We start from the raw sequence: 57,671 nt of genomic DNA, 5'->3' as shown, positions 1-57,671 counted from the left end.
AGTGCTTCCCACCAGGAAATTTGTTGTTATAAGAGGTCTCCGCAAATTCTTTTACCGCCGCACCAACATTCTTTTTAGTGGAAGTTAACGTAAAATTACCCGTGTCGCCATTTTCCAATTTATAGTCACCTTCATCCGCTTGATCACGATCGACGCCGATGACCCAAACCTTTTTACTATAATCATTTTCATTGCGGGCTTTCGCTTCCTGGAAGACGCCGGCACCGGTACTTCCTGCTGCTTGATAAAGAATATCTGCACCGTCCTTATACATAGACGCCGCGATTGCTTTTCCCTTATCTGGCGAATCATAGGATGCTGCATATTGGCTATTCACGCTTATTTCTTTGTTTTGAGCGGTTGCACCAGCCTTAACTCCGGCTTCGAAGCCGCTTTGAAAACGCTGAATGACCGGTCCTTCCATTCCGCCAATGAATCCAACTTTATTACTTTTGGTCGTATAGGCGGCGGATAGTCCGGCTAGATAGGCACTTTCCTGATCCTTAAACGTCGCTGAAGAAATATTCTTTTTACCGGAAATATCACCATCGACCAGAGCAAAATTCAATTCAGGATTCGCTTCGGCCGCGCTTTTCAATTCCTCTGCCTGCAAATAACTTAAACTAATAATCGTTGTGAACCCGTTCTTTATGGCTTGATCTATGTTCGTACTATTGTCTTCAGGATTATTTGTTTCGATATAGGTAAAGTCTTTCTTTGGTGTTAACTGCTTGTCTTTTCCCCAAGTCTCAAGGCCTTCCCAACCGGCCTGATTAAAGGAACGATCATCGACTCCACCAAACCCTAAAACTAGCGCTATTTTACTCCCCTCTTTTTCGGCCTTTTCCTCTCCTTGATTTTGAGAACAGCCGACTAGCGTTAAAAATGACGCTAAAAATAAGAATGAAACGAGAACCTTCTTCACTATTTTTCTCCCCTTCGCAATAGGTGTCTTGACACATTTTTTTAAAGTATAGCATACCTATATACTGAACACTATTGTATTTCTAAGAATTATTATCTTTTAATGATGCTGACCTGGCACTTCTATTTTTTCTCTTCACTCAAAAAAACACCATCGCAATTCATTTGGACGATGGTGGTTAAAGCTCTTTTTATTTTTAAAGTAGAATGCGTCTTACTTTAGGATTGATTTCTATGATTTTGCCGGACTGCTAAGATTTTCAGCCAAATCATTCAACGCGTCGAAATCATGGATTAAATAATAATTTTTCTTTTTTTCCAAGATATTCGCATCACGAAAATTCGTGATTGTTCGTAAAAGATGGCGATAGCTGACATTTAAGATAGAGGCGCAAGTCGTCAGACGAAAAGAGAATTTTTCATTTTCATGGTTCGTTAAAATGAATTTAGCTAGCCGTGTTTCCACTGGTTCTGTTAACGAGTTCGCCAAGTTGATTCCTGAGTTCAACCGGTAACTAAGCAGCTGACAAATATTTTGTAAAAAGCGGACATCCTGCTGCAGCTGTTCCCGATATTGGTTCAGCGGGATACTGACACATATACAATTTGAGACAGCCTTCACACTGCTTTTTGGCAGCAGACCCCATAATGAAGAGGCTTCTCCCAGCGGTGTCGCGGGCTTTGCATGGTCGATACAAATATTTTGCGTATCGGAAGAATAGGAATAGACCATGACCGTTCCATCTACTAAAAAGTAAAGAAAATCAGAAGTCGTTCCCGTTCGAATGAGGTGCTCTTCCTTTTCGAAATATTGTAAAGAAGCCATCGCCAAAATATCTGAGTCCATATAATCCTGCAAATGATGCATCTCAACGTAGGCAGATAGTTGCTCAGCGTCTTGAATCTTTTTCATCAAAAGGTCACCTCTAAAGAGTTTTTTCTTTATTATAGCCTAGATTGAATATCCGCTCAATACGAACGATTTTTATAATTGTTTGTAAATTGTATGTAAAAATTGTGTAAAATAGGACGTGCGTCACTTCTTTATTTTTCATTCCTTGCTATGATTTAGACGTAATAGAAATACATACCTAACAGGAGGAAAAAAATGCAGTTAAAACAGTTAGCAAAAGGGTTTATCGGAGTCATGTTACTTACAGCTTTAGCGGGTTGCGGTTCAGGCAGTACAAATAGCAGTTCCGATAAGGACAGTAAAGAAAAATTGGTGGTTCAATTCGTTCCGACAAACAACGACGGCAGCATGGAAGCAAAGGCTAAGCCCTTCGCTAAATACCTATCTAAGAAACTAGATCGCGACGTAGAAGTTACCTTAGCTACTGATTATTCAACGATTGTCGAAGCAATGTCTTCAGGTCAAGTCGATGTCGGCATTATGCCCCCCGCTGCTTATGTTCAAGCAAAGGACGCAAATGCTGCTGAAGCTATCCTAACTTCTCAGTTAGGCGATTACGATCAAAAAACTGGTCTTCCATTAAAAGACAAATTGACGAATACCTTTAAGGGTGAAGTTTTAGTTCGGGCGGACAGCGATATGACGAAACTTGCTGATCTTAAAGGAAAAAATATCGCGACATTAAGTCCAAACTCTGCCAGCGGTTATATCTATCCCGTTGCTGAACTTAAAGATGCAGGCGTTGATCCAACGACCGAAACAAAAATGACGACTGTCAACGATATTCCTAGTGAGATTACCGCAGTGTTGAATAAACAAATGGATGCGGCCTTTGTTTTTGAAGGTGCCCGAAATGTATTTGCCTCTAGTTTTTCAGATAATGATTTATTTAAAGATTTGAAAGTATTGTATTTAACTGAAGGCGACATTCCAAATGACGCGATCGCTGTTCAACCAGATATGTCGAAAGACCTGAAAGCGAAGATCAAAAAGACGTTCCTTGAAATGAAGGATGACGAAGATGGCGCCGAAGCAATGTCACTATGGGGACATCAAGGCTATGAAGAAGCGGCCGATTCTGCGTACGACACGATCAGAGATTACACGAAAAAAGCAGCCGAATAATACATCAGTAAGTGTCAGCAAACTTCTTTGCTGACACTTTAAAAAATGGAGAACGATAATGATAATTTTTGACAATGTTTCGAAGGTTTATCCGAATGGCGTCGTAGGACTAAAGGAGATTAATCTAACTATTGAAGATGGCGAATTTGTTTCCATCATCGGATTGAGCGGAGCCGGAAAAAGTACTCTGCTGCGCAGCATCAATCGCCTGGTCTCTACGACTGAAGGCGACATTCGGATCAACGAGACTTCTATTACAAAAGCAAACAAAAAGGAATTACGAATAATTCGCCGCCAGATCGGCTTGATCTCGCAAAGCTTTAACCTGGTAAAGCGCAGTACCGTTCAGAAGAATGTCTTGTCTGGACGCTTGGGCTATTATTCGACTTGGAAAAGTATTTTTGGCCTTTTCACAAAAGAAGATTATCAGCAAACCAAACAAGCCTTGGAAACTGTCGGTCTGTCTGACAAATTACAAACACGCAGTGACGAGCTGAGCGGCGGTCAGCAACAGCGGGTTTCGATTGCTCGTGCGCTGGTTCAGCAGGCGCCGATCATTTTAGCCGACGAGCCAGTCGCCTCTTTAGATCCCATCACGACGCAAAAAGTCATGGAGGATTTGAAAAAAATCAATCAAACGATGGACAAAACCGTCATCGTCAATCTGCATTCGGTCCCGCTGGCACGTGAGTTTTCCACTCGTGTGATCGCGCTGAATGCTGGTCAAGTCGTTTTTGACGGCTCACCAGAAGCTTTGACCGATGAACGTTTGAATCAAATTTACGGTAAAGCAATTTTTGAAGAAAAGGCAGGCGAAATCGATGAGCTTGAAAGAGACAGTTCACTTTAAATGGTACAAACACCTGCTTATTCTTTTATTCCTAGTTGCCTGCTTTCAGGGAAGCGTCTGGATCACCGCGGCCGATTTTTCACAGGTCTTTCAAAATTCTAGTCAAATGACCGCCTTCTTATCCCGCTTTGTTCATCCTGATTTCAGCTATCTGCCTAAACTGGTGGAACCGATGATCAAAACGCTGCAGATGTCTCTATTGGGAACTGTGATCGGCTTGATTTTCGCCGTTCCTGTCAGCTTTTTGGCGACGACCGTTGTCACTGAAAACCGCTGGCTCTCTACTATTTTCCGTTTTCTTTTAGGGTTGGTTCGAACGATTCCTACCCTGCTTTTAGCGGCATTATTTGTTGCGGTTTTTGGCATTGGTGAAGCAACGGGGGTACTGACGATCGCTGTTTTTACCTTTGGAATGGTCTCACAATTGATGTTCCAAGCGATCGAAACGATTGATTTTGGTCCGATCGAAGCCGCTGCGGCAGTCGGTGCCAACAAGATGCAGATCGCGATCTGGTCGATTGCCCCGCAAGTATTGAGTCAATTTGCCAGCTATGCCTTTTATGCGTTTGAAGTTAATGTTCGTGCCTCGACCGTTCTTGGTTACGTAGGTGCCGGTGGGATTGGTGTCATCTTGAACTCTTCCTTGGCATTGTTGAATTACGAACGGGTATCGATCATTATCTTGACGATTTTGATCACAGTAGCGATCGTGGACAAAATGAGTGAACGCGTCAGGAGGTCCCTGTTATGATGATTCGCGAAATGAGCAGAAAAACACTGGTGTTATTAGCCGTATTGGTCATCCTCGTTGTCTTATCAGCAGCAACTCTAGACTACTCTGGTTTAAGAACCTTCTCACCTGCTATGGGAATGGATGTGCTGCGCGGGCTAGGTCAGCCTGATTGGGGCTTTTTATATGACGGCAGCGGTGAAGATTTGCTAAGCCTGCTGCTGCTAACGATCGGGATCGCTTGTCTAGGAACGATGATCGCGACTGTTTTGGCTATCCCGATAACATTAATCAGTGCCGTAAATTTATGGCAGGCCCATCCTTGGGTGACGAAGCTGGGGAAATTTGTCTGTAACGTTTTACGGGCTTTTCCTGAATTAGTTTTTGCGATTATTTTTGTAAAAGTCGTCGGACCAGGACCTTTTGCTGGCGTCATGGCGATCGGCGTTCACCAGATTGGAATGCTTGGGAAATTGTTTACCGAAGAAATGGAAGCGATGGATGAACGTTTAGTGGAAGAGATGCATGCGGTTGGAGCCAATTTTTGGCAAACAATCTTCTTTGTACGAATCCCCTACCTGATGCCGATCTATTGTTCGTTAGCATTGAATCATTTTGAAATCGCTGTTCGCAGCGCAGCAACACTCGGCTTAGTAGGCGCTGGCGGAATCGGCGCACCGCTGATTTTCGCGATCCAGACACGCTCTTGGAGCAAAGTCAGCATTATTTTGATCGGTGTTGTTGTTACCGTGTTTATTTTAGATCAAATAACCGGAATCATAAGAAAGAAATTGAGATAATTATGAACATATTGCATATATCAGATATTCATTTTCGCAGAGAATATGAAGCCTGTGACGAGGGCTATAAAGGCATGTTGGCGAAAATGCAGAATCCTCTCATTCCTTTAGGTGAGTGCTTGACCCATTTGCACAGCCAAACCACTCTTGATCTTGTGATCATCAGCGGGGATTTGACTGAGGATGGAGAAATCGACGATTATCGCTATTTGAAGGACTGGCTGAAAAAGGCACTGGGCGATACGGAAATTATTGTCACTTTAGGCAATCATGATATCAAAGAGCATTTTCATGTTGGCTGGTGTCAAGAAGCGGCTTCCTCTGCTCCTTACAATCGGATCGTGAAATATCCTGAGTTCAGCGTGATTTCCTTTGATAATTCTAGTTACGGCTATGCCGATGGAATCGTTGACCAACAGCAATTCCACTGGCTGGAACACGCCTTGGAACAAGAGAAAAATCAGCCGATTATTTTAGTGACCCACCATCACCTGCTGGCGCAGCAAAGCGCGATGCCAAAATGGCCGGGAACCGAACGCTTCTTAGAATTGCTCGTTCCCTATGATATTCGTTGTATTCTAAATGGGCATACTCATCACACCTTCAGTGATGAGATTAATGGCATCCCCTATTTCACCGTCTCCAGTATGTCCTTTGTTGGTGAGGACGAAGGCGATGGCCTCGTTCGTTTTGAAGAACGCCACGGGTACAATCTCTATCAGCTCAAAAATGGCAGAGTGACTCGGCAGACATCCGAGAACTTTATGCCGGGCCATGTTCTAAAAACGCTCGATATGAGCAGATAAATAAAAATGAGACCGATTGGCTTGATGCATCGGTCTCTTCACTATCATAAAAAAGAGCCAAAAAGGAGGAGAAACGAGAGTGATCATTACTCTTCTGGAAACGAGCGACATGCATGGGTACGTATACCCAACCACCTATTCCGGCAAAACAGACTTGCCTATCGGTGCGGCTAAGGCTGCTGCTAAATTGAAAGAATTGCGGGCGCAAGCAGATGGGCCTGTGATTGCAATCGAAAACGGCGACTTTATTCAAGGCTCCCCTCTGAGCTATTATCTCGCCAAAGAACAGCACTCGGCGAAAGAACTGACAAACCTGATTAATTTGATGAATTACGATGTTCAGCTCATTGGCAATCATGAGTTTAACTATGGGCTCGATTATTTAAAAGAGGCCATCAAAAATTATCAGGCGCCTGTTCTAGCGGCGAATATTTTAAATCAAGCTGGGCAGCCCTATTTTGGTAAGGCCTATACTATCCTCGAAAAAGCTGGGATAAAAATCGCGGTATTAGGACTCACCACCCAATACATCCCACATTGGGAAAAGCCAGAGACACTGAAAGGAATGACCTTCGAAAGCATCGTTAAGACAGCCAAAAAATACGTACCACTCCTGAAGCAACAAGCAGATTTAGTCGTAGTAAGCTATCACGGCGGATTTGAAAAAGATCTAGCAACAGGTGAAGCAACCGAGGCGCTAACTGGGGAAAACGAAGGCTATCAATTGCTGCAGGAAGTTGCGGGTATCGACGCTCTTTTTACTGGGCACCAGCATCGAACAATCGCGACGAAAATCAACGGCGTTCCGGTTGTTCAGCCTGGTTACCAAGGCAATCATATCGGAAAAATTCAATTAACCGTCGAGAAAATGGGTGAACAGTTCGTTGTCACGGACAGCCATGCGACATTGCATTCTGTTGAAGATGTCGCGCCCGATCCCCAAATTCTCAGCGCGATTGAACCTATGGAAAGAGAATTGGAACATTGGCTTGATCAAACATTAGGGCAAGTTGAAGGGGATATGCGGATTGATGATCCGATGCAGGCTCGCCTGATCGAACATCCTTATGTAGAATTTATCAATCGAGTCCAGCTGTTCGCCAGCGGAGCCGCAATATCAGGCACCGCACTTTTTAATAATGAAGGAAAAGGTTTTGGCCAGAAGATCACCATGCGGGATGTCATTACAAACTATATCTATCCAAATACTTTGGCAGTAATCAAAGTCAGCGGCGCAGACCTGCGCGCCGCATTAGAGCAAACCGCCAATTATTTAGCAGTGGAAGATGGCAAAATCGTCTTTAATCCGGCCTTTATCCAGCCCAAACCACAATACTATAATTACGATATGTACGAAGGAATTGACTACACAATCGATATGAACCGGCCCGCCGGACAACGAATAACGAGACTAAATTTCAACAACCTTCCCATCACCGCTGACCAAGAACTTGAAGTCGTGACCAATCAATACCGTGCAATCGGCGGCGGCAATTACAATATGTTCAGCGCTGATAAAATTGTGCGAGAAATCCAAGTCGACATGACCGAACTAATCGCAGATTATCTAAAAGAACATCCAATCATCAAAGCCGAAGCTAATCATAATTTTCAAGTGATTTTGTAGCTGTGGGTTTCCTGCTATATAACAAAAAAACGAGCGGCAAAATTACACAGCCGACTCGTTTTTTTAAGCATTCATCAACTATTTTTAACTAACTCCCCACACTATCTACTTACTATTGATCTGTTTCATCAGGACTACGCAGGAGTCGCTTGATTCTCACTATAAATCTTCGCTGCACATTTATTACAATACACACTCACCTCTTTCGGTATCTGGACGTCAACTCTGGTTGTTTCGTGTTCATCCAACACTTGATAGGTCATTTCACCCACGATCATTTCCGATATTTCCTTATTTCCACAAGCAGAGCATTCAAAATTTTTATTTTCGAATTGTTTCAAGTACAATTGAGCCTTCTTGCGACCCTCCATAAACCTCCGACACCTATCAATCAGTTCGATTTCTCTATAACTTAATTCTCTCACCACTAAGTTTTCTATATCCTCAATATTCGTGCATAGAGTATATTTCTTGATTTGTCGTTGTGCTGTTGATTTACATGAAAATGTCTCTATATTCGCGATTTGCAGCACCTGTATCGGTACATCATCGTCAGGATATTGATCGAAGTACAATTCAGTAATATGCAGGTATTTCGTTCGTGAAAAATAGTACTTTCCTGAAATGTAACCGCTGTTATCTTCTTCGTTGCAATAAATAGCATATAATCTTTTGTAATCCAATTGACTTACTCCTTCTCTTCTAAAAGTTTTATTCTTCCTTCTATGTAAAATAGTAGCATTCCCTTTAATCTAGGTAAATTTCATTCTTTTTCCTTTTAATTATCGATTTGAATATATCAAAAACGCTGTCTTTTTTCACATACATTTAGTTGGGAAAGAAGGATGGCCGTTTAAATAGAAAAACGGCAACGAATCTCTCAATGAGAGTCATTCGTTACCGTTTTAGAAAATGAAAATAGGTAATAAAAGAACGGTTATGACAAAAAACTTCTAAAAAGTTTATGAGCAGGTTCGTTTAATAAATTCGAATAAGTTCCTGAAGTTTTTCTTGCGCCGCACTGTCCTCTGAGATTTGAAAGTCCAAATCCGGTGTATAACTTCCTTGAGTGCCATCATCCGCGTATTCACCAAATCCTGTATTGGTACTTACTGGTACTCCGTTTCCGGTTTTCAACTCGTAGACCACGCCATTATCCCCCAGCAAATATTTGCTTACAGGTTTATCCTTATCCAGCTTAACAGAATAATTTGCGGCAAAAGAATCCGCATAAAGCTCTTGTTTGCCGACGCCGCCATCCTTCGCTGTATAGAAGATGCACCCGCCTATTGCCCGAATAGGAAAGGCTCTTTTTCCCGGCATATCAAAATTTTGAACCTGGACCTGACCATCTGGCGTATTGGCATACCAATCTCCATGCCCCGCTGCTCCATGATCAAAGAACCAATCGCTAACTGCCATATTTCCTATCGCGGCACGCTGCCCTGCCCAATCAAGAAAAGCTAGATTAATTTGAGCTTTTTGACTGTCACTCAACCGAGCACCCTTACTGGCAATACTTTCCTCCTGACTCATACTCTGCGTCTCTTTTGTTTCAGAGGACGAAGTTGATGATATTTTTGAAGATGTCTCGGATGATGTTTTTGAAGTTGATGAGTCACTTTTTGCTGTGACGGATACCTTGATTTCTGTCGAACTCACAGGCGTGCTTTCGCCTTTATCCTTCGTAGAGCCGCAGCCGGATAATAGTAATACCGAACCAAGCCCTAGCACTAAAATACTGCTTATTTTCATCGTTATTCCTCCAAAGTATAAATTGTTTTTTTAAGCATGAGCCTATATATGAATGGAATCCATCGTCGGATTCTTGATCATAGACATTTTTTCTATTTAAGGTTCAATTAAGTTCCATTTATTATTGTATATTCAACCCAAAAATCTTTTTCATTTTGCCAGTTGCTTCGGTAACTGGCAGCCCTTTTTATTGTTTTGAGAAAAACCTCTCTCAGTCTATTCGCAGTCGGCATTGAATGCAACTTATTTTTTTCCGTCAGTGTCATGGACCCTTTTTCTCTTACCCTATACACATATTTCATAATGGGAACTCTCCAATCCGGGAGTTCCTTTTTGGTTTTAACGTTATAAGAGAATGAGTCGTCAGTACTTCCCCTATTTCAATTGATTCAGTAAACAGGTTTGTAAATCCCTAAACATGTTCACAACCCTTAGTAAACACTTACATTTCTAAGTACAGCACTTATACTAGGACTTGAAGAAACAGTGGCCACATCGTTCTTCTAATCAAAGATAGCTGATAATGCTTCGCTTAATAATATCTCGAATTGATTCAACGTTGTTCCAAAGAAAAGGTTAGGCTGATACTCCGATAGAACCCGTGGAGTATAGGTATCTGTGCTAATTGTTAATGTTGCCAGCTGTCCAATTCTCGATTTCTTTTCACCGACAAAAGCAATTAAATCAATATGGTGATCTTTTGCCATTTTTGCAAGCTCAGCTAGACGAAAAGTGTCGCCTGAATTAGAGATAATAAAAATCAGAACATCCCTTTCAACCTGTTCTCGCAGAAACTCCAGATGGCTGTTGGCAGTCGCACGGAAACCATAAAGATTAAGTGTTTCAGAAAAGTGATTCGCGATATTTTGCGAGAAACCTGATCCTAGGATCATAATCCGTTTATTTCGATAATCAGATAGTAAACGGATAAATTCGTCCCTTTCTTCATTTGAGAAATGCTTAGGGAGACTGATCGTTGAATGTCTGCTGCCATAGGCAAAAACCAATTCACTGTAACCGGAATAACCTATTTTTTTCGCCATATTGACGATTGTCGCAGTTGAGACATAAGACGCTTTGGCTACATCGCGAATTCCTAAATCTCTCAACGAATCACGATTTTTATCCATAAATCGCAAAACCTCAGCTTCTGAATCATTCAACTGATATTTATCAATTAGCGTTTCAGTATCCATAAGATCCACCTCAAATTCTTTAGTTAGGAGTATTATATCATGACAGAAAATAATTTTATTCAGGACCCATGGGCAAAAATGACTACACGCAACGGCTTGCGAGGTGATGAAGTCATCTCAGCATTACAGAAATCCATCCGGAGAGGAAAAGAAAAAGCTGCCTGTGAGTTTGCCTATGAAATGTATATCACCTCACCGCAATTTGAAGAAAAATTATGGAGACGTTTATTAGCCATCAGTGTTGAAGATGTAGGTATGGGAAATGCGATGGCAGCCATTATGATTAATAACTTGAATATGATGCGCAAAGAGTTTCAGTATAATGAATCCGACCGCGCGATGTTTTTCTTCCATGCTATTCGTTACTTGTGCGGATCAGAAAAGGATCGTTCGTCCGATTTGCTCAAAAATATTGTGATAAAGAGTTTCGCTATGGGGTATGTGCCTGAGATACCCGATATTGCCTTGGATAAACACACAACTCGCGGGCAGGAAATGGGCCGTGGTTCAGAACATTTCTTACATGAAGCCAGTAAAGTCATCCCACAAGCAAAAGTCGACAATGACTATAAAGAGCAATATGAAAAAATCATAGAAAAATATGACCCGGATCATGTAGTACCAAGTACATTTGTTTTTAACCCTTGGCAAGTATAGGAGGTCATACTCATGGAAAATTCTACGATCATAACGAAACTTAATGAAGTACTCAGCCCAGTTGCCGCAAAAATCGGGAATCAACGCCATCTTAAAGCAATATCTAGCGGCATGATGTTTGGTTTGCCATTTATTGTTATTGGATCCTTTTTTCTGATTTTTGCGAATCCGCCAATCAATATCGATCGTTATAATCCGGAGACAGCTAATTTTTTCATGAAATTTATGGCTGGTTGGAAGGATTTTGCTGTAGCGAATTATGATTTGATTACAGCCCCATACAATTTGACCATGGGCATCATCGGGCTGATCAGTGTTTTCGGAATTGCTTTTTCTCTGTCCAGCGAATACAAGATCAATCCATCAATGAATGGTATGGTGGCGTCAGTCATTTTTCTAATGGTATGTACACCCGTTAGCGAAGGCAGTATCAACTTAAATTATTTAGGGACGAATGGTCTTTTCGTAGCAATCATTATTGGTTTGCTAGTGGTTGAAGTAAATCGATTCTTTGAAGTGAAAAATATCAAATTAAAATTGCCCGATACTGTACCGCCTATGGTTGCGACTTTTATCAACACGCTAGTCCCCTTATTAACGAATATCATTCTCTTTTATGGGATTAATCTGATTTTCCTAGTAACAACAAAAAAGATTTTTCCAGAAACCGTGATGCAAGTTTTGACACCCGCAACTAATATCGCCGGAAGTCTTGGTGGATTCTTGTTAATAGTAACCTTAGGAAATATTCTGTGGTTGTTCGGCATTAACGGATCATCCATCATTTTTCCAATCGTCTTCACTCTAGGCATGGCCCAAACGGGATTAAATGCTGAGCAAATGGCTAACGGTGAGACCATGACCCACCTGATGAATTTACAAATGTTTCGGATCTCCGTTTTAGGTGGAGCTGGTGGAACATTGGGTTTAGTGATTTTAATGATGCGAAGTAAAGTATCGGAATACCGAACGATTGGAAAGCTGTCGCTTATACCAGGCATCTGCTCAATCAACGAGCCCGTAATCTTTGGACTTCCGATTGTTTTTAATCCGATTTTAGCAATTCCATTTTTGATAACACCCATTGTTTCTTTGCTGCTGACGTATTTCGCTCAAAGTATCGGTCTGATTGGAGTGGGATTGATTGTCGATCCTTCCTTCACTCCTTTCTTTGCGCAAGCCTATCTTTCAAGTATGGATTGGCGAAATGTAGTATTCTGCTTAGTATTGATCCTTGTTAGCGCCGTTATCTACTATCCATTTTTCAAGGTTATGGAAAATAATAAGACAAAACTTGTGGATGAAGATCTATAAGTCACTGTCAATAACGAATTAACGAACAAAAAGAAAAAAGGTTAAAGCAAAGTAAAAACTACAACTTTGCCTTAACCTTATTTCAATTTATCTAGCGAATCCGTCATCGTTAAATCTCTATTACGCAGTTCTGTTTCTGATTTTTTAATTCTTAACGTATTCGTTACTCATCCAACAAACTTTCTCTAAACTCTTCTCGCAAAGCCAGCAGATGCTCCTCAGAAAAATTTTGAGCTATTTTATATCCGACATAGTATGGCGATACGATAAAACGCGGAGTTAATTTGACGATGTACTTTCCTGCTTCTTCAAAGAAAAATAAATTGTAGCTATCACATCGACCATGATGATAGTCCTTCAATACATAACCAACTGTCTTTTGCACGTAATCCGCCAAACTATTGATAGCTGTTGGCTCTTTCGCATCAACAATAATATTGATTTCTAAAAATCCCATTACAGGCATGGTTGAGAAATTAATCTCCACATTATCTTGCGACAAAACGCTTATCCCAGTAAAGTTATCAGCATGAACCTGCGCTTCTCCATCAAGCTTTTTTAACCCTACAACTTGCATATGCGGATGCTTTAAACTGCCGCCTGATAATGGCCCATGATTTTTATAAAACAGCACAGATTCAAACTGCGGATCTTTTTTCGTTTCTAACCAGCATTCAAATGCAAAGTTGAATAATTCTCGATTTTCCGCTGTTGTATAAGTGGAGATATCCTTATTATGGTCATTACTTTCAATAATAATCGTCTGAAATGTATCCTGCAGCGTTTGGTATTTATTGCGAATCCACAGCATTTCTTTTTCTCTTCTTAAAATATTCTCCTCTTCTGCATAATCGCAAAAAGGACAGCCATTTTTTTCAGCCCCCATATGTTGAGGCTTCCCATTAGCAGCCTGCGGCAAAAAGACCAACGCCCGCTCCTCATTTTTATTTTCCATAAATAAGCAACTCCTTATATAATCCTGTTTATTATTGTGACGCGCCAAATATACCGGCGGAATTTCAAAATGAACTAGCTGTGTTTGCTTCTTAAATAAAACAAACAATCACTATTTCCCATGATAGCATTTTTTGCTATGTAATGAATCTCTTCCATTTGAATATATTGTCTTTTTTATCATGACCTACATTGACAGGATTTTTTTGATTAGGAAGTTCTTTTAATATTCAAAAAACTACGCAACTCAATTTCTGAGTTGCGTAGTGTGGCTCAGTATTTAACTTTTTTTCTACCTCTGTATTTTCGACAATCACGATCACAAATTTTTAGACCCATTAAATAGGCCTTCTCATTTGCATCACTACTACTTCTCTGCGAATATCCTACAGTACTTTGGAGGGAAAAATGTTTGAAGGAACCATCAATTTCTTAGGAACCTTTTCGGTATCCATCACATGATGAACTATTTTCCCAATCTTTTTATCATTTCTCCCAAAAGTTCATTCATCTTTGTGAGTGCAATCTCTGCCATTTTGTTATTGGCGATTTCTAGATGGTCTTGAATCATTTGACCGTCCTCCACCTCGCATGAATCAGTTGCTAATTGGATTTTCCTATATTCGATCATTGCTTCTGAGACTGTTTCATCCCTCAAAGTTTCAAACCGAGAGAAATTTGAATCCCCAAGTAGTGCCGCTGCCTTACTCAACCAATAGATGTCATTCGCCTTAAATGTGCTCCCAATCTCATTAAATATCGTTGGTGTCTGAGTGATATTTGCATAAAAAGGCACCAGCGTATTAAACGTATTCGGTCCAAAGGCCAACCAATGAATCGCCGCTATTTCTTTGGAAACATTATTTCGGATCTGAAGAATATGTGTCTCTTCATTTCTATTCAAAGCAATGGAACGGTAGCGTGATTTGTCGCTCATCTCCCCTTCTCCGTAAGGATCGTAAGGGGTATTTTGATAATGGGAGCTAAGAGCCCATCTAACATCTTCAATAGTCAGCTTTTTATCCGGATACGCTAGGAATGGCAAGTCCTGATCTTCAGGATGGGACGAGTTGTTTTTACAAAAGACTTTCTGGATATACCAAACTCTAGGGTTGTTGTAGTGCTGATCCCCATTTGTAAAAGTCCCAAAAATATCCCTCAAATTTAGTTCATCATTCGTTGGATTCAACTGGTGTTTTTCAATCAAATCTTGTAGTCCCGTGGCGGATAAATTGTCTGGAGAATTAAAGTCAAAGTGATCGATCGCTAAACGATTCGACACAAGGACAAATGCCTCATCTGGAATTCTAACCGCCGCCCAATGATGGCCTCCGATCGTTTCTAAATACCAGATCTCGTCACTGTCTGAAAACGCAATGCCATTTATTTCATAGGTTCCGTACGTTTCGATCAGCTTTCCTAAACGCAGCACGCCCTCTTTTGCAGAATGGATGTATGGTAAGACCAAGGTAATGAAATCCGCTTCACCTATCCCAGTATCAACCAACGGATCAATCGCCAATATCCGATCATTATTAGTGATCGTTTCGCATGCTGTCATGGCCACATTCTGACTATTGATCCCTCCACCGGCCCAAATGCCGAAACGATCATCCAAATCAGGAGTAGATGTATAGCGCAAGGGATTTTGCGGCAGTTCAAGCTCGAATGAAGTAATGGAAGAACAATAGCGGCGGGGCTGCTGCTCTGGGGAAACCACAACGAAATGTTGCGGATTAGGCTTCTCAAAACCGTCCTCGATACGCGCGATCATTGTTGAACCATCACTGGCAGCCTTTTTCCCAACTAATAGGGTCGTACAAGCTTTATTCTTTCTCTTCATTTGTTCTCCTCTCTGTTCGTCGTATTCTCGTTCCTGCAGAATCATTAGTCAGGAGTATTGAATCATTATACTAGATGAAATGCCTTGTGATCAGTTTTTTTGTCCATCTTTTCTCCTATCGGTATTCTCAAAACCCTTAAGAAAAGATTAAATTGGGTATCAGTTACAGAAAAATTCTGCTGCTGTTTTCTCGGAAATCGTGCGCTCTTTTCAATAAGAACACTGCTATATCAATATTTATCTACTATGCACATAGAGGTACTCTATGTCAAATTAGGCAAACTTGCATTTCGCCGTGAAAAATACAGCCATTTCTCCTCTCTCTTTTTTACAAACCCGATGAAATCAAGGTTTTTGAAAAATAAATGCACAAAAAGCCTGCAATTTTGTTCCCGAAATGCAATTTTCGCGACTTTGACCTAGTTTTGTTTTGTGCTTTATCGTTGAGTCACCGGCCGGAACAAAAAATACAAAACATGGAGGCGTTAAAATGATTCAAAAGTTAGGCACTAAATTACAAGTTCACTTATCTCAACTAGGGGTACAGAAATTAAAGAAGGTCACTTTCGCAAATGTGGTCGATGATCCAGATGAAAATGAAATCATCCAATTAGGCGAAATCATGAAGGACTTAGACAAAGACGGCACATTACTTGATGGCGTGATCATCACTAGCCAATCGCGAGTGACTAAATAATTAATGGAAAGGAAAACAAAAAATGAAAAAAATCGTATCAATCTTTAAAACCAGCGCTGGCCGCTCACAAACATGGAGCTATGCCGATCCTGGCGAAGGAAAATCAACCGAAGAAATCCGAGGCATTTTAGAACGCTTCACCCTGCTTCACCTATTTGAAAAGGACGACGAAAAACTTTTTAACGAAGTCGTTAGCGCGAAATATGTAGAAACGGTAGAAACAATTATTTTTTAAACTAGGTGAATGAGGAGCGGCGGCGCATCCGCCCTCCTCCAACTAAGAAAGAGAGGATAAGAATCCCATGAATGAACAAACTTTGTCTCACCGACAACTTTTCAACTTAAAATCAAAAACCTTAGAAAAAAGAATTACTGAAAACTATTACAAGACACAAAACAGCAGCTTAACAATCAAATATATCTTAACCTTGCGAGTACGGTATCAACTCGGTGCAGAGGAGTTTGCCCACATTCTAAAGGATCTTGTCCGAGAAATTTTCATGCATACAAAAGCGACTCGCACGATGAAGCGATTTTTCTATTACTTCAAAGATTACTTTATGGCACCTGAATGGCGAGCGTTGAATTCGAAAGTGTTTCCTGTCCGTAATTTTGGTCAGAAGGCTATGTCATTCTTCCGCTCATTGATACCCTTTGCCCGCCCCGACGAAACAAATGAACCTTGAGATTAACTTACCTGCGCAAATAAAAATTTAAGAAAGGAAGCAAAAAAATGAAAAAGGATTTAGTGACAACATTTACCAACGGTCTGGGCAAAGAACACGATTGGACATATAAAGATGTGAATGCCGATCTGCCGCCACAAGTGATCAAAGAGGCTTGCGAATTATTGACCAGCTTAGATATTTTTGAACAAAACGGCGTAAAACTATTTGATTCCGTAGTGACGGCGAAGATCGTGACAACCAAAGAGACTGAGATTTTTGATGTGAAAAACGATCCGAAAATCGAGAAAAATGAATCTCTCGAACAGCGCAAAGCATCTGTAAAAACAGCACAACCAACGGAGTTGCCACGTGTCAAAACTGGAAACAATTACGACTATTTATTCGAACCTTCAAGAAATGCGATCGCAAAGAAGCTTGAAGGCCCCACAGAAATACCGAGTAGACACCCTTCGTTATTAATAAATACACCACAAATCGGAGAACCGGCCATTCCGAAAATAGAAGACAATTCTGTCAGCGAGCCTATAGAAGATGTCACACAACCTGATTCTGTTAAACAATCACGTACACGAAAAAGCTTTCTCCAATGGATTCGAAGAAAGAAGAATCGAAACAAGGACGACCCGGATATTCATTCCCGTGATCCAGAATCATCCAACTAAATTCTGCCTTTCTCTAAATTAAATACATTTGCGTAGGTTACTTCCACTCACTTCTTCAGCTATAGTTTGAGTGAGCGGAAGCCATAATAGATGGAGAAATTTACACAGAAAAAAGCTCTAGAAATGACTGTTTTCACATCATTTCTAGAGCTTTTTATAGTTTACTCGTCTTCTTCATCGAGCATCTGCTCTGATAGGTAAGAATTTACATACAGTATTTGCTCGCGACCTTCTGTAACGGCCTTTTCAAAGTATGCTTGATCCGCATAATCATCGGTCAATCCCAGTAAAACAGTCATAATGACCGGCAAATTCATTCCTGTAATTACATGGATATGTGGTTTGGATAAATATGGGACAAAGGCTTGGTTAACTGACCCTCCAAGTAGATCCGTGAAAATTATTGCCTCATCATCAGTCGTTAAATCTGCTAGATGCTCCGCAATTTCTTCTTCTACTGGAATGTTTTCTGTATATGCCGTAATCGTGATGATCTCAGTTGTATTCGGCATAATAAACTTTACCGTTTCTTCTAAGCCTTTGGCAAAATTCAAATGACTTGCTAAAATAATTTTTCTCATATTTCCTCCTATTTCTCGCAGCTTTAATCGATTGATTCGGAGATGTCCTTAACCGATTCTCGAACAATTAATTCTCCGTTCACACTTGTGAATTGCCCCGCGAACGTTTCAGAAATATTAGCAATCAATTTATTGATCGCAATCGACCCTTTTTCCGCATGGTCAATTCGAATCGTTGTTAAAGGTGGTTCTACCAACGAGGCGAACTCAATATCATCGATTCCTACTACAGATAACATCAACTGATGATCTTTCAAAAATTTAATCAACTCAATCGCAAGAAAATCTTCCGTGACGACGACCGCAGTCAACTCGTTTAACTCTGATAAAAAGTCTTCAAAATGAACCTTTTGTGAACGCTCAATTTTTGACAGCTCTGTCAAACCATTTTCCAGCATCGCCTTTTTGTATCCAGCATACCGCTGCTCATTGACACTCGGTTCCTGTTCATCAAATCCTCGAGAAACAAACCCGATTTTTTTGTGTCCTTTCTCAATCAAATGCCTCGTTGCAATAGCCTCTAGTTCAGAATCCTCTGTGTTGACAAACATCGTATTCGGATTTGATAAAGCGGTTCGCAAGTCTGGTGCGTCCAATACAGTATCAATGTACACCACAGGAACCTCTAATAATTGATCGATTTCCTTAAACATTCCAGAAGGCACACCGACGATGACAAACCCTGCGAATTTCCAGTTTGTTTGAATTTTGATTAAATCCTCAGCTTTTTGAACATTGTGAAAGAGCACGAAATAATCTTGTTCTTTCGCCTCATATTCAACACCTGAAAGAATTTCAGATACAAAGGGGTTCACAATATTCCGACTATGACGTTTGGAATAATAGATCAGTCCAATTAGCTTGCTTGGAGCTTTAACGAGCGACCGAGCATTTTGATTCGGCGTGTAATTGTATTTTTTTATGATCGAGTTAATCAGCGCAAGTTTCTCCTTGCTGACTCGATGCGAGCGATTGTTTATTACATTTGAAACGGTCGTAACTGATACGCCGGCTTCTTCAGCTATTTTTTTGATCGTTACTTTCATTTCATCAACCTTTCTAAACTTTCCATTATTCGATTAGATAGCTCATCTCCGCCAGCATTGTTCGAATTGCAGAATGCTCGATTGTTTCAATATAACTTGAGAATTTTTACGGATTGGCGAAAGCTGTCGGAAGAAAACGGAAAACCTCTTTTTTCGCTGTGAAACTCATTTTAGTAAATTGCAACCGTCTCATAATCTCCGCCTTAACCAACTCATTTTGGTTTTCTTCAACATTATGAATGATCGTTTTTATTTCTCTGTTCTCTGGAAGAATGTTTTCTGGATCATTTACAGTATAGGTTAACTGTCTACTTTTTTCATTATATTCAAAAATTGTTTCTGCAATATGTTCTCCTACATGTTCAAACATAGAGTAACAGTTGTCTTTTCCAGGAAAAACCTGAACACTAATTGTTTCTGGCAGCTTGCTTGGGTCTTCCATATAGTTCTCATTTAATGGAACGATCCCTCCGGCTTTGACAAATACGGGGATCGAATCGATATCTCGGCACACTTTGATTTTCGTTCCGCCTTGATACCTTAGACCGCTAAAGAAATCATACCAAACTCCTTCAGGCAGCCAGACATTTTCCGTACTCATGCCAATATCTTCTATTGTCGGCGTTGTAATCGGTGCAACAAACATCTCGCTGCCGAAAAGATATTGATTAGAAAACTCATAAGCTTCTCGTTCATCAGGATATTGATAATACATTGGTTCGATCAGTGCTTGACCAGAGAAACTCGTATGATAATTTGCTGTATCCAAGTAAGGAATCAGTTTTCCACGAAGGCGCAAGAAATTGCTCATGGCTCGTTCGATCTGGATAGGAAAACTCCATGGTTCTTTTCCAACAAAAGGATTATCGTAACTATGCAAACGATTGATTGGACTAAAAACTCCGAACTGTAACCATCGTAACGACAATTGTGCATCGTAGGAACCTTTGTAGTGACCGCCAATATCATGACTCCACCAAGTATACCCAATATTCGTTGCTGTCGCAGTAAAATATGGCTGAAAAGCTAACGATGCCCAAGTTATTTGAGTATCTCCCGAAAAACCTAATGGATAGCGATGTGAACCCGGTCCTGCATAACGAGAAAGTAATAATCCGTCGCCATGATTTCGTTTGCTGTTATCCAGAAAATGATAGTGATTTAACGCCCATAATGGCTCTACCTTCGACTTGTCACGACTATCTCCTTGCTGCCAATCTACCCACCAAAAATCTGCACCCTGTTCTTCAATTGGATGATGAACATCTTCAAAGTAACTCTCTCTAAATACAGGATTACTGAAATCAAAGATTGCCGGCTCTTCAGCGGTTTGATCAAGCTGCAGCCGTTCGGCAACCGCAGGATAACTATCTTCAAATGCTCTGATTCCAGCTGCTGGGTGTACATTCAACGTGACATGCTTTCCCCTAGAATGGAGCTCCTCAAATAATTTCACAGGATCTGGAAACAGCTCTCTATTCCAAGAATACCCTGTCCAAGCAGAACCAAAACGTTCAGGAATATCCGTTTTATGCCAATCCATATCAATTACCGAAACACTGATTGGGATCTGCTCCGCTTCAAACCGATCCATTAATTGCAAGTAGCTTTCCTGGGTGTATTTATAGTAACGACTCCACCAGTTTCCTAACGCATAGCGCGGAATCATAGGCGTTTTCCCAGATAAACGATAAAAATCCTTCAATGCTTTGCGATAATCATGTCCATAAGCAAAGTAGTATCCGTCGACTTCTTGTGGATTCCTTGGAATAAATTCATCCTCCAATAGAACAAATGACCCCGTATCATCAATGTAACTAAAACCATCTTTACTTTGAATCCCCGGCTCTAACGGAACCTCCCCATCAATGCCATCTAGTGTTTCAACCGTTCCAAGCAGATTTTTTTTATCACTTTCGCCAAAATGCCACCTTGAAAAATAGGTGCCATAATTATACTTTGCATCGATGTATAAGCTGGATGCCGAGAAATCTCCCCCATCATAATACAGGTGAAATGAATCCGTTATAATTTCAACGAGATGTCCCCCATTATTTTCCTTAACGGTGTAATCAACTTCTCCAAAATCCCGTTCCTGAACAAACTGCGTCGGCCGATCTTCAAATTTCCCCGTTTTTGAATATTCTACGCGACATAATTTATTTGTAATCACTGTAAAGCGATAATACGCTCCTTGGACAATGTTCATGCGTCATCCTCCTTGAGTATCAAATCATGAATGATTTGCGCTACTCCGTCTCTCTCATTTGTATTTGTTATATATTTCGCAACAGACTTGATGGCGGGAATAGCATTTCCCATAGCAACACCAAATCCTACATTTCTAATCATTTCGAAATCATTTTCTTGATCACCGATCGCCAGGATATTTTTAGTAGAAATTCCTAATGATTGAGCAACCTGTTTAATTCCCTCGAACTTATTGATGCCTTGATTGGCACCTTCAAAAAAATAAGTCTCTGTTCGTACCATTGAAATTCCTAAAGCTCGGAGGTCTTCTACAGCTTCTTTTAGTCGATCCAAATTTGTCGAGTGAAGGCCAAACTTATATATATTTAAAGCCATCTCATCTAATTTTTGATTAAATTCGTCGCTGTCTTTCACCCATAGAGTACGACCATTAAGTACACTTTCATCCGAATCTATACCGGCAAAATTGACACTGTATATCAGACCGTTACAAAAGAGGCTGACTTCGTTGTTGTAGGCGATCTCGAAAATTTTATTCAGCAATGATCGCTCGATCCTAGTTTTTGAGATCACTTGATTTTCTTCATTTAAAATGTACGAACCATTCAAACAAATTTTGTACCCTGAAACCTGCAGTTCCCGATTGAATAGTCGAACAATGTCAGGATAAAGTCTCCCAGAAGCAATCGCGATTTTTATCCCTTTAGCAGAGGACTGTCGAATGGCTTCTATGTTCCTTGCAGTTATTTCTTTTTGTGCATTTAATAAGGTACCATCTAGATCAATCACAATTAATTGGATTTCACTCATTTTATTCAGTCCTTTCGTTGATTTTTTTACATCGGTTTTAATATTCCGAAAAATGCACCAACCATTGAAATGACAATTAGCAAAACAATAATTCTGGTAGTCGTCCATCTTTTACTGCCAATTAATTTATAGACAACGATCGTCAGCAATACTGGTAATAACGCGGGCATGATTTTATCCAAAACATCTGACTGAAGCGGCAATTTTACAGCACCTGTTTTAAAAGTCAGACCAGTTTGGACTTTTACTGCGGTAGAAATTAACGCTCCTACTACGGTTAATCCCATAACAGAGGCAGCTTCAGTAAAAATAGTCAATTTTTCACCTAAAGTGGTCACAAGCTTGACTCCCGATGAGTAGCCTAAATCCCAAAGCTTTAGCTTCACAAAGGCAAAGATAAGATTGAAAACAAGCCACATGACTGCTCGGACTGGGTTTCCTTCTAAGGCCATATAACCAGAAATCGAACCCAAAATCGTGGGTATCAAGATCCAAATCAACGTATCGCCAACCCCTGCAAATGGTCCCATCAATGACGTTTTCAGTGATTGCACCGATTCAATTGACTTACCGCCGTCTCGCTCCTCGATTGCCAAGCTAGCACCGAGAATGATATTAGCCATGGCAGTCGTCGTATTAAAGTATTTAAAATGGTTATTCAACGATTCAATGTATTCTTGATCATCCGAATAGATTTTTCGTAAAGCTTTGTTCAATGAAAAGACCACTGCTGGACCCTGTTGCGTTTCATAATTAAAATTATTTACCCCCATAAACATATAGCGCAACGCCGCCTTGTGACGATCCTTTTTGGTCAAGATTGGTTCATTCGGTTGCTTGCCTTCTACTGCATTATTCATCATAATCGTCACCCTCCACTTGAGTATTGATTGTTCCGCTTGTCACTGTTGCGGCTTTGTTCATTTCAACATTAAAGATAAAGTATGCGGCGCTAAAGCCTAACAAACCAATTGCCAAAACCGGCAGATTCAAATAGGCAGAAAACACGAATCCGGCAACTAAAAAAGTTAAGTACTTTTTAGCTGGCATATAGTGGAGCAACAAAGCAACACCAACTACCGGCAGCATTCCCCCAGCAATATTCAACCCTTCTGTCATCCATTTTGGAATTACTTTTAAAATAAGTTCAACGGCATCTGTTCCAAAGAAAACCATAATTGTCGTCGGTATAATTTGTTTTAGAGCAAAACACATCGGTCCGACACATAACCATAAATTCATTTTTTTAAAGTGTCCGGCATTCGCGGCTTCCTTCGCTTTCATTGCAAAGGCAGTATTGACCATTTTTACTAAAACATCTAATTGAATAGCCAACATGCCGACTGGCAACCCCACTGCTAACGCTGTCCCCGTTCCAACTCCTGCTCGAACAGCTACAAAAGTTCCAATAATAGTTGCCAGCCCATAATCTGGAACAGAAGAGCCGCCCAAACCAGCAACACCTAAATTCATTAATTGAAACGTACCAGCTATAACCATTGCAGTTTGCATATCGCCCATTATTAACCCGGCAAATAAACCTATAATTGCTGGAAACCCTGTCATTACCGCGATCCCTTGTACATCCAACGTCATGATTACCGCCAATAAGATAATTAAAATATTTTGTAATAAATCTGGCATCGTTATCCCTCTCTTTATCCGCTCACATAAAGCGTTATCATTTCTTATTTTGTACTATAAGGCTCATCTTGGTCATCAGGTACATACTTAATATAGACCGGGACACCCAAGTTTTGAATTCGCTCAAGATCCTTTTTCTCCTGTTCAGTAAGAGAAATGAACTTAGAAATTTTCTCTTTTCCGTCAGCATCAAACATGATTCCTAAATCAACCCGAGGAATCTCAATTCCTGCCTCTAAAAACTTGATCAATGTTTCTGGCTGCTTGACAATCAAAAAGACTTTTTGGTTATCATAATTTCCATTTTTAAAATTATGAATGGCCTTTTTCGTATCAATAATACTCATCCCTGTTCCGGTAGGCTTTGACAAACGCATCGCGGCTTTTTGCACTTCGTCCTGACTTACTAAATCATCCACCACCATGTACCTTTTCGGCTGCACATGAGCGAACCATTGATTTACTACAATTCCGTGAATCATTCTTTGGTCAATTCGAGCAACTGCAATCGGCATAAAAATCTCTCCTTTAATAGTTTTTTGGTTTAACGTTAAACTAACTTACAAGGTCATTATAAAACATGAAAGCCCTTTTATCAAGAAAAATGTTTATTTCCTTTATAAACACCAAAAACCCTTGATAAATCAAACTTTCTTGTTTGCTTGAACTAACGTAGGAGTGGATAATTAGTAATTTCTAAGATAATCATCAGAATAAAATTTTTTTCAATGAAGTTTAACGTAAAACTTCATTCGTACATATAATAAATCAATACGCCTCGCCCGATAGTTTGATATTATGCTCCGAAATAATCTAACATGAAATTGATCGTTGATTTTATCATGATTTATGGGGGTGTTCGACAAGATTGCTTTAATAAAAAACCTGCGATTTAAACGATCGCAGGTTTTGTAGTCATTTTTTAAGTGAAAATCTCTATCAAACAACACTATTCAACGAAACCATCTCAATCAGCCCTTGTGCGGCTTCCGAACCTTTATTTCCAGCCTTGGTTCCTGCTCGTTCGATGGCTTGTTCAATCGTTTCAGTGGTTAAGACGCCAAACATGACGGGAATCTCTGAATCTAAACCGATGTGAGCGACTCCTTTAGCGACTTCATTGCTGACAAGTTCGTAGTGGGTGGTGGCGCCTCGGATGACTGCGCCTAGTGTGATTAGGCCGCTGTATTTATCGGATTTGACTAGCTTTTTGGTGATAAATGGAATCTCAAATGCGCCTGGTACCCAATAAACATCGATATCTTCTTCTCGCACTCCATGCCGTAGCAAATTATCCACCGCTCCGCTCAAAAGTTTGGAGGTAATGAACTCATTGAAGCGGGCAACAACGATTCCAACCTTGATTCCTTGACCTTCAAATGTTCCTTCAAATTGTGGCATTTTAATTCTCCCTTTCTTAGATCGATAATAGGTGATGAAACTTTTCCTTCTTAGTTTTTAGGTAGTTAACATTTTCTTTGACTGGGGCTACTTCCAAGGGAACTCTTTGACTTACATGGATGCCGTTTGCTTCTAATTCCTTCATTTTTTCCGGATTATTCGTCAATAAGCGGATGTCCTTGATGCCGAAGGACGATAGAATTTCTGAAGCAAATTGGTACTCGCGTTCGTCTGGTTCAAAACCAAGCGCAACATTTGCTTCAACGGTATCCAGGCCCTGTTCTTGAAGCTGATAAGCCCGCAGCTTGTTTTTCAGTCCAATGCCTCGGCCTTCTTGACGCAAATATAAAACAGCGCCAGTTCCTTCTGCTTCGATTAAACGCAGCGCTTCATGGAGCTGCTCGCCGCAATCACAGCGATGTGAGCCAAAAATATCGCCGGTCAGGCATTCTGAATGAATACGTACCAACAACGGTTGTGCTGGATTTGATATATCGCCTTTTGAAAGAACCAAGTGCTCTCGTTGCTGCGAATCCTCAAACAATGTCAATTCGAATTCGCCGTATTCTGTCGGTAATTGAACGGTAATTGGGTCTTGTTCCGTAAAATAATTCGCCAGCTCTTCGACCGTGATCAGCAGCATTTCCCACTGCTCCGCTAATTCTTCCAATTGCGGACGCCGCGCCATTGAGCCGTCGTCATTTAAAATTTCACAAATATAGGCGGCTTCACTTTGATTGGTCAATTTGGCCAAATCTAGAGCTGCTTCGGTGTGTCCCCTTCTCTCCAATACTCCACCAGCTTTTCCGATCAGCGGAAAAATGTGTCCAGGTTTGTTGAAATCCGCCCCCTGTGTCTGCGGATCTGCCAATGCCTGAATCGTCTGCGCGCGTTCACCTGCCGAAATTCCTGTCGTCGTTGAACGATGATCCACACTTACAGTAAAAGCTGTGCCAAAGCTGTCCGTATTTCTTTCGACCATCTCAGAAAGCTGCAGGTGCTGGGCAACCTTTTCGGAAATCGGTGCGCAGATCAGTCCTCTGGCGTGCTTCGTCATGAAATTCACCGTGGCCGTGGTCGCTACGTTCGCGATCCCGACTAAATCCCCTTCGGCTTCCCGATCATCATCGTCTGCTACGATCACCAGCTGTCCTTTTCGTAAGTGTTCGATTGCTGCATCTATACTATTTTTACTCATAAGGCTGTTCCTTTCTTTGGGCTTTGACATATTTACCTAACAAATCCGTCTCGATATTTACTAACTCGCCACGATTCAATTTCCCTAGATTGGTCTGATCCTTCGAATGAGGAATCAAACCAACTGAGAAACGGCGCGCGTTTGCTCCTGTCACAGTCAAACTGACACCATTGATCGCGATGGAGCCTTGAGGAATGATCTCGCCCACCAACTCCTGCGGGTAGTCAAAGGTCAGAATCAATGCATTCTCCAATACTCTTTTTTCTGCCAATCTAGTCGTCGTATCCGCATGCCCTGCGACAAAGTGCCCTTCTATGCGGCCGTTGAAAGCTAAAGCACGTTCAAGGTTTACCTCGTCAGCGATTTTCGCTTTGGAAAAGGTCGTTCGCTGATAAGTTTCCGGCATGATCTCAACGGTAAATGTTTGCTCCGTTTTTTTCACAGCCGTCAGACAAACCCCATTGATCGCCATACTATCTCCCACTTTGTAATCCACCAATAAATCGCTTGAGGCCTGGCAAGTCAGTAAAATCGTTCGGCCGCTAGAAACGAGCCGGGTAATTTTTCCGGTTTCTTGAATGAGTCCCGTAAACATTCTATCCTCTCCTTCCCGTGATTCTTAGATCCTCGCCAAAGGTTTCAATCGCAATAGTTTTTATCGCCGTCACCTGCTCTGTCCTCCGCGAGCTAGTAAAACTCGCAGTCCCATCACCGCCAATAATTTTCGGCGTCAAATAGGTAATCAGCTCATCCCAATAACCGCTAGCCAGGAAAGCATCGTGAATCTTCGCTCCCCCTTCAACATAAACAGATTGGATCGTCCGACTAAATAATTCCGAGACAACCACGGGAATTGTTAGCGCTTTTTCACAGATAACCTCTACATGCTTCGGCACATCAGCTTTTTGCATGTTCTCAGTAAAAATCAGCACCGGACTGCTTCCGTCATGAAAAATAGTCAGTTCTTTATGACTCAGAGTCTCTCCTTTTCGGTCTAAAATTATTCGATAAGGCGGAAAGGCGGTGGATTTCGTTGTTCCCAGCGATGGGTTATCGATCAGCGCTGTGTTGCTCCCAATCAAAATCGCTTGATAATCGCCGCGTTCTTCATGAACTTTTTCCGATGCTTCCGCTCCAGTTAAAGCCGTTCTTTGACCGGCCAAAGCAATTTTCCCATCAAGCGAAATCGCCTGTTTCAACGTAATAAAAGGACGCTGATGCTCATAATAAAAATTATAGTGTCCGTTCAATTTTTGGACCTTTTTTTCCAAAATCCCGGTGATCACCTCGATTCCATGATCCTCCAAAAACTGTTTGCCTTTGCCAGCAACTAAAGGATTCGGATCGAGCTGGCCGATCACCACCCGTTTGATTCCGCTTTGTAAAATGGCCTGCGTACAAGGCGGTTGTTTCCCATAATGATTACACGGTTCCAGTGTCACATAGATCGTTGAGTTGAATAGTTTTTCGGGAGTTTTACATGAATGGATCGCATTTTTCTCTGCATGAGGCTCTCCATAAGCTAGATGTCCGCCTCTTGCAATGACCTGATTATCGTTTACAATGACTGCGCCAACTAATGGATTGGTAAAATTTTTACCCTTTCCCTTCAGCGCCTCATCAATCGCGAGCTCCATGTACTTTTCATGCATCCAATCTCCTCCTTTCCAAACAAAAAGACCCCGTGTAAGCACATACACGAGGCCGTAACAGACAAACTCAAAGAAATGATGACAAAAAAAGTGTACACTTTCCCCATCCATTTCCTGATAAGTTTTTCTTCTCCCATCCAGACTTTAACTGTCGGTTCCAGATTCTCACTGGATCAACCGCAAATATGCGGGTCACGGACTTCAAGGCACGCCTTGTCACCGTCGGTCGGGAATTACACCCTGCCCCGAAGATTACTATTCAATTCACCAAAAATACTACTATTCTTTTTTTGAGGCGTCAACAGAAGAATTTTTAAAATAACAATCGTATACCACGCTTTTTAAATTTTTCCTGAACGATTATTCCCACAAAACTCTCGAAAATTTGCTGAAAAATCCGCAAGTACCCGAAGCTATAGGGCTAAGCAGTGCTGTTGTCCGAAAAATAAACAATGAACTAATGTAACCTTTTTTATTTTAAAAACGCTCAAAGCAGATTAATGCTTTGAGCGCTCTTTTTTGGTGTCACTATATCTAATGCGTAAGGACTTTTAATAACAAAAAACACTTATTTTTCTGCTCTTTCAAGCGAGTCAGCCGCTTCCTTAAGTACTTCTCGGTTACCATCGAAACGACTACGATGTGTCGATGCATGGATTTCCAAGTAATTCTTTTCCGTTTCTAAAACATACATCAATGTCTTGAATTTTTGTCCTTCTCTATCCATTTCAACCACAAATTCAACACCTGACATACCCGCCTTTCCCACCGTGTTTCCTTGCTCAACCATGTTATCTCCTAAAGATTCAATGCCTTTAATAAATGCATTTTGGTAAGCCATAAAGTTTTCAAAATCTCCATGATCACTTATAAAAATATTCACCCCTTCTTTGCTCGAGCTGGCAAAGAAATCAGACTTTTCATCTACTCTTTTTTCCCAGCCCTTTGGCAACGTATAATGGAAAATCTCCCCATTTTCTGCCACCACATCCACTACTTCTCTTTTTTCTATTTTCCGTTTACTTTCTTGTACCATTTGAGATTTCTGGGTTTCTTCAGTAGCTCCCGAATCTTCAGTCGCACACCCGTCACCTACCAACAATAATAATCCCAATACAACTAACTTCTTTATCATATTTTCTCCTTTATAGGTTATTCATAATAGCTCCCGCTTCATCAATGGTTTGGTCTAACACCATCCTGTCAAAAGTTTCTTAACTAATAAAAACCTTCAACTGGAACAAATTTCCGCCTAGCTCATGCTCCACGAAATGATCATTATATTCTGGAGATATTTCTAAGTATGTTTCCTTCGTACAGTTATATCTACATTTTTACTCTAAAAAAGAACCGGACAATTTTACTTTTAGATTTAGTAGTTAAGAAATCGGATGGGAGTACGGTCAAAATGAAGAAGAAGACTCCGATAATATAATTTAAATACACAAAAAGAATATCTGCCCCCGATTGATAAGAAAAATAAATAAGAAATATATAAAGAAAAAATCCCATTGAAGCAAATATCGTTGATACTAAAGACACGATCCACAACACTAAAACACCTCGTCCCCTAAAGCCAACATCTCGGCATCGTCTAGTAAACAAGGCCATGCTTGGAATAAAAAAGATTAATAAATATATGACCAGTGCGACCATCATCAACATCATCAAATTATTCGTTCCGTAATCCAGAGCCTGTTCATCATCTATCCCCTGAAGGAGCATGCTTGTCATACTTACAAATTGATAAACGAGAACAGGAATCGAAAGAAGTGAGAGGATTAAAAAAACTACCATAACCCACCAATACCCCGCTCTAGTTGTTCTGCCTTTAAAATCGAAATAACCAGTAAAGAATTGCTTAATTGCTGCAGGAAAACTTACATAACAAATATCCTTATTAATCTTTATCAACACAAGAACTCCTTTAATCGTTCACTTTAATCAACTGATTTGATTATATCGATAGTTACTCTGTTATCGCCATGATCAAATTTAAATTTATACCCACTAGCAGTGACCGTGGTTGTTTTTCCAGAATCTAAAAAATTATTGAACGCTTCATATACCTTATCGTTATTGACCTCATAACTTAAAATAAAAGAGACAATAATCGCTGCTAGTTCTTCCTCTGCTTCCGCTCCAGCGGTCATACTTAATCCGACCAATTTACTATCTCGAACATGAATCCAGGTTTGCACTTCATTCTCGTCATCAGCAATAAAAGTGCCATCATTTGTAGTGAGAGGAAACCTCGTTTCAGTATTTTCATCTAGGTCATTCATAGTCCCGTTCATTCGATCAGCGAAATTATCGTATGAATCAATTACTGCTCTCTTCGGCAGCTTAATTTCAAGAATTGTTTTTTGTCCGTTTTTTAAAGCAACTTTGAGTCTCAGTTTTTTATCACTAATTTCTGACGGAATAGCAAGATCAAATTTTTTCCCTTTTATCGAAACTTGATCTCTAAACCCATCCTCTCTGACAGAAACAACGCCTTTTATATCAGACAGTGCTTCTCCTGTGATGTAATCAAACCGACCATCGCTTTGATCTACATGAGTTATCATTGATGGGGACTTTGTTGAACAGCCGCTTAAAATAGCAAATAAAATTAAGAGGGGGAATAAGTATTTCTTCATTTAGAAACCACCTTTGCATTGCTTTTATCAGAGTGCAACAATCATGTCTTGTATACACATAACGCATGAAACTCGAATATGTATATCCAAGCTTCATGCGCATTCTACTTATACAGCCACAAAAGAATTCATCATCTCAGTGACAAGTTCCTCGTTTCTATCAAAGAATGACGGCAGACCAAAGAAGTTAACAACGACATAATCTGTCTCCGTCTCTAATACATAGAAACGAAGTTCGGCATTCGCTCCCTCAGCTACACCAACAAAACTATGCAACTCACCGGTATAATGTGAAGTTTGATACGCTTCTTCTTTGATCGTTTCCTCTTTTATTTGAAAATCATCCACTGCAACATATTCATCTCTCAAAGAATTTTTTAATATCTCAATATCATTGACATCTGTCTTTTTTATGCCATAAACCATTACACCGTCCGCCTCATCTTCATTACCTGCGCTAAATGAGAATTCTTCGTCTTCAAGGATCTCCCACTTATCCAAAATTTTCATTTTGTAGGCTGTTCCTTCAACTTGAAAATCAACATCTGTCAACTTGAGTTTCTTTTCAGAACTTGATGTCGCCTTTTTAGAGCTCGATGCCGCAGTTGTAGAGGCTGTTTCTGTCTGTTTTTTTGTTTCACTTGTTTCTTTCGCTCCACCCGACCCGCAACCTGACAAAATTCCTACCAACAATACCAACACAATCCATTTTTTCATTTTCTTCTCCTAACACTTTTATTTTTCACTATCTAACAAAATCAATGACTTAATGGGATTATCCAATATTAATCACTTATTTATGTTCACCATATCCAAACAAAACCCTTAACATTTTTCAGAATACCTCATAAGTTTCTTCTTTTTGACTCTCTATAAGAACAAATACTTTTTGATAGAAATTCTTCAATCACTTTAAAATATCATATTCTAACGTAAAAAAGAACAAAAATTTAAGTTTAAAATATAAAAAAAGTGAATAAATTCTATAAATAGATATTTTTGTTTGTGTTTACCAAATTCACTCTCCGGAATATTGTTTTTATTGGAATTTTTCGCCATGGCCTTTGGATAAGCAAATATGTTTCAACACAGATAAAAACCCCCTTCGATAATATAATCGAAGGGGGGTTAGAAATGATTGAAATTTCACCCTAAAAACTATCACTATTTCTGCTATTTCACTTATCCTTCAAAACATCAGCCTCAACTTCCACACCGTGTTTTCTGGACAGCAGTTTGCAAACTAGGATGATACTGGTTAAGCACAGTGTTACGACATTAGCCATGATAATCGCGGTATCTGACTGCACTAAACCATGAATGATCCACAAAAAGACACCTGCAACTTGTAAGAGACATGTTTCAAATGCGATTGATCGCGTATCCTTTGTTTTCAATATCTTGATTACTTGAGGGACAAAGGCAATCGTTGTTAATAATCCTGCAATACTTCCTATCATCGTTTCCCACCTTTTCAGCAATTATCCGGAATTTTCTAAGCTAATTTTATCATTCGAAATTATAGAAAAAGGTATAGAAAATCAACTTAAAAATGGATTCATGATAATTCATTAAAAAGGCCGACTATTTGTAAATCATTTTCTCACGCAGACAAGCTTTGAACTTATAAACTGTTTATCCATTGCTTGCTCTGCGCCACTTTCGTATCGTCTCTGTTAATAATTTTTTCAAAACAGGCGTCAATAATAGATAGAACACAACATTTCCAACGGCGTGCATTACATCTACAGGGATACCTGCCAAATAATAAGGCAAAAATGCTGAGATACCCAAAAATGGTGCTTGAATCGCTGATATCAAAAATCCAAATAGCAAGCCTGTGATCCCTGCATAGACCGCCTGGATCAGGATACTCTGTTTAAATTTCGGAATTTTTTTTAACAATCCGGTCAGTGAAATAAGTAGAAAATAGGTCGCGACTTGGGCGATGGTCCAAACACCCATCCCCATATAAAAGTTTGTAATCAGAATGGATAGAATACTGACTAATAATCCCTGATAGGCGCCCCAATAGATCGTGATAATCAATAATATCGCCGTAACAGGCTGCACATTCACAATAAATTGGAAGAACGTTCGACTGACGACACATAAAGCGACCATCATCGACAACAGACTTAATTCTTTTACCCCTAATGAAAAGATGGAATAGATTGATCTAGAATTGTTCAAGTTTGAACACCACACGATCGTCCTTCTTCAACACGACATCTTTTGCCCCAGCGTTCACTTGCTCATCGTTTATTGTAAAGACCCAATACTTCTTATTTTTGGCATCTTGAGCATGACCATCGATCGAGGTGATCATTCCATCATCATCCTCAATAGTGTAGTTATCCTTTAGTGCATCAAATAAATTTTGTCCTTCTTTAAACGTGATCTCCTTTTTCGACAGCTCCTTGTCACCATCTAATAACGTGATACTTGAGTGAAGCTCATTTTTTTTCGTACTTGAAACTGTCTCTTTGGCAGACGAACTATCTGTCGAATCTGCTTGATCTGATGAACATCCGCCAAATAACATCAAACTCACTAATCCCGCAAAAACTAAATTTCTTTTCTTCATTATCCTTATCCCCTTTAACTTTATTAACTAAAAAGACACCCAAAATCATGGGTGTCTGAATAAATATTGAAACAAACGACCCTGATATTGCTTGTTCGAATCAATCAACGCTAGTGTCTGACTTTGCCTCATGCATTACAGTAGAAAGGGACTGTAAAGGAATTTCACCTTTTTCCTAACCGCCGATTGAACTATTCAGTTTTAGATAAACCACAACTTTCAAGTTAAATAGTATTGTTCATCTTCTATTTCATAACTCTAAACCTCGCAGAAAGCGTCTTTATCTATATTCAAAATAACAGATTTACTTAATAAAATAAAGGTTCAGAAGCATTCAGCAAACAATTGGGCTAGATAACACAAATAAGTAATAATAAATAAAAAATATTTGCCCTTTGAATAATAACTAGACTTGAATAATCTCGTTCATTTTTTTGCTTTAGTGAAGTAAAGAGATCACCGTTTACTCACCCTTAAATACACACTGACACATACACCTAATGAAAAGACTAGTGTTCCTAATAAGAAATTTTTTAGTGAAAAATTTTGAGATCCGTAAAGCAGTAACCCAACAATTAACATGAACACTATTACTTGAATAACTCCTCGGATATAAATCTTTTTATTTCCATCCATGACTCGATATACATTCCCTTGCTACTGATTTTCTTATCGCTTCATTAGTACAACTAGTTCTTTCAATATCTTTTTTGATATACAGAACATTCAATTTCTTCGAGTTTTGCATCACTCAATACTCGCCTTCTATACAAAGAAATACTATCATATATAATTTCGCTCAGGGTAAAAAAACCTAAACAATAGAAAATCATTCCCGAAGTCGAACTTCGTCAAGAGTCGGTTTGAGTTTCATCTAAAGTCTCCCAACAACTGGTCTATAAAGTTTATGTATTAACCCTCGACCTACTTATTAGGAGAATTTCTTGAATTGTGGTATATTAATAAATGGAATTTCGTTATGAACGTTTTAGTTGCCTTTCGTCACTAATGAGAAAGGAGAATGCTATATGACATTCACTAACAAAAAATTAGAGTACCGAGTAACTTTAGATACTGACTTGAATCTATTTATTGTTTTCGACAAAAACAACGAAAACAAAAGTGCTACAGGTACCACAATTGAAAATGCAGTACAAGAATTAGCAAAAATCGCATAAGGAGTGTAAATCTCTAATGGACAATTACTGTTCGTACTGAAAGCATCTACATGTTAATCATGGTAGATGCTTATTTTTTTGTCATTGATATCTTCCGTTAGCCGAATTATCCGTAACTAAGGTCCATTGATTTTTTCTTTTGATTCCTTTACTCTTAATGTAAAAGAGGAGGCCGTTATCATGACGATAATCATTGCAGTCTACGTTGGTGTAATCGTTACAGGAGTAACTTTAGCCAAATCATTGGTTTCTAAGAATAACAGATTTTAAAAAGGGACGACTGTCCCTTTTTATTTGTTTTAATTCAAAAGTTCATTGGTAGCACTCAATATACGCTGTTTCATCTGTTGGTAAATTTTATATTTACAAAGCGTTTTCATAAATATATCCTTATATGTAAGGGGATATATTATGAAGAAAATATGCTTTGTATTAACTGTCAGCACAGGAATTAACTATGGTTCAATATTTGCGAACCCACGTGTCAGGAATAACGAGGATTTGAAAGATTATTTTTCAAAAGACTACAACGTCTCCATCAACTACATTAGAGATAAGGATTCCGTTGATTATTTGGTAGTCCCTAACCCATTTACACCTTTTGATAACGAAAATAATCTTCCAATAATTCAAGTTCCTGCAAAATTATTTATGACTAACGATTTTGAAGAAATAAAGAATCATATTGATAATTATTTCGCTACTAACTAAGACAAAAAATACAAGAGAAAATTCTCTTGTATTTTTTCGATTCGATTTAATATGACCAGTTATTTTAAACAACTAAACCAGCAATATTGACCTTACCTGAAAAACCTTTTTTATTAGTAATGCACCACTATGTTGTTCTTTTTATTTTATTATTTCCTTGCTGTTAATTCATAAACTATTGTTATTATTACTTAAAAATTCAAGTGAGGTCTCTATATGAAAAGAATAACTTTATGCATCATTCTTTTAAGTTTAATAGCTTTATCTGGTTGTGAAAAAGAAAAATCAGCACACACTAAAACTTCGACGTCTTCTTCAAAAGCATCTGTAACAGTAACAGCAACATCTTCAAGCTCTCAATTACCAGAATCAACTACCAGCTCGTCCACCGTTGTGGAATCTACTGAACAAATTTCAGACACAGCATCAACTGTCCCTAATCAAGCATCGTCGACAGTGCCTACTGAAGCTCAGCTACAAGAAACAACTTACGTAACTACAGCAGAACAAGCTAAACAAAGAATTATCGATACACAACCATTAGTTTCAAATCCAAATCTGCAACTAGATTTCTATATGCAAATTGATGCACATTTCTTATTCTCACTACACTCATTAGAAATAGCTCAGCAAGGAGGCTCTGGCACAGTTGGATTTTACAGAGTAACCCCTCTAGGAGAAGTGTTCGAAACAAACGCTTACGGAAGCAGATTATAAAAAATAGAATACCCAACAAGTCTTCCACTAAAGATAAAAGTCATTTTAGTATTAAGCGTATGTTTTCTAGTAACGACCTGTACTTCTCAAATCAATAGAAATTCCGCCATATCTATTGATTCAGTCCATAAACCATACGTTGGCGGAGGCCACATTGACTTGCAGGCACTCTAGTCCATCCCGAAAGATATAAATTCTCAAAAAAATTTTTACCGAGCAACTATTGGAGGTAATTTTAATTGAACAAAGACAAAGTAATTGGTGTTGCGCTTGCCATACTTGCAATAATTATTATCATTCTATACGTCTTAAAGAATACTTTGCTATCAAATATGAGCATAAACTACATTGGTCTCATCATTGCTTTAGTTCTTATTATGAATGCCGTGCTTGTTCTCATTTTAAATCCAAAGAAACAGAATAAATTATTTGTGTCTAGACCTATAGGATATGGATTAACCATAAATCCGAGAAATCCAATGGGACTACTAATTTATGCCCTTTTGATTCTTTTCATTTTTTTAATCACTGTTTGAGTTTTTTTGCCGTGATTTCATTCATAGTGTGGCTTATTTTGTCACTCCATAATCACCCATACTGTGAATCTACATTTTCATCTCACTACCCTAATTAAGCTCGCATTTCTTCATCCATCCTATCAATTTTTCAACTAATCTCCGTTATGCCAAACCTTTATTCTATACATAAAAACCTCAAGAATAAGGAAGGCCCTTCTTGAATAAAGTCTGATAAAACTTAAAAAACTAAATTTTGCCTTCTCTAACTGAATATGCGTAGATAAACTTGATTTAGTCGTCATCCCTCTTACTCCGGATGGGAGGTGATGCGACTTTGAGTAAGTTTATTCGATATGCCTTTATGGGATTGATTGTAGCTCTCATCAAGAACTAGTTCAGTGGACGTTAAATACCCCTGCAATTTTTGATCGCAGGGGTCATAGGTATACCTTTTGTTTTAGAAATCATCATTCTTCTCAATTCAGCTCTTTGTTTACGGTGTGATAAGCTAGCTTTTTTGATCAATGATTTCTTTTAAATCAGCAATAAAATACAAGTTGCCTGTAAAGCTTGTTAATATCCATAAGCAATCAGCACTTCTCCGCTAACAATCGGCAAGCTTGTGACTTGATACAAGATCTGTCCGTCTTGTTCAGCAGTATATTCTCCCAAAATATTTCCAAAGAAATCTTCTGTTACTCCTAAAAGCTGACCCTTTTTGACTACGTTTCCTATTTTGCAAGCAGGTGTCCATAAACCTGTTAATGTGCTATCAAAATAGCAGATTTGGGTGAGTAATTTCAGCTCTTTCTTCTTTAGTAGTGAGTGCTCCAGCATTCCTAAATGCGTCATGATTCTTTTAGCATCGTCAACGAATCCGGCTATATCTTTGGCACATCGTTCGCCATACCCTCCGCGCTCGATCAACAAGGACGGAACACCTATTATAGAAGCGTGATTGTATGCGCCTGTACGACTTTGGGAAGCTACGCCAAAAGGCAAATTTAAATAATTCGCTGCTTGCCGAGCTTTTTGCATGACCGAGTCCTCACCAAAGCCGGGCACAAAGACAAATGATTCTAGTTGTTCTGACAAATCTCCACTGTGAAAATCCAGATAGAAATCCGCCAAATAAAATATCTCTGTTTCCAGCGCATAAGCGAGTCTTTCTGATTCTGTCCCTGTCGGATTTCCCGGGAAACAGCGATTAAGATTTTTTCCATCGGCGGGATTGATGAATGCGGCGCGTTCAAAAAAAGCGCGTTGATTGATACAAGGAAAAATCAGCAAATTTCCAACAAGCCTATCGGGATCTATCTCTTGAATCAATCGTTTCGCGGCTTCGATCCCAGGATATTCAGACCCGTGAATGCCTGCGGTAATCAATACTGTCGGCCCCGATTCTTTACCTTTGATGATCGATACGGGAAGTTCTAGCTTTGTTCCTCGAACTTGGAAATAATAATTTTTGGCACTAGCAGAGGACTGCTGCTCCAGTAAATGTTTCACGATAGATTTTCTCCTTTGGTCAGTTCTCCAGCAAAAGACGCTGTTTTACTTTGGATAGCGAATAAACTGAGTTAAGCAAGCATTGTGTATACGTCACTTCCGAAGCATTCAGATTCTGTTCCTGTGACAGCCGATCCACGATCACCCCATTTTGCATCACCAATATTTCATGGGCAAAGGACTGGACCAACGCCAAGTCATGGCTGACAAACAGGATTGTCATATTATTTTTCTTCTGTAAATTTATCAAGAGGTCGATAATATTTTTTTGTACGGACACATCTAGTGCGGAGGTCGCTTCATCGCAAATCAAAATTTCTGGATTCAACGCTAATGCTCGAGCAATACACACGCGCTGACATTGCCCGCCGCTCAAATGATGCGCATATCGTTCCAAATATTCTTCAGAAAGATCGACTAGCGCCAACAGCTCCTGTGCTTTCTTTCGTTTATCCTTTGCTTTCAATCTTTTGTAATTAAACAACGGCTCGGTCACGACATCGATGACTTTCATTTTTGGATTGATCGAGGCGGTGGGCGATTGAAAGACCATCTGGATATTGGGTCGCAGCTGCCAGATTTCTCGTCGATTTAGATTGAGAATATTTTTTTCTCGATAATGAATCTTACCTTGAGTCGGTGTTTCCATCAGCATCAGCATATTGACTAGCGTCGATTTTCCCGATCCGCTTTCGCCAACGATACCTATTGTTTGGCCTTTTTTGGCAGTAAAAGAAAGCTGATCACAGGCTGTTAAGGTTTCTTTATTTGGTAAGATAAATTCTTTGGTCAATCCTTGAATATCTAAAATCAACTCAGACATAAGCGGCTCCTTTCAGTTCGGGAACTGAGGCTAACAGTTTTTTAGTATAGGCACTTTTCGGCTGAGTAATCACTTCTAATGGAGAACCCTGATCAACAATTTTGCCGTTTTCCATCACGATCAACCGATCTGCCATGTGTGCCGCCATCGCCACATTATGTGTAACGAGCAGGACCGATACAGAAAATTGTTCTCTGACCTGCAGCAGCTGCTCCACGATTTGTTCCTGCGTCACGACATCCAGCGCACTGGTTGGTTCATCGGCCAGAAGCAGACGAGGATTGAACGTCATCGCCAGCGCTATCCCTATCCGCTGGCACATTCCGCCGCTCAATTGATGGGGATAGCTGTCCATAATACTGCGAGCATCCCGCAGCTGCATTTTCTTCAGCATCGCTTCCGCTTGTTTTCGGGCATCCTCAGAGCTGACTGATTCATGCTGGCGAATATATTCTTCGTATTGTTTTCCGATTTTTCGGATAGGATTCAACGCGGCGGTACTGTCTTGAAAAATCATCGAAAAGACAGTACCACGCATTTTCTGCCATTCAGAAACTGACTGCTGCAAGAGTGACATTTCTTCAAATTGAATCATTCCTGAAATCTGTGTTTTTTTTGGCAATGCGCCTATAATCGTCTTCAATACGGTGGATTTCCCGCTTCCACTTTCTCCTACGATACAAACAATCCCCCCCTTGTCTATGGACAGATTGAAATCGTGCAGTGTAGGCTGTGGATTTCCTTGATATTGAACGGATAATTGTTCGATCTTCAGCATAAGCGCTCACCCTCTATTTAAACTTCACGTCTTTTGTTAACCAATAATAGTCCATTGGATACAATTCTAGTCCGGTTACCTTATCCGAATGGAACAGGTAGGTTGTTTCATAACCAAAGAAGACCGTTGCCGCATCATTCATTATTAATTGCTGGATCTCGATATCTAACTCACGGCGTTTATTCTCATCGAACGTAATTGTCAATTCATCAATCAGCGTATCCACCTGTTCATTTTTGTAGCCTGCTTGATTCGATGGCGATTTACTGTACCAATTTTCGCGTAAATAATTTTCTGGATCACCGGTATTTGCGACTAACACATTCCAGATCAGCATATCGAAGCTGCCGGAATCCCGCATATCCAATAATGTTTCATAGCTGACTGTATTCAATTTGACATTGATCCCGATATCCTTTAAGTTCGCCTGTGCTGCCTGCGCATAGATATTTAATTCTTCACGACTGGTGTAGATCACGAATTCCAGCTCCAAGGGTTTGCCGTCCGGCATTTCAACAAAACCATCGTCATCGGTATCCTTGTACCCCGCTTCTGCCAATAATTTTTTCGCTGAAGCTGGATCATAGGCATTTTCATCCTTCAAGTCATCAAAGCCAAAATCCAAGGTCGGCGGGATCGGTGCTTTGCCTGGTGTTGCACCGCCTTTTAACAGTTTATTTGCATAGCTTTCACGATCCAATCCGCGAATCAACGCTTGCCGCAATTTCAAGTCTTTTAGCGGTCCGTTTTGATTCATAAAGGAATAGGTTGAACGTAACGAATCTAGTTCTAGAAACTTGATATCTTTTTGTTTCTTGAACTCGGCTAGATTTTCCGTTTTTAAGTTATAGGCAGCTTGGATTTCACCATTTTGCAACGCCATCGAACGAGTAGCCTGATCATCGATACATTTCATCGTGACCTTATCCAACGGGACTTTACCATCCCAATAGTGTTCGTTTTTGACCAACTCGCAATCTTCGGTGGGATTAAACTTCTTCACCACATATGGTCCGGTACAAATCGGCCCGTCTTTAGCAAAGGAATCCATATCGGCCGTCGTATCGACGATCAAGAAGAGCGGATCGGCCAAGCTTCCCGGAACAACAGCAGAAGGCTTCTCTGTTTTGATCACTAATTGATTCTCTTTCACTTCGATTGATTCTGGTTTGAAAAAAGTTTCTCCCCGTGAATTAAGCTTGAATGCCCGTTCAAGGGATTCTTTCACAATTTTAGGGGTCATTTTCGTGCCATTGGAGAACTTCACATCTTTACGAAGCGTGAAGGTCCACGTCAACTCGTCATCACTGACCGACCAGTCTTCTGCTAAACAGGGTTCGATTTTCCCGTCCTTATCAAATCGAACCAAGTTTTCCCCAACCCATAGCGCGAAACGACCCAGCCAAAATATTGCTCCGTCGGCTCTAAAGTATCCGCGAAGCTTGTTACGCCGATCGTCAGATTTTTTTCGTCACTTTCGGCGGCCTCCTTGTCATTTCCGCAGCCGGCCAATCCACCAACCACCAAAAGCAATAATGCTGCTGCAATTCCGCGAGTTGCCATTTTTTTCATTTGATTTCCTCCTTTATCCTGTCTTTGTTTCCATCAAGTCACTTACACTGTCGCCTAAAAGGTTAAACGTCACCACCACAATCACCATCGCCAGACCCGGATAAATCATCAGCCATGGTGCGGTTGTCAGATAAGTCCTCCCTTCATTCAGCATCAATCCCCACTCCGGCGCAGGTGCCTGTGCACCAAATCCTAAGAAGGACAGGGCCGCGATTTCCAGCATCAGAGTGCCCATATCAGTCATCGCAGTGACTAGCATGGGGGAAAAAATATTCGGCAAAATATAATTAGACATTAGTCGACTGTTACTGGTTCCCGTCACCAATGCCGCCTTCATAAATAAACTTTCATTGATTCTCAACACTAAGCTTCGGGACAATCGCGCATATTTTGTCCAGCTGACCGCGGTAATAGCGATCACTGCATTCACCAAGTTCGGCCCCAATACTCCCGCAATCGCAATCGCCAGCACTAATCCTGGAAAAGAGATCATCATGTCGGCGATCCGCATGATAACAAGATCTACCCAGCCGCCGAAAAAACCGGCCAATATCCCGACAAAAGTTCCTAGTACAAAAATGATCCCCACCATAATAATCGTTGAACCGACGGATGTACGGGTCCCGAAAATAATACGTGATAATAGATCTCGTCCCAATTTATCCGTGCCGAATCGATTCACACTGTTTGGCGCGGTCAGCGATTTGTTCATATCAGCAGCTAATGGATCGAAGGGCGCCAGCTGTTTCGCAAAGAGCGCAACTAAAAAGATCAGCGCCAGCAAAATCAATGAGATCGTCAGTTGTTTGTTCTTCTTCAACAAAGCCAAAGTTTTTTTCATGACTCGTTCTCCCTCAGTCTTGGATCAATCAACGGATAAGACAGATCGACCAGAATATTGATCGTCATGTAGAGCAATGAGATCATCAATACATAGCCTTGGATCAGCGGGAAATCCCGGCAAGCGATAGCTTTTACCGCCATATTGCCTAATCCCGGCCAATTATAAATAATCTCTACAACAGCTGTGCCGCCTAACAGACTTCCAAAGGACAACCCTAAAATCGTGACCAGCGGCAGCAAGACATTCGGCAGCACATGGCGAAGAAGGATTTTATTTTCCGAAATCCCCCTCATCCGAGCTCCCATCACATAGTCCTTATTCAATTCTTCTAAAACAGTAATTCGAACTTGCCGCGTATACTTGGCTGACATCGCTAAGGCCAACGTGACTGCCGGCAAGATCAGCGATCGAATATCTGCTGTGCCGCCCGAAACCGAGACCCAGCCCAGATTCACACCGAAGATCCGCAGCAAAACAAGCCCGATCCAAAAACTCGGTATTGAGATGCCAATAAAGGAAAATCCGCGAATCAGATAATCCAAGAGTTTGTTATGAAAAACCGCCGATAAAATACCCAAGGGAATCGATACGACGATCATCAGCAGCAAGGAAGAAACGGCCAAAGCCACCGTTGGAATAAAGCACGAGAGCAATTTCTGAAAGACCGGGACCTTGAAGGAATAGCTCATCCCCATATCACCGGTCACTACCCCCTTCAGCCAACTGCCGTATTGGATCAAGAACGGCCGATCCAAACCTAAATCTTTTCTGGCCTGAGCCAATGTTTCTGGCGTTGGAATATTGCCACATTCCGTCAGCATGATTTCTGCCGGATCACCCGGCGATAAGTAAACCAATAGAAAGGTCAAAAAACTAATGCCGAATAATACGATCACCATTTGAATGATTCGCTGCTTGCTCCTCTGAATACTCATTTTTTTCTCTCCCGTATAAGTCGTCTGTGCGACTTTTTGACATGCAAAAAAGCCCTAATCCAATGAATTAGGGCGTGCCTTTATACGACAAAAAAACAGTTTTATCCGGTCCTCTGCTCATTTGCGGTATAAAAGAATTTCCCAATCCATTCTCTTATCGCTTTCAACAAAGGTATCCTGACTTCGCTTCATCCTACTCTCATGCCTTCCCGTAAAGTGGCGTCAATGATTTCGTCTGCGTATACAGTAGAAAGGGGCTGTTGAGGATTTTCACCTCATTCCCTTTATTGAATGCGTTTTCTTTCATTGAATTATAAGGGAGTTCGCTGAAGAATCCTATGAATCATAAATAGGTCAGCCAAAATTTCACAAATTTGAAAAGGATAAAGCAAGATATTACTATTTTTATTAATTTAACAACTATCAAAAAAACGACGATTTCAAAAACCGTCGTTCGATCGTTAGAATGGTATACATTTACGCGATCTTTCTTGCTTACTCTGTATATAGGAGATAAGCTTAGCCTTCCTCATTAGCTGGCAATGTCTGCATCAATGCAAAGAAGTGTTCTGACTGACCAGTACTAAAATAGTTATACCAAGCTTCCAATGTGTCCGCTTGAAAAACATCTAAACGTTCAATGATTTGTTTTGCCCACAACAATCCTCCAGTCGAACTGGCAGTGATCAGATTATTATCTGCTACAGAGGGCTCGTCGATATAAAAACTTTGTCCCTGATAGCTTGGCGAAACCATATCAAGAAATCCTGCTCCGTTACTAGTATGAGGACGCTCATCCAGCAAACCTAAGTTAGCCAATGCAGCCGTTGCTCCGCAGATCGCCCCTACCGTAGCACCTGCAGCAAGAAGTTCGCTGGTTTTTTCTAGGATAGCCGCATGTTTTGGATCATTCCACGTATTTGCTCCTGGTAGTAACAGCACACTATTTTCGTTCACTAGAATATCATCAATTAAACAATCAGGCACGATTGTCATCCCACCCATTGTGTTGATTGGCTCTTTGGAATGGCTGACTGTTTTGAGTGATACAGCTTGTGCATCCTTTTTAAAAAATCGTCCAGAATTCAGTTCTGAAGTCACATACCCAATTTCCCAGTCAGCTAAAGTATTAAGAACATAAACATAGATTGTATTCATAATTTTCCTCCAATTTCGTTGTGTTTGATTTGATTACATGTTTAGTATACCTAGCAATCGTTGACATCTGTATGGCAACAATCTATACTGAACTGAAAAATATTTTTGGAAGGGGCATTCGATGAAAGTTGACCGGCTTGTCAGCATTATTATGATCCTGCTTGATAAAGAACGAATCGGCGCACAGGAGTTAGCAGAAAAATTTGAAGTTTCCCCCCGCACGATTTATCGCGATATAGATTCTATCAATTTGGCTGGCATCCCGATTCGTTCGACTTCAGGAGTAGGCGGCGGCTTTGAGATCATGGAGAACTATAAGGTGGATCGCAAGGTCTTTTCGACGACGGATCTTTCCGCTATCTTGATGGGTCTTTCCAGCCTTTCCAATATGGGACATGGTGAAGAATTGGCGAATGCACTTGCGAAAGTCAAGAGTTTCGTCCCGGCCGACAGAGCAAAAGATATTGAATTAAAAACCAACCAACTATACGTAGATTTAAGTACATGGATGGGCAACAAGAATATCAAACCCTATTTAAAGCTGATTCAAACTGCTCTAAAGGAAAATAGACTGCTCTCCTTTGATTATGCGGATCGCCATGGCAATAAAACCGCACGAACAGTCGAGCCCTATCAGCTTGTCTTAAAAAACAGCCATTGGTATTGTCAATGCTATTGCTGCGAAAGAAAAGATTTCCGCTTATTCAAGCTCTCTCGTATCACAAGCCTGCAGTTGCAAGAAAAAACTTTTACACCGCGAGAATATCAAAAACCGCAGCTGGAATTCCCTGATATTATAGAAAGTATGCAAACAACGATCATCATTCGAATCCATCGATCTGTCATGGACGGCGTACTTGATTATTGTACTTATGAACAATTTGAGCCGGATGGTGAGGAGCATTACCTCGTCAAATTCCCTTTCATCGAAAATGACTACAACTACAATATTCTCTTCAGTTTTGGGGATAAATGCGAGTGCTTAGAACCACCGCATATTCGCGAAGAAATGAAACGAAGAATACAGAATATTGCTGAATTATATGCAAAATAAAAAACGATCACTGAAAATTCTCGGAAGAGTTTTTCAGTGATCGTTTTTATTTTCTAAATTGGGCCTCGTATAAATTGCGGTAGGCTCCGCCTTTTTCCATCAGCTCTTCGTGGGTGCCCTGTTCTAGGATACCGTCCGAACTAACGACGACGATCCGGGTTGCGTGCTTAATCGAGGCTAAGCGATGCGCAATGATCATAGTCGTCCGCCCTTTCGCCAATGAGTTCAAGGATTCCTGAATCACTTGTTCTGTTTCGGTATCCAAAGCGGAAGTCGCCTCATCTAAAATCAAAATAGGTGGATTCTTCAAGAACATCCGAGCGATCGCTACCCGTTGTTTTTGTCCGCCAGAAAGTTTAACCCCTCGTTCACCGATCTGAGTATCGATCCCCTCTGGCATTTGTTCTAATACGCCCTCCAAGTGAGCCAATTTTGCGGCAGTCAGAATGTCTTCATTTGTTGCATCCAAACGACCATAAGCAATATTTTCTCGAATACTTCCTGGGAATAGGAACACATCCTGTTGAACAATTCCGATTTGATTTCGTAAAGACGCGAGCGTCATATCCCGAATATCGATCTCATCAATTGTAATTTTTCCATCGGTCACTTCGTAAAAGCGCGGCAATAAGTTGCACAACGTCGTTTTCCCTGACCCGCTTTGACCAACAAACGCCACCGTTTCCCCAGTTTTGATCGTCAGGTCAACATGATTCAGCACTTTTTTCCCATCCGCATAAGAAAAGGACACGTCATCATAGTTGATATTGCCCGCTAAATGAGTCACATTCAGCGCATTTGGCCGGTCTACAATGTTTGGCTTTTTATCCAATTCTTCTGTCAAACGTTTAAACCCTGCGATTCCTTTGGGATAACTTTCAATCATATTATTGACCTTTTCAATCGGACGGACGAAAACATTGGCTAAAAGAATAAACCCAACGAATTGACCATTAGTTAGCTCCCCTTGAATCACATAATACGAACCAAAAATCAGCGTGAACAGGTTAATCAAACGAATCAATAAATAGTTATAGGCCGAACTGATAGCCATTATTCGATAAAATAGAATCTTTGACTTGCGGTAAGCCTCGCTCAAACCGCCAAATCGATGGTACTCATATTCTTCATTGGCAAAGGATTGCGTCACCCGAATCCCGCTGACGGAAGCCTCCACACCCGCATTAAATTCACCCAAATCTTCATAGATCCTAGTATTCACATTGGTCATTTTCTTATTGAAAAACACTAACGCAATCGTAATCAGCGGCAATACAGCAAACGTCGCTAGCGCTAGTTTTGCATGGGTGTTGAGCATCAATAGAAAGGCTCCGACCAGCGTCATGATCGTGATAAAAACATCCTCTGGACCATGGTGAGCGACCTCTGAAATTTCAAACAAATCGGTGGTCAAACGACTAATCAATTTCCCCGTCTTTTGATTGTCGTAATACTCGTATGGCTGAGTCTGCAGGTGAGCAAATAACTCTCGGCGCATATCTGTTTCAATGTTGACCCCCAATTTGTGTCCAAAAAAGACCACTATATACTGGAGAATCGTATTTAATACATAAAAAAGAAACAGTGCGAGACAGGCCAATAAAATGATCCGAAATTCTTTTCGCGGCATGATTTTATCGATGACCTGATTCACCGCAACCGGAAATGCCAGCTCTAACAAACCAGCAAATACCGCACAAGTGAAGTCCAGAATAAACAGTTTTTTATACGGACGATAATAGCTAAAGAAACGTTTTAACATCTTTGAAACTCCTTTATAATAAATTTACGCTTGAATCAAGTTTCTTGGCGTCAATTCCATCCATTATAGCAAAACTATTGAGGCCGTGCCTCGGCTAATTTCATCCCGTCTATTTTTCAAATTTTTTTCAATTCGCTACTAGGGGATTTCCTACTTCCACCCACCCATTCTTAAACCACATACTAACCTCATCAAAGCAAAAATTTTCCTTTGCTGGCTCTTTCAATAAAACTATTCTGATCGCTTTTCCATGAATCAAGTTCTGCATTAAGCAATAGGTCAATTCAGAAAAACTCGCCGCGCCGATATAACCTGAGACGCCATTTTTATCTTGATTATATAAGTAAAAAATATCAGTAACTTCAATATTCCGAAAGAAAGTCGTCAGAATTTGAGGGTACTCCTCTGTTAGATTCTGACTAGGACGTGGATAATCGATCAGCTCTACTCCAGTCTTTTCAAAATATCTTAGCAATTTCTGATACTCCGCTTGAAAAGCAATACTTCCCGAAACAACGACTCTCATAGCTTCTCCTCCAAACCTTTGATCTCGATAAACCTCAAAGCAAGTATACCATCTCATCCTATTTACCAGCGATTGCCTTATTAGAAATAAAAAAGAGAAAACTTTCGAAAAAGTTCTCTCCTTTTTTTTGTATTAGTTTTTCACATCCAACAGACTCATCAGTTCAAAACCGGTATTTACTTTTGAATAGATCGAACATACAACAAATAGATTTTTTCCTGCGAATTCGACTTTTTTGAATCGTCTAGAAGAGGCCGGGATGTGGTGGTGACCGTGGATTGCCCCAACAATATTGTACTGTTCAAAGAGTTTTTCGATTTTCGGTTCCTCACAGATATATTCTTTGTTATAGGCCTCGCTAGTTTCCGGCAATAGACTCAACTCATTGAATAATGGTGCATGTGAAACAATCACCGTTGGAATATTCGTATCTTGGTCTAGTAATTTTTCTAACGAGTTTAAGATGAATCGCTGTTGTGCCTTCTTGCGTTTCACTAAAGCGACTGGCACGGTTAATCCGATATAGCGAACCCCATCATGAACGAGACTGCCATTATTCAGCAGCTGCATTTTCGGAAAACGCTCCGCTAACTCGGTCTTTACAACCTCATAAAAAGCATGCTCTCCTGTCGGCAGCAAATACCACGCTTCATCGGGATCTTGAACCAGCTCCTTGAACCATTCGTACTTGAAATAAGGCCGCCATTTATCCCACTGCTCGTTTTCCTGATCGGAGGTTTCAGGTAATACATCGACCAATTCATGACCGCCGATCACATAGATACCCGCTATTTCTTCATCTGTTACATGCGAATCAGAAACATCCCCCGCCAGTACATTAAAGTTGCGATTGAGAAATGGCAGCTTCCCGTCTTTGGCATGAATGTCTGACACCACATTTACGATATTTCGGTTTTCGGTGGAATGAACATTTTTGAAGTATTTCTCAGCCTCATCGGGATGGACACTATGAGCAATATAATTCTCGCGAACTCTGGTCAGTTCTTCGCCGTATTCGGAACGTAAAAGCGGCTGAGTATTGACCACCGGCGTTGACCCCATAACAACAAGTGCGTTTTCTAGTCCCTGTTTTACCTCTTGTGGTAATAACGACAAAGCAGAATCAATATCTGAATGAATTGTTAACCCTTGATCGATCAGCAGTTGATCTTGTTCGGTAGAAGATAATAACTGAACGGCTTTGCCATCGATCATTAATGGCAAAGAGTTCGCAAGCTGCACAACGAAATTCAAGTATTCAGAGATATACCCCGCGATCCCTGTCTTCGCATTTTCACTAAACAGAAACTTCCCGGCCAGATTCGCAGAGAGTGGTCCCGTCTCATCGTGCTGCATCAAGCGGCCCGCCACCTGAATCTCCAACAAAGGATTTTGCAAGATCGCATTATAGGCCTGCTTCACTTCAAAAGATTGCTCATCCACACGATTTCCTGTCACCTGAAAAATACTCAGCGTCAGGTATTTTTCCAATGTCGTCTGGTGTAATTCGATATAACGGCGAATTTCTTCCGGATGCAGCAAATATTGGATCGCCGCCCGCTGAATATAATTTCTAGCCGTATCATAGGGAATCGCAGAATACACGAGATTTCCTTGAGAGGCTATCGCCATTGATTGATCTCTTGTATTGTAAGATAGCTGGAAATAATCGTTTTTGAATAACGTTTTATTCACCGGCCGCCGTTTATTCTCTGGATACAGCTCAACTCGAGCAGCCAATTCTGGCGGCAAGGCAATGCCTGTTGGCAAAGACAGCTCTCGTTTTCCGACTGTTAGCGCCTGTTCATTTTTCTTTTGTTTCATCAAAACACCTCTATATCACGAACCTTTATCTAGTACGTTCATTATAGCGTTTATCATTGTTTTGAACCTAATAAATTTTGAATTCAATAAAAATATTTTAGAAAATGAAAAACAAGCCTTTTAAATAGGAAATTGACAAGTAAAAGGCACTATTATTTATTTCTACCTTTAATAAAAAGTTGAAAAGAATATTCCTTCTTCTAGTGTTAGCATGTCCAAGGAAAGGATTGATTCTAGATGGACTTTGTTATTGGAAATGAGATTACCACAATCAATTGCTATGGAGAAAAAGTAACCGGAATCATCGAACAGATCTATGTAAACACCATACTTGTCGGAAATAATACGGATAAATATGTTTGTCCTAAGTAATCGTTCATAACATAAAAAGGCAGCGTACTGATTTAGCGTACGTTGCCTTCCTTATTTTAGGAGAAAAGAAAATCCTCTACTCATTATTTAGATTCGTCTAGTCGATCACGGCTTCCTCAACTTTTTCAACTGAAGTCTTTCTTTGTAGGAACTTAACGACTTCCACGATTGGAATAATCGAGAAGGAGGCTGCCGCCACGACACCCCATTGAGTTCCATTCAGTGACGCTACTCGGAAAATATCGTTCAGTCCCGGAACGAGAATGATCACACCCATCAAAGCAAAGGAAAGCAAGATCGCCCAATTAAAGGTTTTATTACGGAAAGGCCCGACTTTGAAAATCGACTGTTTTACAGACTTCACATTAAATGCGTGGAACAGCTGCATAAACCCAAGTGTAGCAAAACACATCGTCAAAGCATCCGCGTGCTGCAAGCTATAAAGAGCCTGCGCCGAAAGTCCCGGCATGTTCAAAGCCGTATGTGCTGGATTTTGAATCGCAAACCAATAGACGAATAACGTAAGACCGCCTTCCAAAATTCCTTGATAGATAATGCTGCTGAAAACGCCGCCGGAGAATAGATTAGACCTCCGCCCTCTTGGCTTATGACTCATCAAATCTTTTTCTGCCGGTTCCATTCCTAAAGCAATCGCCGGAAAAGTATCTGTAACCAAATTGATCCATAATAGATGGATTGGCAGCAACGTGTCCCAAGCAAACATTGTCGCAATAAACAACGTCAGCACTTCACCTAAATTCGCCGCTAATAAATATTGCACTGTTTTTTGAATATTTGAGAAGACTTTTCGCCCTTCTTCTACTGCCACGACGATCGTCGCAAAATTATCATCGGCCAAGACCATATCGGAAGCTCCCTTTGAAACTTCTGTCCCTGTGATTCCCATACCGATTCCGATATCTGCTTGTTTTAGCGATGGTGCATCGTTGACCCCATCTCCTGTCATCGCCACGACTTTGCCTTCTTGCTGCCACGCTTTGACAATACGCACCTTGTGTTCAGGGGATACGCGGGCATAAACAGAATAGTGATAGACTTGTTTGGCAAATTCTTCATCACTCATCTCGTTTAGCTCCGCACCAGTCAAGACCGCATCCGAATTTCCTGCGTGAACGATTCCTAACCGGACTGCAATGGCTTCCGCGGTATCTTTGTGATCCCCCGTGATCATGATCGGACGTATTCCTGCATCTTTTGCCATTTTGACAGCTTCTGCCGCCTCTGCTCGTTCCGGATCAATCATTCCGACTAACCCAGCAAAACAAAGGTCATTTTCAAGCAGCTCAGAAGTCAGCGTTTGGGGAATTTCATCAAGATATTTGAAAGCCATCGCTAACACACGCAGGGCTTGTTTGGCCATGTCTGCATTGTTGAACAATATTTCATTTCTTTGTTTTTCGGACATTGCGGTTTCTTGTCCCTCAGCGAGCACTCGGGTTGTTCGCTGAATTAAGACATCCGGGGCACCTTTTACCGCGACCAAATATTTCCCATTTGAAAGCTGATGGATCGTACTCATTAATTTACGATCGGAATCAAAAGGCAGTTCGCCAATTCGCGGCTCCTTACCAAGACTCTCTTTTAGATCAAGTCTCTGATCAATTCCGAACTGAACCAAAGCCGTTTCTGTTGGATCGCCGATCAGTGTGCCATCTTGCGCGATTTTCGTATCATTGGCATAGTTCATGATCTTCAACGCCATATTGTCCTTTTCGATCGCGGCTTTGGCTGATTTTTGCTGAAAATCCGTATAAAGTTTTTCTACTGTCATTTGATTCAGCGTTAAGGTTCCTGTTTTATCTGAAGCAATAATATCGGTACTGCCCAACGTTTCCACTGCCGGTAATTTTCGAATAACTGAATTTCTTTTCGCCATCACTTGGGTTCCTAAAGCTAAAATAATCGTGACGATCGCCGGCAAGCCTTCAGGAATCGCCGCGACTGCTAACGAAATCGATGTCAGCAGCATATCCACGAAAGACGTTCCGTTGAATACCGTTCCGACAATAAACATGATGACTGCGATAGCAATAATCGCCAATGTCAAAAACTTGCCCAGATCATTCAAATTATTTTTCAGTGGTGTTTCCGTTTCATCTGCTTGAGCCAGCATATCGGCGATTTTTCCGACTTCGGTACTCATGCCAGTCGTTACAACTACGCCTTTGCCGCGGCCGTAAGTAACATTGCTGTTTGAAAAAGCCATATTGATCCGGTCACCGATACCAATATCGCCCGCCGGCAAAACAGTGATTTCTTTTTCGACCGGGACTGATTCTCCTGTCAGAGCGGCCTCTTCAATTTTTAGTGAGGCAGCTTCCAGCAATCGAATATCCGCCGGTACTACATCGCCGGCTTCCAAAAGAACGATATCGCCAGGGACCAGCTCATCGCTTTTGATCGATAAGGTGTGTCCATCTCTCAAAACCGTCGCATTGGGTGTAGACATTTGTTTCAAGGCTTCGATCGCCTGCTCCGCCTTCGCTTCTTGAAAAACACCCATGATCGCATTAATGATCACGACTAGTAAAATGATGATCGAGTCCACGACTTCATGAGAAACGACTGCTGAAATAATCGCTGCAGCTAACAATACTAAAATCATGAAATCTTTGAATTGTTCAGCGAACTTCACAAATAAACTTTTTTTCTTGCCCTCGGCCAACTCATTCTTGCCATATTCGGCTAGCCGTTTTTGCGCCTCATTTCCGCTCAATCCATCGACTGATGATTTCAGCTGCATCAATACAGCCTCTGAAGTCTCCGCATAAAATTCGGTCGTACTTTGTTTTTTATTCAATTCCGTCATAAAATCCTCCTATTTTTTCTTAAAAAAAGAAGACCTGCGTATGTTTCGTTCAACATACACAAGTCTCACCATTTAATACAGCACCAGAAATTTCTTTCAGTCTTGGTGATGCTGTCACAACATTTCGTTGCCAGTTACTCCCTTATGTGATTCAATTTTTTCTCAATCCCTTTAACGGAAAGGAAACATAACAACGGCCCCAATACACAAGGCCACGATTCGAATCAGATACATCGGAACGGAATAAAGCCAAAATTCAGGAAGTTTGTATTTACCCATTCCTAAAATCATGGCCGGCATTCCATCAACAGGCATATACCCGCCATTCCAGCCTGAGATTACGACAGCAGTCGCTGCTGCAACAGGATTTAGGCCTAGACTGATGCTGGTCGCAATCGCGATTGGCGCGAAGATGTAGACCGACCCCATGTTTGACCCTGTAAAAGTTGCACAAGTACTTGTCAGTAAAGCAAAAATCAAGATCAAAAAGAATGGATGGATATTTGTTCCCAGTGTTTCCGCCACAAGATCGCCGATCATTGCGGTGAATCCAGTATTGGCTAATGCATCCGCAACCCCGATTACTCCAGCCATCATCAAGATCACTGGTGCGCCCATGCTGTCACGCACTTCTTTGAAGTCTAAAACGTGCATCACAAGTATGACAGCGCCTGCCAGGCCGGGAATAACATACGAAGCATCACCTAAAGTATTCATCATCATCATGCCGGCAACACTGAGAATAAATAGTGCAATTGTCGTATTTTCTTTCCAAGCGGGTAAAATTTCGGCTTTTTGCGTCTCGTTTTTATCTTCTTCACCCGGTTCGGTTATTTCGTGGTCTGGTAATAAGCGATAGGCAACTAAACTCCAGATCAGAAAGCCCATTGCCAAAATAAAGTTGACTACTGCGAATTTCGGCATTGAAATAGTATCCTTATATCCTGCCGTTTCTAAAACACTGACAGTCACTCCATAAAAAAGTGCGCAGTTGAAAGGCAGTAACGGATGGTTTGTGGCGAATCCCAACGGCATCATTAATTTAGATGTCGGCATTTTCTTGTTATAAGGAATCATTGAAACCAATGATAAAATAAGTACATAATATCCTGTTGAGCCTGAACCGGTCAGACTAGCACCTAGCATAACGACGATCAATAAGAGCACATAGCTTTTATACCCGCCGCGGTTGACCAAGGCGATCATCGTTGACTGTACGCGACTGATCAAGGTCGTCTTCATCAAGCCGGCCATTACAACCATAAATCCCGCAACCATTACAACACTTGAATTAATAAATCCTGCAAAAGCTTCTTGAACCGTCGATAAACCAGTGACTACCAATAAAAGGCAGGCCAGCAATGGGGGTGCGCCAAAGGCCAATTTGTCCGACATGATCAAAACGATCATGAAGATCAAAATACCCAGGGCGAGAATCATTTGTATTGTCATTTTTGTATTCTCCTTTATTAAAACTGTTTTTCACTTGTTGTTGAGGCATTAGGTAAATAGCTTTCTGATCTCTCAACGGTAAACGCAATTCTAAGTCCTGAGCAGCGGTCGCTCTGCAGCGCAACACACTGATGCTGGAATTTTATAACCTTACATTTAACTGCATATTTTCTTTAAACACCTTCGCCAGAGGTTGGATTATAGACGCCTTCCGCCTCTCTTTTTTCACCAAATAATTCTTCAACAGTGAAACGAATATACTTCACGCATAGTCTATTTTTGTATGCATAAACTAAATGCAATAACCCTTTACTATCCTGATACAAAGTTGGATATTCATGCTGTGAATTGTTCGTTTTGTTTTCAATCCCGATATAGCCTTCCGCCGGTTCAAAGATTCTGCCCACCGGCCAAGTTTTACCGTGGTCTTCAGAAACAGATACCGCAACCGGATTACGTAATCCTGGCCAAGCCACCACTCCAAATTCTGCATTGTTGGCAGCGTTCACATTATAAGCTAAAGCGATTTCACCAGACTGCAACTTAATTGCACTGACACTAGCATTATTATTCGGTAAGACGGTTGCTTCTGGAACTGTCCATGTATCGCCAAAATCAAACGATTCACTCTTGTACACATGATCCGCAAAGCGACTACGCATAAATGCGACTAAATGGCCTTCTTCCATTTCGTTCAAGTTGGCATGAACACGCCCGCTGCTATCCGGCATCCGGACTGCTTTCCAAGTCTTTCCTTGATCATCCGAAACTTGGAATTCTGTTGGATCATTGGTCAAGCCTTCAGGAGAATCTTCACATAACCAAGTGCTGAAGATCCAACGCCCGTTACTTAATACTTGGATTGCTTGTCTTGAAAAGGTTCCTTCATTATCAAAGAGTACTTCTGGTTCGCTCCATGTTTGGCCTTCATCCTTCGATTTCTGAACCATAATAATCGATGTAAACTGCATATTATCCTTGCCTTCTTGGCGGCTCAATTGAGAAGTATAAATCAACCAGATCTCGCCATCTGGTGCTCTAAAAAAGGCCGGGTTCTGTTCACTGCGATCTTCGCCTTTAGAAACAATTTCTGCTTCTGACCAGACTTGCGTTTCCGGATCTAATTTTGAAACAGCGATAGAAATATCCCCGCTGCCTTCAAAACTTCCGGCAAACCAAGCACACAACATTCCGCCATCTTCCGTTTCAATCAATGCTGGTGCATGTGCAGTCGCATTCCCGCCTGTTGGGATCAAAGCAAAATCTACATTTAAAAAATCATCCCGATACGTAATTCCATTTGGTTCTGACTGTCTTACTTTTGGTAATTCCTTCGTCATACTTTTTCCTCCTTTTATTTTGTATTAAGTTCTAACTTAATAACAGCCTTCATAAAGTGCAGCGGCTGATCCACATGGAAAACCGCTTGGTGCCCATCCCAAGGAAAACAAATATAGGCCATCCCTTCGGATATTTTCATCTTGTGGGTATTTTGTCCAACGAATTTTTGTACATCCTTTTCGGAATCGTAGGGCAAAACTTCCGTCAAATCAGTTAATTTATTCCAAGCGATGTATTCTTCGCCTTTTAAAACGATTTGAAGATCTGCGTATTTACGGTGCGCCTCAAATTGCGCTTCTTCAATCGGTTTGGTCGCTCCTTCTTGAAAGAAGAAGTAACCACCCTTGAAAAAATATTTTTTACCCAACTCCTGATGTTCGATGCTGTTCATTGTCTCTAAGGCTTCAGGAATTGTCGGAAATAACTTAGTATAGTGACTCAAATTCGCTATGGCATCAATAATCATTTTTTGACCTCCTACACGTTTTCAGCTAAACGAATCGCGTAATCAATCGCATTTTCGAGACTGAACTCGCTGGCGGTCCATTTTCCGACTTGGTCAAAAGCCGTGCCGTGATCAACCGAGGTGCGAATAATCGGCAGTCCAAGTGTAATATTTACTCCTTTGACCGCTTCCCAAGCACCTGATTTTTGATCATAAACAAACCCTAAAGTTTTTAACGGGATGTGCCCCTGATCATGATACATTGCAACAACAATGTCATACATGCCGCCGTTGGCTTTCGAAAAGACTGTATCCGCTGGCAATGATCCATACGCGTTGATGCCTTCTGCTTGTGCCGCTTCTACTGCTGGATTGATTTCGGTGATTTCTTCTTGACCGAAAAGTCCGTTTTCCCCGCAATGAGGATTTAGTCCCGCCACTGCGATGCGCGGTTCTTTGATTCCTAGATTTTTGCACGCTTGGTCAGCAATGCGAATTACATCTAAAACTCTCTCCTTGGTCGCTCGATCACAGGCTTCTCTCAAAGAAACATGTGTCGAAACATGCACTACTCGTAAATTTCCATCTGCAAGCATCATCGTGTATTTTTCGGTTCCTGTTAAATCCGCATAGATCTCAGTATGTCCAGCATAATGATGGCCCGCCGCATTCATGGCTTCCTTATTCAATGGATTCGTTACAGTAGCATCGACTTCTTTAGCTAATGCCAGCTCAATGACCTTTTTAACATATTGGAAGGCCGCGTTCCCGCCGACTTTCGATACTTCACCAATCGGCAAATTCTGCATGTCCACGATACCTAAATCAACTAAATCGATCGTTCCGAAGGTATATTTCCCCTCACTTGGCTTGTTCACTACATTCACCGTAAGATTTAAGTCCGGATGCTTTTCTAGATAGTGGTTCAGCACACTTTTATCGCCGATCAAAAGCGGTTTGCAGCGATCATATAACGCTGCTTTATTTAAGGCCTTGATCGCAATTTCAGGTCCAATGCCTGCGGGGTCGCCCATCGTGATCCCAATGATTTTTTTCATCTTGACTACCCCCTTTTTATTTCATGCCTTTTTCTTGATTGTCAATAATCACCTTTTGCAATGCTTCGGTCGCTTGTTCAGCTACTTGATTAAACGGCGCACGGCATTTTCCAACTGGATAACCTAATAAACCAACGGTATGTTTGACGATCGTATTAGGATTGCCGTATTTGAAGCAATCTCTAAATGAACGGATCGAATCTTGGTACGTTCTTGCTTCTTTGATATTTCCTTTTAAGAACTGTTCGTAGATTTGTGCCATTACGTATGGATAAATATTTGAACAGCCTGCGATTCCGCCTTGTCCGCCTGCCAATAAAGTCCATAAAATCAACGAATCATTGCCTGAAAGTACCGCGAAGTCTTCACAGTCGCGCGTTTGTTCGATGTATTGCAGGATGTTATCAAAGTTTCCGCTGCTGTCTTTCACACCGATGATATTTTCGATCTTGCTTAGTTTCCCAACAGTTGCTGGTGCAATCGCATTTCCTGTCCGTGCTGGAATATTGTATAAAACGATCGGCATATCAACATTTTCAGCAACTGTTTTAAAATGGGTATACAGCTCGTCTTGTGATGCCGCCGCGAAAGATGGTGTAATGATTGATAGAACATCGACCCCAACCTCTTTAGCCTTTTGAGATAAACGGATCGTATCTTTGGTTCCAACAAGACCAGTTGAAGCATAAACAGGAACACGCCCATTCACTTCTTCTACGGCTGTTTTCATGATTTCTATTTTTTCGTCTTCTGAAAGAATGTAGCCTTCTCCATTGGTTCCAAAAACGAATATTCCATGAATCCCGCCATCCAGCATACGATTGATTTGTACTCGAAACTCTTCATAATTGACGCTTTCGTCATCATGCATCGGTGTTAAAATCGGAGAGATGATCCCTTTGATTTCTGTCATTTTTTCTGCCTCATTCCTTTTATAGAATTTCCAAATA

61 protein-coding genes, 1 pseudogene and 2 riboswitches (2 of these 64 running past the window's edge) are annotated in these 57,671 nt (G+C 40.7%); of the genes and pseudogenes, 18 read left to right on the top strand and 44 right to left on the bottom strand.

Annotated features, from left to right (window positions below; all coding sequences use genetic code 11):
• On the bottom strand, nucleotides 1-925 hold the 5' portion of the coding sequence (locus I585_RS11260) for a BMP family lipoprotein (RefSeq protein ID WP_010741902.1). The gene continues 128 nt to the left of window position 1, outside the view; 925 of the gene's 1,053 nt are visible here — the first part of the coding sequence; its start codon is at nucleotides 923-925; its stop codon lies off the left edge, out of view.
• 231 nt (nucleotides 926-1,156) lie between these two features.
• The gene (locus I585_RS11255; RefSeq protein WP_010741901.1) at nucleotides 1,157-1,837 is read right to left on the bottom strand and encodes a cyclic nucleotide-binding domain-containing protein; all 681 of its coding nucleotides are present in this window, start codon (nucleotides 1,835-1,837) and stop codon (nucleotides 1,157-1,159) included.
• A gap of 195 nt (nucleotides 1,838-2,032) precedes the next feature.
• On the opposite strand from I585_RS11255, the gene I585_RS11250 reads away from it, so the two are divergent.
• The 6 genes from I585_RS11250 (at nucleotide 2,033) to I585_RS11225 (ending at nucleotide 7,775) form a co-directional block, all read left to right on the top strand.
• Complete coding sequence (locus I585_RS11250; RefSeq protein WP_010741900.1) at nucleotides 2,033-2,962, top strand: phosphate/phosphite/phosphonate ABC transporter substrate-binding protein; 930 nt, start codon at nucleotides 2,033-2,035, stop codon at nucleotides 2,960-2,962.
• Nucleotides 2,963-3,020: 58 nt separating this feature from the next.
• A complete protein-coding gene (gene phnC, locus I585_RS11245) occupies nucleotides 3,021-3,812 on the top strand; it encodes a phosphonate ABC transporter ATP-binding protein (protein WP_010741899.1) in 792 nt (263 codons plus the stop codon).
• On the top strand, nucleotides 3,784-4,563 hold the full coding sequence (gene phnE / locus I585_RS11240; RefSeq protein WP_010741898.1) for a phosphonate ABC transporter, permease protein PhnE: 780 nt from the start codon (nucleotides 3,784-3,786) through the stop codon (nucleotides 4,561-4,563). The genes phnC and phnE (I585_RS11240) overlap by 29 nt, the downstream gene beginning before the upstream one ends.
• Nucleotides 4,560-5,342 carry a phosphonate ABC transporter, permease protein PhnE gene (phnE, locus tag I585_RS11235; protein ID WP_010741897.1) on the top strand — a complete coding sequence of 261 codons (783 nt, stop codon included), beginning with the start codon at nucleotides 4,560-4,562 and terminating at the stop codon, nucleotides 5,340-5,342. The genes phnE (I585_RS11240) and phnE (I585_RS11235) overlap by 4 nt, the downstream gene beginning before the upstream one ends.
• 2 nt (nucleotides 5,343-5,344) lie before the next feature.
• Complete coding sequence (locus tag I585_RS11230; protein WP_010741896.1) at nucleotides 5,345-6,148, top strand: metallophosphoesterase family protein; 804 nt, start codon at nucleotides 5,345-5,347, stop codon at nucleotides 6,146-6,148.
• Between the two features lie 79 nt (nucleotides 6,149-6,227).
• Entirely contained in the window at nucleotides 6,228-7,775 is a 1,548-nt protein-coding gene (locus I585_RS11225; RefSeq protein ID WP_010741895.1) for a bifunctional metallophosphatase/5'-nucleotidase, read from the top strand.
• A 134-nt stretch (nucleotides 7,776-7,909) separates the two neighbouring features.
• On the opposite strand, the gene I585_RS11220 is transcribed toward I585_RS11225, so the two are convergent.
• The 4 genes from I585_RS11220 to I585_RS11205 form a co-directional block, all read right to left on the bottom strand.
• Complete coding sequence (locus tag I585_RS11220) at nucleotides 7,910-8,458, bottom strand: hypothetical protein (RefSeq protein WP_010741894.1); 549 nt, start codon at nucleotides 8,456-8,458, stop codon at nucleotides 7,910-7,912.
• Between the two features lie 295 nt (nucleotides 8,459-8,753).
• Nucleotides 8,754-9,530, bottom strand: a complete 777-nt coding sequence (locus I585_RS11215) for a hypothetical protein (RefSeq protein WP_010741893.1) — start codon at nucleotides 9,528-9,530, stop codon at nucleotides 8,754-8,756.
• A gap of 107 nt (nucleotides 9,531-9,637) precedes the next feature.
• On the bottom strand, nucleotides 9,638-9,832 hold the full coding sequence (locus I585_RS11210) for a hypothetical protein (RefSeq protein ID WP_016249945.1): 195 nt from the start codon (nucleotides 9,830-9,832) through the stop codon (nucleotides 9,638-9,640).
• 201 nt (nucleotides 9,833-10,033) lie between these two features.
• On the bottom strand, nucleotides 10,034-10,726 hold the full coding sequence (locus I585_RS11205; protein ID WP_010741892.1) for a MurR/RpiR family transcriptional regulator: 693 nt from the start codon (nucleotides 10,724-10,726) through the stop codon (nucleotides 10,034-10,036).
• Nucleotides 10,727-10,765: 39 nt separating this feature from the next.
• Between I585_RS11205 and I585_RS11200 the strand changes: the two genes are divergently transcribed.
• Together I585_RS11200 and I585_RS11195 are read left to right on the top strand one after the other, a co-directional pair.
• A complete protein-coding gene (locus I585_RS11200) occupies nucleotides 10,766-11,383 on the top strand; it encodes an AAA family ATPase (RefSeq protein WP_010741891.1) in 618 nt (205 codons plus the stop codon).
• A gap of 12 nt (nucleotides 11,384-11,395) precedes the next feature.
• The gene (locus I585_RS11195) at nucleotides 11,396-12,697 is read left to right on the top strand and encodes a PTS sugar transporter subunit IIC (protein WP_010741890.1); all 1,302 of its coding nucleotides are present in this window, start codon (nucleotides 11,396-11,398) and stop codon (nucleotides 12,695-12,697) included.
• 163 nt (nucleotides 12,698-12,860) lie between these two features.
• On the opposite strand, the gene I585_RS11190 is transcribed toward I585_RS11195, so the two are convergent.
• Nucleotides 12,861-13,652, bottom strand: coding sequence for a DUF4931 domain-containing protein (locus tag I585_RS11190; protein ID WP_010741889.1), 792 nt, complete (start codon nucleotides 13,650-13,652; stop codon nucleotides 12,861-12,863).
• A gap of 465 nt (nucleotides 13,653-14,117) precedes the next feature.
• Nucleotides 14,118-15,494: a C69 family dipeptidase gene (locus tag I585_RS11185; protein ID WP_010741888.1), complete on the bottom strand. Its 1,377-nt coding sequence runs from the start codon at nucleotides 15,492-15,494 to the stop codon at nucleotides 14,118-14,120.
• Between the two features lie 490 nt (nucleotides 15,495-15,984).
• Here I585_RS11185 and I585_RS11180 point away from each other — a divergent pair, with 490 nt between their 5' ends.
• The 4 genes from I585_RS11180 to I585_RS11165 all read left to right on the top strand — a co-directional run bounded on the left by I585_RS11180 (nucleotide 15,985) and on the right by I585_RS11165 (nucleotide 17,542).
• Entirely contained in the window at nucleotides 15,985-16,191 is a 207-nt protein-coding gene (locus tag I585_RS11180) for a hypothetical protein (RefSeq protein WP_010741887.1), read from the top strand.
• Nucleotides 16,192-16,213: 22 nt separating this feature from the next.
• Nucleotides 16,214-16,426, top strand: coding sequence for a DUF2922 family protein (locus I585_RS11175; protein ID WP_010741886.1), 213 nt, complete (start codon nucleotides 16,214-16,216; stop codon nucleotides 16,424-16,426).
• Between the two features lie 67 nt (nucleotides 16,427-16,493).
• Complete coding sequence (locus I585_RS11170) at nucleotides 16,494-16,877, top strand: hypothetical protein (RefSeq protein ID WP_010741885.1); 384 nt, start codon at nucleotides 16,494-16,496, stop codon at nucleotides 16,875-16,877.
• A gap of 47 nt (nucleotides 16,878-16,924) precedes the next feature.
• A complete protein-coding gene (locus tag I585_RS11165) occupies nucleotides 16,925-17,542 on the top strand; it encodes a DUF2922 domain-containing protein (protein ID WP_010741884.1) in 618 nt (205 codons plus the stop codon).
• 161 nt (nucleotides 17,543-17,703) lie between these two features.
• Here the strand turns inward: I585_RS11165 and I585_RS11160 are convergent, their stop codons facing one another.
• From I585_RS11160 to I585_RS11075, 18 genes and pseudogenes are all read right to left on the bottom strand, one after another.
• Nucleotides 17,704-18,123: a PTS sugar transporter subunit IIA gene (locus tag I585_RS11160; protein WP_010741883.1), complete on the bottom strand. Its 420-nt coding sequence runs from the start codon at nucleotides 18,121-18,123 to the stop codon at nucleotides 17,704-17,706.
• Nucleotides 18,124-18,146: 23 nt separating this feature from the next.
• Nucleotides 18,147-19,169: a LacI family DNA-binding transcriptional regulator gene (locus I585_RS11155; RefSeq protein ID WP_010741882.1), complete on the bottom strand. Its 1,023-nt coding sequence runs from the start codon at nucleotides 19,167-19,169 to the stop codon at nucleotides 18,147-18,149.
• 25 nt (nucleotides 19,170-19,194) lie between these two features.
• Nucleotides 19,195-21,378 (bottom strand): annotated as a pseudogene (locus tag I585_RS11150) (glycoside hydrolase family 31 protein).
• Nucleotides 21,375-22,190, bottom strand: coding sequence for a Cof-type HAD-IIB family hydrolase (locus I585_RS11145; protein WP_010741880.1), 816 nt, complete (start codon nucleotides 22,188-22,190; stop codon nucleotides 21,375-21,377). The pseudogene I585_RS11150 and the gene I585_RS11145 overlap by 4 nt, the downstream one beginning before the upstream one ends.
• 26 nt (nucleotides 22,191-22,216) lie before the next feature.
• On the bottom strand, nucleotides 22,217-23,053 hold the full coding sequence (locus tag I585_RS11140; RefSeq protein WP_010741879.1) for a PTS system mannose/fructose/sorbose family transporter subunit IID: 837 nt from the start codon (nucleotides 23,051-23,053) through the stop codon (nucleotides 22,217-22,219).
• Entirely contained in the window at nucleotides 23,043-23,834 is a 792-nt protein-coding gene (locus tag I585_RS11135; protein WP_010741878.1) for a PTS mannose/fructose/sorbose/N-acetylgalactosamine transporter subunit IIC, read from the bottom strand. The genes I585_RS11140 and I585_RS11135 overlap by 11 nt, the downstream gene beginning before the upstream one ends.
• Nucleotides 23,835-23,878: 44 nt before the next feature.
• Nucleotides 23,879-24,349: a PTS sugar transporter subunit IIB gene (locus I585_RS11130; RefSeq protein ID WP_010741877.1), complete on the bottom strand. Its 471-nt coding sequence runs from the start codon at nucleotides 24,347-24,349 to the stop codon at nucleotides 23,879-23,881.
• A gap of 424 nt (nucleotides 24,350-24,773) precedes the next feature.
• Complete coding sequence (ribH, locus tag I585_RS11125; protein ID WP_010741876.1) at nucleotides 24,774-25,235, bottom strand: 6,7-dimethyl-8-ribityllumazine synthase; 462 nt, start codon at nucleotides 25,233-25,235, stop codon at nucleotides 24,774-24,776.
• Nucleotides 25,236-25,251: 16 nt separating this feature from the next.
• Nucleotides 25,252-26,463: a bifunctional 3,4-dihydroxy-2-butanone-4-phosphate synthase/GTP cyclohydrolase II gene (locus tag I585_RS11120; protein WP_051104533.1), complete on the bottom strand. Its 1,212-nt coding sequence runs from the start codon at nucleotides 26,461-26,463 to the stop codon at nucleotides 25,252-25,254.
• Nucleotides 26,426-27,028 (bottom strand): riboflavin synthase, encoded by a 603-nt coding sequence (locus I585_RS11115; RefSeq protein ID WP_010741874.1) that lies wholly within the window; start codon nucleotides 27,026-27,028, stop codon nucleotides 26,426-26,428. Before I585_RS11115 ends, I585_RS11120 begins: the two co-directional genes overlap by 38 nt.
• A 1-nt stretch (nucleotide 27,029) precedes the next feature.
• Nucleotides 27,030-28,085 carry a bifunctional diaminohydroxyphosphoribosylaminopyrimidine deaminase/5-amino-6-(5-phosphoribosylamino)uracil reductase RibD gene (gene ribD / locus I585_RS11110; RefSeq protein WP_010741873.1) on the bottom strand — a complete coding sequence of 352 codons (1,056 nt, stop codon included), beginning with the start codon at nucleotides 28,083-28,085 and terminating at the stop codon, nucleotides 27,030-27,032.
• 121 nt (nucleotides 28,086-28,206) lie between these two features.
• A riboswitch (FMN riboswitch) is annotated at nucleotides 28,207-28,342 on the bottom strand.
• A gap of 311 nt (nucleotides 28,343-28,653) precedes the next feature.
• Nucleotides 28,654-29,220: a hypothetical protein gene (locus I585_RS11105; RefSeq protein WP_010741872.1), complete on the bottom strand. Its 567-nt coding sequence runs from the start codon at nucleotides 29,218-29,220 to the stop codon at nucleotides 28,654-28,656.
• Nucleotides 29,221-29,411: 191 nt separating this feature from the next.
• Entirely contained in the window at nucleotides 29,412-30,002 is a 591-nt protein-coding gene (locus I585_RS11100) for a DUF805 domain-containing protein (protein ID WP_010741871.1), read from the bottom strand.
• 23 nt (nucleotides 30,003-30,025) lie between these two features.
• Nucleotides 30,026-30,727, bottom strand: a complete 702-nt coding sequence (locus I585_RS11095; protein ID WP_010741870.1) for a membrane lipoprotein lipid attachment site-containing protein — start codon at nucleotides 30,725-30,727, stop codon at nucleotides 30,026-30,028.
• 108 nt (nucleotides 30,728-30,835) lie between these two features.
• Nucleotides 30,836-31,444, bottom strand: coding sequence for a hypothetical protein (locus I585_RS11090; RefSeq protein ID WP_010741869.1), 609 nt, complete (start codon nucleotides 31,442-31,444; stop codon nucleotides 30,836-30,838).
• Between the two features lie 461 nt (nucleotides 31,445-31,905).
• Entirely contained in the window at nucleotides 31,906-32,187 is a 282-nt protein-coding gene (locus tag I585_RS11085) for a SemiSWEET transporter (RefSeq protein WP_010741868.1), read from the bottom strand.
• Nucleotides 32,188-32,362: 175 nt separating this feature from the next.
• On the bottom strand, nucleotides 32,363-32,935 hold the full coding sequence (locus tag I585_RS11080; RefSeq protein WP_010741867.1) for an ECF transporter S component: 573 nt from the start codon (nucleotides 32,933-32,935) through the stop codon (nucleotides 32,363-32,365).
• Nucleotides 32,907-33,314: a DUF4430 domain-containing protein gene (locus I585_RS11075; RefSeq protein ID WP_010741866.1), complete on the bottom strand. Its 408-nt coding sequence runs from the start codon at nucleotides 33,312-33,314 to the stop codon at nucleotides 32,907-32,909. The genes I585_RS11080 and I585_RS11075 overlap by 29 nt, the downstream gene beginning before the upstream one ends.
• Nucleotides 33,315-34,342: 1,028 nt before the next feature.
• Between I585_RS11075 and I585_RS23390 the strand changes: the two genes are divergently transcribed.
• The 4 genes from I585_RS23390 (at nucleotide 34,343) to I585_RS11060 (ending at nucleotide 36,456) form a co-directional block, all read left to right on the top strand.
• The gene (locus I585_RS23390) at nucleotides 34,343-34,492 is read left to right on the top strand and encodes a hypothetical protein (protein WP_010741865.1); all 150 of its coding nucleotides are present in this window, start codon (nucleotides 34,343-34,345) and stop codon (nucleotides 34,490-34,492) included.
• A 411-nt stretch (nucleotides 34,493-34,903) separates the two neighbouring features.
• A complete protein-coding gene (locus I585_RS11070; protein ID WP_010741864.1) occupies nucleotides 34,904-35,203 on the top strand; it encodes a hypothetical protein in 300 nt (99 codons plus the stop codon).
• A gap of 216 nt (nucleotides 35,204-35,419) precedes the next feature.
• Nucleotides 35,420-35,920 (top strand): hypothetical protein, encoded by a 501-nt coding sequence (locus tag I585_RS11065; RefSeq protein ID WP_010741863.1) that lies wholly within the window; start codon nucleotides 35,420-35,422, stop codon nucleotides 35,918-35,920.
• A 239-nt stretch (nucleotides 35,921-36,159) separates the two neighbouring features.
• The gene (locus I585_RS11060; protein WP_010741862.1) at nucleotides 36,160-36,456 is read left to right on the top strand and encodes a hypothetical protein; all 297 of its coding nucleotides are present in this window, start codon (nucleotides 36,160-36,162) and stop codon (nucleotides 36,454-36,456) included.
• A gap of 555 nt (nucleotides 36,457-37,011) precedes the next feature.
• On the opposite strand, the gene I585_RS11055 is transcribed toward I585_RS11060, so the two are convergent.
• The 8 genes from I585_RS11055 to I585_RS11025 form a co-directional block, all read right to left on the bottom strand.
• Complete coding sequence (locus tag I585_RS11055) at nucleotides 37,012-37,947, bottom strand: M14 family metallopeptidase (protein ID WP_010741861.1); 936 nt, start codon at nucleotides 37,945-37,947, stop codon at nucleotides 37,012-37,014.
• A gap of 19 nt (nucleotides 37,948-37,966) precedes the next feature.
• Nucleotides 37,967-38,770: an ABC transporter ATP-binding protein gene (locus I585_RS11050; protein WP_010741860.1), complete on the bottom strand. Its 804-nt coding sequence runs from the start codon at nucleotides 38,768-38,770 to the stop codon at nucleotides 37,967-37,969.
• Nucleotides 38,763-39,548, bottom strand: coding sequence for an ABC transporter ATP-binding protein (locus tag I585_RS11045; RefSeq protein ID WP_010741859.1), 786 nt, complete (start codon nucleotides 39,546-39,548; stop codon nucleotides 38,763-38,765). The genes I585_RS11050 and I585_RS11045 overlap by 8 nt, the downstream gene beginning before the upstream one ends.
• Nucleotides 39,549-39,561: 13 nt before the next feature.
• Nucleotides 39,562-40,917: an ABC transporter substrate-binding protein gene (locus I585_RS11040; RefSeq protein WP_010741858.1), complete on the bottom strand. Its 1,356-nt coding sequence runs from the start codon at nucleotides 40,915-40,917 to the stop codon at nucleotides 39,562-39,564.
• Nucleotides 40,875-41,120, bottom strand: coding sequence for a hypothetical protein (locus I585_RS23525; protein ID WP_010741857.1), 246 nt, complete (start codon nucleotides 41,118-41,120; stop codon nucleotides 40,875-40,877). Before I585_RS23525 ends, I585_RS11040 begins: the two co-directional genes overlap by 43 nt.
• A 13-nt stretch (nucleotides 41,121-41,133) precedes the next feature.
• Entirely contained in the window at nucleotides 41,134-41,961 is an 828-nt protein-coding gene (nikC, locus tag I585_RS11035; RefSeq protein WP_010741856.1) for a nickel transporter permease, read from the bottom strand.
• The gene (nikB, locus tag I585_RS11030; protein WP_010741855.1) at nucleotides 41,958-42,899 is read right to left on the bottom strand and encodes a nickel ABC transporter permease; all 942 of its coding nucleotides are present in this window, start codon (nucleotides 42,897-42,899) and stop codon (nucleotides 41,958-41,960) included. The genes nikC and nikB overlap by 4 nt, the downstream gene beginning before the upstream one ends.
• 155 nt (nucleotides 42,900-43,054) lie before the next feature.
• A riboswitch (cobalamin riboswitch) is annotated at nucleotides 43,055-43,218 on the bottom strand.
• Between the two features lie 200 nt (nucleotides 43,219-43,418).
• Nucleotides 43,419-44,057 (bottom strand): type 1 glutamine amidotransferase family protein, encoded by a 639-nt coding sequence (locus I585_RS11025; protein ID WP_010741854.1) that lies wholly within the window; start codon nucleotides 44,055-44,057, stop codon nucleotides 43,419-43,421.
• 121 nt (nucleotides 44,058-44,178) lie between these two features.
• Between I585_RS11025 and I585_RS11020 the strand changes: the two genes are divergently transcribed.
• A complete protein-coding gene (locus tag I585_RS11020) occupies nucleotides 44,179-45,111 on the top strand; it encodes a helix-turn-helix transcriptional regulator (protein ID WP_010741853.1) in 933 nt (310 codons plus the stop codon).
• A gap of 46 nt (nucleotides 45,112-45,157) precedes the next feature.
• Here I585_RS11020 and I585_RS11015 read toward each other — a convergent pair whose 3' ends face one another.
• The 3 genes from I585_RS11015 to I585_RS11000 form a co-directional block, all read right to left on the bottom strand.
• Complete coding sequence (locus tag I585_RS11015; protein WP_010741852.1) at nucleotides 45,158-46,873, bottom strand: ABC transporter ATP-binding protein; 1,716 nt, start codon at nucleotides 46,871-46,873, stop codon at nucleotides 45,158-45,160.
• A 127-nt stretch (nucleotides 46,874-47,000) separates the two neighbouring features.
• Nucleotides 47,001-47,399, bottom strand: a complete 399-nt coding sequence (locus I585_RS22625) for a hypothetical protein (RefSeq protein ID WP_010741851.1) — start codon at nucleotides 47,397-47,399, stop codon at nucleotides 47,001-47,003.
• A gap of 132 nt (nucleotides 47,400-47,531) precedes the next feature.
• On the bottom strand, nucleotides 47,532-49,223 hold the full coding sequence (locus tag I585_RS11000; protein WP_010741850.1) for a metallophosphoesterase family protein: 1,692 nt from the start codon (nucleotides 49,221-49,223) through the stop codon (nucleotides 47,532-47,534).
• Between the two features lie 237 nt (nucleotides 49,224-49,460).
• Between I585_RS11000 and I585_RS23845 the strand changes: the two genes are divergently transcribed.
• Complete coding sequence (locus I585_RS23845) at nucleotides 49,461-49,595, top strand: hypothetical protein (RefSeq protein ID WP_010741849.1); 135 nt, start codon at nucleotides 49,461-49,463, stop codon at nucleotides 49,593-49,595.
• 97 nt (nucleotides 49,596-49,692) lie between these two features.
• On the opposite strand, the gene I585_RS10995 is transcribed toward I585_RS23845, so the two are convergent.
• The 7 genes from I585_RS10995 to I585_RS10965 form a co-directional block, all read right to left on the bottom strand.
• Nucleotides 49,693-52,425, bottom strand: a complete 2,733-nt coding sequence (locus I585_RS10995; RefSeq protein ID WP_010741848.1) for a cation-translocating P-type ATPase — start codon at nucleotides 52,423-52,425, stop codon at nucleotides 49,693-49,695.
• Between the two features lie 171 nt (nucleotides 52,426-52,596).
• A complete protein-coding gene (locus I585_RS10990; protein ID WP_010741847.1) occupies nucleotides 52,597-53,877 on the bottom strand; it encodes an SLC13 family permease in 1,281 nt (426 codons plus the stop codon).
• 173 nt (nucleotides 53,878-54,050) lie between these two features.
• Nucleotides 54,051-55,217, bottom strand: a complete 1,167-nt coding sequence (locus I585_RS10985) for a sialidase family protein (RefSeq protein WP_010741846.1) — start codon at nucleotides 55,215-55,217, stop codon at nucleotides 54,051-54,053.
• Between the two features lie 14 nt (nucleotides 55,218-55,231).
• Nucleotides 55,232-55,684: a NanQ anomerase/TabA/YiaL family protein gene (locus I585_RS10980; protein ID WP_010741845.1), complete on the bottom strand. Its 453-nt coding sequence runs from the start codon at nucleotides 55,682-55,684 to the stop codon at nucleotides 55,232-55,234.
• 11 nt (nucleotides 55,685-55,695) lie between these two features.
• Nucleotides 55,696-56,721, bottom strand: a complete 1,026-nt coding sequence (pdxA, locus tag I585_RS10975) for a 4-hydroxythreonine-4-phosphate dehydrogenase PdxA (protein WP_010741844.1) — start codon at nucleotides 56,719-56,721, stop codon at nucleotides 55,696-55,698.
• A gap of 16 nt (nucleotides 56,722-56,737) precedes the next feature.
• The gene (gene dapA, locus I585_RS10970; protein ID WP_010741843.1) at nucleotides 56,738-57,634 is read right to left on the bottom strand and encodes a 4-hydroxy-tetrahydrodipicolinate synthase; all 897 of its coding nucleotides are present in this window, start codon (nucleotides 57,632-57,634) and stop codon (nucleotides 56,738-56,740) included.
• Nucleotides 57,635-57,653: 19 nt separating this feature from the next.
• Nucleotides 57,654-57,671 carry the final stretch of an iron-containing alcohol dehydrogenase gene (locus I585_RS10965; protein ID WP_010741842.1) on the bottom strand. Its footprint extends 1,140 nt past the window's final position, so 18 of the gene's 1,158 nt are visible here — the last part of the coding sequence; its start codon lies beyond the right edge, outside the window; its stop codon occupies nucleotides 57,654-57,656.

The sequence above is a fragment of the Enterococcus malodoratus ATCC 43197 genome (genome assembly GCF_000407185.1).
Lineage (GTDB): Bacteria > Bacillota > Bacilli > Lactobacillales > Enterococcaceae > Enterococcus_A > Enterococcus_A malodoratus.
The sequence above is the reverse complement of the archived record's forward strand: the minus strand, read 5'-3'. Positions and strand labels throughout refer to the sequence as shown.

Bases quoted from the DNA above. Each gene is read 5' to 3' on its own strand.
- I585_RS11075 (WP_010741866.1), bottom strand. From the start codon at position 33,314: ATGAAGAAAAGAAATTTAGTTTTTGCGGGATTAGTGAGTTTGATGTTA.
- I585_RS10990 (WP_010741847.1), bottom strand. From the start codon at position 53,877: ATGACAATACAAATGATTCTCGCCCTGGGTATTTTGATCTTCATGATC.
- I585_RS11190 (WP_010741889.1), bottom strand. From the start codon at position 13,652: ATGGAAAATAAAAATGAGGAGCGGGCGTTGGTCTTTTTGCCGCAGGCT.
- I585_RS11130 (WP_010741877.1), bottom strand. From the start codon at position 24,349: ATGCCGATTGCAGTTGCTCGAATTGACCAAAGAATGATTCACGGAATT.
- phnE (WP_010741898.1), top strand. From the start codon at position 3,784: ATGAGCTTGAAAGAGACAGTTCACTTTAAATGGTACAAACACCTGCTT.
- pdxA (WP_010741844.1), bottom strand. From the start codon at position 56,721: ATGAAAAAAATCATTGGGATCACGATGGGCGACCCCGCAGGCATTGGA.
- I585_RS11170 (WP_010741885.1), top strand. From the start codon at position 16,494: ATGAATGAACAAACTTTGTCTCACCGACAACTTTTCAACTTAAAATCA.
- I585_RS11145 (WP_010741880.1), bottom strand. From the start codon at position 22,190: ATGAGTGAAATCCAATTAATTGTGATTGATCTAGATGGTACCTTATTA.
- I585_RS11205 (WP_010741892.1), bottom strand. From the start codon at position 10,726: ATGGATACTGAAACGCTAATTGATAAATATCAGTTGAATGATTCAGAA.
- I585_RS23525 (WP_010741857.1), bottom strand. From the start codon at position 41,120: ATGAAAAAAATGGCAACTCGCGGAATTGCAGCAGCATTATTGCTTTTG.
- phnC (WP_010741899.1), top strand. From the start codon at position 3,021: ATGATAATTTTTGACAATGTTTCGAAGGTTTATCCGAATGGCGTCGTA.
- I585_RS11020 (WP_010741853.1), top strand. From the start codon at position 44,179: ATGAAAGTTGACCGGCTTGTCAGCATTATTATGATCCTGCTTGATAAA.
- ribH (WP_010741876.1), bottom strand. From the start codon at position 25,235: ATGCCACAATTTGAAGGAACATTTGAAGGTCAAGGAATCAAGGTTGGA.
- I585_RS11210 (WP_016249945.1), bottom strand. From the start codon at position 9,832: ATGAAATATGTGTATAGGGTAAGAGAAAAAGGGTCCATGACACTGACG.
- I585_RS11115 (WP_010741874.1), bottom strand. From the start codon at position 27,028: ATGTTTACGGGACTCATTCAAGAAACCGGAAAAATTACCCGGCTCGTT.
- I585_RS11085 (WP_010741868.1), bottom strand. From the start codon at position 32,187: ATGATAGGAAGTATTGCAGGATTATTAACAACGATTGCCTTTGTCCCT.
- I585_RS11135 (WP_010741878.1), bottom strand. From the start codon at position 23,834: ATGCCAGATTTATTACAAAATATTTTAATTATCTTATTGGCGGTAATC.
- I585_RS11200 (WP_010741891.1), top strand. From the start codon at position 10,766: ATGACAGAAAATAATTTTATTCAGGACCCATGGGCAAAAATGACTACA.
- I585_RS11255 (WP_010741901.1), bottom strand. From the start codon at position 1,837: ATGAAAAAGATTCAAGACGCTGAGCAACTATCTGCCTACGTTGAGATG.
- I585_RS11090 (WP_010741869.1), bottom strand. From the start codon at position 31,444: ATGAAAAAATGGATTGTGTTGGTATTGTTGGTAGGAATTTTGTCAGGT.
- I585_RS11025 (WP_010741854.1), bottom strand. From the start codon at position 44,057: ATGAATACAATCTATGTTTATGTTCTTAATACTTTAGCTGACTGGGAA.
- I585_RS11045 (WP_010741859.1), bottom strand. From the start codon at position 39,548: ATGCTGAAGATCGAACAATTATCCGTTCAATATCAAGGAAATCCACAG.
- dapA (WP_010741843.1), bottom strand. From the start codon at position 57,634: ATGACAGAAATCAAAGGGATCATCTCTCCGATTTTAACACCGATGCAT.
- I585_RS11160 (WP_010741883.1), bottom strand. From the start codon at position 18,123: ATGAGAAAAATTATTTTAGCAAGTCATTTGAATTTTGCCAAAGGCTTA.
- I585_RS11015 (WP_010741852.1), bottom strand. From the start codon at position 46,873: ATGTTAAAACGTTTCTTTAGCTATTATCGTCCGTATAAAAAACTGTTT.
- I585_RS11120 (WP_051104533.1), bottom strand. From the start codon at position 26,463: ATGTCAAAGCCCAAAGAAAGGAACAGCCTTATGAGTAAAAATAGTATA.
- I585_RS23845 (WP_010741849.1), top strand. From the start codon at position 49,461: ATGGACTTTGTTATTGGAAATGAGATTACCACAATCAATTGCTATGGA.
- I585_RS22625 (WP_010741851.1), bottom strand. From the start codon at position 47,399: ATGAGAGTCGTTGTTTCGGGAAGTATTGCTTTTCAAGCGGAGTATCAG.
- I585_RS11250 (WP_010741900.1), top strand. From the start codon at position 2,033: ATGCAGTTAAAACAGTTAGCAAAAGGGTTTATCGGAGTCATGTTACTT.
- I585_RS11215 (WP_010741893.1), bottom strand. From the start codon at position 9,530: ATGAAAATAAGCAGTATTTTAGTGCTAGGGCTTGGTTCGGTATTACTA.
- I585_RS11230 (WP_010741896.1), top strand. From the start codon at position 5,345: ATGAACATATTGCATATATCAGATATTCATTTTCGCAGAGAATATGAA.
- nikC (WP_010741856.1), bottom strand. From the start codon at position 41,961: ATGAAAAAAACTTTGGCTTTGTTGAAGAAGAACAAACAACTGACGATC.
- I585_RS11000 (WP_010741850.1), bottom strand. From the start codon at position 49,223: ATGAAACAAAAGAAAAATGAACAGGCGCTAACAGTCGGAAAACGAGAG.
- I585_RS10980 (WP_010741845.1), bottom strand. From the start codon at position 55,684: ATGATTATTGATGCCATAGCGAATTTGAGTCACTATACTAAGTTATTT.
- I585_RS10985 (WP_010741846.1), bottom strand. From the start codon at position 55,217: ATGACGAAGGAATTACCAAAAGTAAGACAGTCAGAACCAAATGGAATT.
- I585_RS23390 (WP_010741865.1), top strand. From the start codon at position 34,343: ATGACATTCACTAACAAAAAATTAGAGTACCGAGTAACTTTAGATACT.
- I585_RS11165 (WP_010741884.1), top strand. From the start codon at position 16,925: ATGAAAAAGGATTTAGTGACAACATTTACCAACGGTCTGGGCAAAGAA.
- ribD (WP_010741873.1), bottom strand. From the start codon at position 28,085: ATGCATGAAAAGTACATGGAGCTCGCGATTGATGAGGCGCTGAAGGGA.
- I585_RS11105 (WP_010741872.1), bottom strand. From the start codon at position 29,220: ATGATAAAGAAGTTAGTTGTATTGGGATTATTATTGTTGGTAGGTGAC.
- I585_RS11140 (WP_010741879.1), bottom strand. From the start codon at position 23,053: ATGATGAATAATGCAGTAGAAGGCAAGCAACCGAATGAACCAATCTTG.
- I585_RS11195 (WP_010741890.1), top strand. From the start codon at position 11,396: ATGGAAAATTCTACGATCATAACGAAACTTAATGAAGTACTCAGCCCA.
- I585_RS11095 (WP_010741870.1), bottom strand. From the start codon at position 30,727: ATGAAGAAATACTTATTCCCCCTCTTAATTTTATTTGCTATTTTAAGC.
- I585_RS11175 (WP_010741886.1), top strand. From the start codon at position 16,214: ATGAAAAAAATCGTATCAATCTTTAAAACCAGCGCTGGCCGCTCACAA.
- I585_RS11155 (WP_010741882.1), bottom strand. From the start codon at position 19,169: ATGAAAGTAACGATCAAAAAAATAGCTGAAGAAGCCGGCGTATCAGTT.
- I585_RS10995 (WP_010741848.1), bottom strand. From the start codon at position 52,425: ATGACGGAATTGAATAAAAAACAAAGTACGACCGAATTTTATGCGGAG.
- I585_RS11070 (WP_010741864.1), top strand. From the start codon at position 34,904: ATGAAGAAAATATGCTTTGTATTAACTGTCAGCACAGGAATTAACTAT.
- nikB (WP_010741855.1), bottom strand. From the start codon at position 42,899: ATGAGTATTCAGAGGAGCAAGCAGCGAATCATTCAAATGGTGATCGTA.
- I585_RS11050 (WP_010741860.1), bottom strand. From the start codon at position 38,770: ATGTCTGAGTTGATTTTAGATATTCAAGGATTGACCAAAGAATTTATC.
- I585_RS11065 (WP_010741863.1), top strand. From the start codon at position 35,420: ATGAAAAGAATAACTTTATGCATCATTCTTTTAAGTTTAATAGCTTTA.
- phnE (WP_010741897.1), top strand. From the start codon at position 4,560: ATGATGATTCGCGAAATGAGCAGAAAAACACTGGTGTTATTAGCCGTA.
- I585_RS11180 (WP_010741887.1), top strand. From the start codon at position 15,985: ATGATTCAAAAGTTAGGCACTAAATTACAAGTTCACTTATCTCAACTA.
- I585_RS11185 (WP_010741888.1), bottom strand. From the start codon at position 15,494: ATGAAGAGAAAGAATAAAGCTTGTACGACCCTATTAGTTGGGAAAAAG.